The 57,671-nt window shown below is 53.2% G+C and carries 48 protein-coding genes and 1 riboswitch (1 of these 49 cut by a window edge); of the genes, 4 read left to right on the top strand and 44 right to left on the bottom strand.

The window, feature by feature from the left end; all coding sequences use genetic code 11:
• The 5 genes in view from BM322_RS04030 to xylB are tightly spaced (at most 30 nt apart) and all read right to left on the bottom strand, a layout consistent with a single transcriptional unit that may run on beyond the window.
• Nucleotides 1-342: the 5' portion of a DUF4867 family protein gene (locus BM322_RS04030; protein WP_075428624.1), read on the bottom strand. 288 nt of this gene lie to the left of the window's left edge; 342 of the gene's 630 nt are visible here — the first part of the coding sequence; it begins with the start codon at nt 340-342; its stop codon lies off the left edge, out of view.
• 30 nt (nt 343-372) lie between these two features.
• The gene (locus tag BM322_RS04035; protein ID WP_075428625.1) at nt 373-1,992 is read right to left on the bottom strand and encodes a glycoside hydrolase family 43 protein; all 1,620 of its coding nucleotides are present in this window, start codon (nt 1,990-1,992) and stop codon (nt 373-375) included.
• A 21-nt stretch (nt 1,993-2,013) separates the two neighbouring features.
• The gene (locus tag BM322_RS04040) at nt 2,014-3,429 is read right to left on the bottom strand and encodes an MFS transporter (RefSeq protein WP_075428626.1); all 1,416 of its coding nucleotides are present in this window, start codon (nt 3,427-3,429) and stop codon (nt 2,014-2,016) included.
• Nucleotides 3,430-3,455: 26 nt separating this feature from the next.
• Nucleotides 3,456-4,877 carry a sugar porter family MFS transporter gene (locus BM322_RS04045; protein WP_075428627.1) on the bottom strand — a complete coding sequence of 474 codons (1,422 nt, stop codon included), beginning with the start codon at nt 4,875-4,877 and terminating at the stop codon, nt 3,456-3,458.
• Between the two features lie 18 nt (nt 4,878-4,895).
• A complete protein-coding gene (gene xylB / locus BM322_RS04050; protein WP_075428628.1) occupies nt 4,896-6,419 on the bottom strand; it encodes a xylulokinase in 1,524 nt (507 codons plus the stop codon).
• 322 nt (nt 6,420-6,741) lie between these two features.
• On the opposite strand from xylB, the gene BM322_RS04055 reads away from it, so the two are divergent.
• The gene (locus BM322_RS04055) at nt 6,742-8,232 is read left to right on the top strand and encodes an L-fucose/L-arabinose isomerase family protein (RefSeq protein ID WP_075428629.1); all 1,491 of its coding nucleotides are present in this window, start codon (nt 6,742-6,744) and stop codon (nt 8,230-8,232) included.
• 281 nt (nt 8,233-8,513) lie between these two features.
• Here the strand turns inward: BM322_RS04055 and BM322_RS04060 are convergent, their stop codons facing one another.
• From BM322_RS04060 to BM322_RS04245, 38 genes are all read right to left on the bottom strand, one after another.
• Complete coding sequence (locus BM322_RS04060; protein WP_075428630.1) at nt 8,514-9,563, bottom strand: sulfate/molybdate ABC transporter ATP-binding protein; 1,050 nt, start codon at nt 9,561-9,563, stop codon at nt 8,514-8,516.
• Nucleotides 9,554-10,225, bottom strand: coding sequence for a molybdate ABC transporter permease subunit (gene modB / locus BM322_RS04065; protein WP_075428631.1), 672 nt, complete (start codon nt 10,223-10,225; stop codon nt 9,554-9,556). The genes BM322_RS04060 and modB overlap by 10 nt, the downstream gene beginning before the upstream one ends.
• Before the next feature lies 1 nt (nt 10,226).
• A complete protein-coding gene (gene modA, locus BM322_RS04070; protein ID WP_082334369.1) occupies nt 10,227-11,021 on the bottom strand; it encodes a molybdate ABC transporter substrate-binding protein in 795 nt (264 codons plus the stop codon).
• Nucleotides 11,017-11,146, bottom strand: a riboswitch (molybdenum cofactor riboswitch). (Overlaps the previous gene by 5 nt.)
• A gap of 87 nt (nt 11,147-11,233) precedes the next feature.
• Nucleotides 11,234-11,983, bottom strand: coding sequence for an RNA polymerase sporulation sigma factor SigH (gene sigH, locus BM322_RS04075; RefSeq protein WP_075428632.1), 750 nt, complete (start codon nt 11,981-11,983; stop codon nt 11,234-11,236).
• Between the two features lie 157 nt (nt 11,984-12,140).
• Nucleotides 12,141-12,677, bottom strand: coding sequence for an NYN domain-containing protein (locus BM322_RS04080; RefSeq protein ID WP_143102172.1), 537 nt, complete (start codon nt 12,675-12,677; stop codon nt 12,141-12,143).
• Nucleotides 12,674-13,555, bottom strand: a complete 882-nt coding sequence (gene rlmB, locus BM322_RS04085) for a 23S rRNA (guanosine(2251)-2'-O)-methyltransferase RlmB (protein ID WP_082334370.1) — start codon at nt 13,553-13,555, stop codon at nt 12,674-12,676. Before rlmB ends, BM322_RS04080 begins: the two co-directional genes overlap by 4 nt.
• A 2-nt stretch (nt 13,556-13,557) precedes the next feature.
• Nucleotides 13,558-14,250, bottom strand: coding sequence for an FAD-dependent thymidylate synthase (gene thyX / locus BM322_RS04090; RefSeq protein WP_075428634.1), 693 nt, complete (start codon nt 14,248-14,250; stop codon nt 13,558-13,560).
• A gap of 4 nt (nt 14,251-14,254) precedes the next feature.
• On the bottom strand, nt 14,255-14,743 hold the full coding sequence (locus BM322_RS04095) for a Mini-ribonuclease 3 (RefSeq protein ID WP_075428635.1): 489 nt from the start codon (nt 14,741-14,743) through the stop codon (nt 14,255-14,257).
• On the bottom strand, nt 14,740-16,170 hold the full coding sequence (cysS, locus tag BM322_RS04100; RefSeq protein WP_075428636.1) for a cysteine--tRNA ligase: 1,431 nt from the start codon (nt 16,168-16,170) through the stop codon (nt 14,740-14,742). The genes BM322_RS04095 and cysS overlap by 4 nt, the downstream gene beginning before the upstream one ends.
• Before the next feature lie 33 nt (nt 16,171-16,203).
• Nucleotides 16,204-16,680, bottom strand: a complete 477-nt coding sequence (gene ispF, locus BM322_RS04105) for a 2-C-methyl-D-erythritol 2,4-cyclodiphosphate synthase (RefSeq protein ID WP_075428637.1) — start codon at nt 16,678-16,680, stop codon at nt 16,204-16,206.
• A 24-nt stretch (nt 16,681-16,704) separates the two neighbouring features.
• On the bottom strand, nt 16,705-17,457 hold the full coding sequence (gene ispD / locus BM322_RS04110) for a 2-C-methyl-D-erythritol 4-phosphate cytidylyltransferase (RefSeq protein ID WP_075428638.1): 753 nt from the start codon (nt 17,455-17,457) through the stop codon (nt 16,705-16,707).
• Nucleotides 17,458-17,580: 123 nt separating this feature from the next.
• A complete protein-coding gene (locus BM322_RS04115) occupies nt 17,581-18,903 on the bottom strand; it encodes an NAD(P)H-dependent oxidoreductase (RefSeq protein ID WP_075428639.1) in 1,323 nt (440 codons plus the stop codon).
• 106 nt (nt 18,904-19,009) lie between these two features.
• The gene (locus BM322_RS04120; RefSeq protein WP_075428640.1) at nt 19,010-19,381 is read right to left on the bottom strand and encodes a PTS glucitol/sorbitol transporter subunit IIA; all 372 of its coding nucleotides are present in this window, start codon (nt 19,379-19,381) and stop codon (nt 19,010-19,012) included.
• 33 nt (nt 19,382-19,414) lie between these two features.
• Nucleotides 19,415-20,416: a PTS glucitol/sorbitol transporter subunit IIB gene (locus BM322_RS04125; protein WP_075428641.1), complete on the bottom strand. Its 1,002-nt coding sequence runs from the start codon at nt 20,414-20,416 to the stop codon at nt 19,415-19,417.
• Nucleotides 20,417-20,439: 23 nt separating this feature from the next.
• Nucleotides 20,440-20,946, bottom strand: coding sequence for a transcriptional regulator GutM (locus tag BM322_RS13775; protein WP_318254523.1), 507 nt, complete (start codon nt 20,944-20,946; stop codon nt 20,440-20,442).
• Nucleotides 20,947-21,181: 235 nt separating this feature from the next.
• Entirely contained in the window at nt 21,182-22,150 is a 969-nt protein-coding gene (locus BM322_RS04135; protein WP_075428701.1) for a sugar-binding transcriptional regulator, read from the bottom strand.
• 67 nt (nt 22,151-22,217) lie between these two features.
• Complete coding sequence (locus BM322_RS04140; protein ID WP_075428643.1) at nt 22,218-23,372, bottom strand: PIN/TRAM domain-containing protein; 1,155 nt, start codon at nt 23,370-23,372, stop codon at nt 22,218-22,220.
• A 200-nt stretch (nt 23,373-23,572) separates the two neighbouring features.
• On the bottom strand, nt 23,573-24,061 hold the full coding sequence (locus BM322_RS04145; protein ID WP_075428644.1) for a CarD family transcriptional regulator: 489 nt from the start codon (nt 24,059-24,061) through the stop codon (nt 23,573-23,575).
• A gap of 200 nt (nt 24,062-24,261) precedes the next feature.
• Nucleotides 24,262-25,227 (bottom strand): NAD(P)H-dependent glycerol-3-phosphate dehydrogenase, encoded by a 966-nt coding sequence (locus BM322_RS04150; protein ID WP_075428645.1) that lies wholly within the window; start codon nt 25,225-25,227, stop codon nt 24,262-24,264.
• Entirely contained in the window at nt 25,224-25,940 is a 717-nt protein-coding gene (locus tag BM322_RS04155) for a ThiF family adenylyltransferase (RefSeq protein ID WP_407047823.1), read from the bottom strand. Before BM322_RS04155 ends, BM322_RS04150 begins: the two co-directional genes overlap by 4 nt.
• A gap of 164 nt (nt 25,941-26,104) precedes the next feature.
• A complete protein-coding gene (gene ftsZ, locus BM322_RS04160; RefSeq protein ID WP_075428646.1) occupies nt 26,105-27,247 on the bottom strand; it encodes a cell division protein FtsZ in 1,143 nt (380 codons plus the stop codon).
• A 344-nt stretch (nt 27,248-27,591) separates the two neighbouring features.
• A complete protein-coding gene (locus tag BM322_RS04165) occupies nt 27,592-28,470 on the bottom strand; it encodes a DMT family transporter (protein ID WP_075428647.1) in 879 nt (292 codons plus the stop codon).
• Between the two features lie 142 nt (nt 28,471-28,612).
• Nucleotides 28,613-30,031, bottom strand: coding sequence for a GntP family permease (locus BM322_RS04170; protein ID WP_075428648.1), 1,419 nt, complete (start codon nt 30,029-30,031; stop codon nt 28,613-28,615).
• A 278-nt stretch (nt 30,032-30,309) separates the two neighbouring features.
• A complete protein-coding gene (locus tag BM322_RS04175) occupies nt 30,310-30,879 on the bottom strand; it encodes a flavodoxin family protein (RefSeq protein WP_075428649.1) in 570 nt (189 codons plus the stop codon).
• 178 nt (nt 30,880-31,057) lie between these two features.
• A complete protein-coding gene (locus BM322_RS04180; protein ID WP_177220814.1) occupies nt 31,058-32,041 on the bottom strand; it encodes an endo alpha-1,4 polygalactosaminidase in 984 nt (327 codons plus the stop codon).
• Between the two features lie 18 nt (nt 32,042-32,059).
• The gene (locus tag BM322_RS04185) at nt 32,060-34,315 is read right to left on the bottom strand and encodes a hypothetical protein (protein ID WP_075428650.1); all 2,256 of its coding nucleotides are present in this window, start codon (nt 34,313-34,315) and stop codon (nt 32,060-32,062) included.
• The gene (pelG, locus tag BM322_RS04190) at nt 34,312-35,793 is read right to left on the bottom strand and encodes an exopolysaccharide Pel transporter PelG (RefSeq protein ID WP_075428651.1); all 1,482 of its coding nucleotides are present in this window, start codon (nt 35,791-35,793) and stop codon (nt 34,312-34,314) included. Before pelG ends, BM322_RS04185 begins: the two co-directional genes overlap by 4 nt.
• Entirely contained in the window at nt 35,793-37,220 is a 1,428-nt protein-coding gene (pelF, locus tag BM322_RS04195) for a GT4 family glycosyltransferase PelF (RefSeq protein WP_075428652.1), read from the bottom strand. The genes pelG and pelF overlap by 1 nt, the downstream gene beginning before the upstream one ends.
• On the bottom strand, nt 37,220-39,043 hold the full coding sequence (locus tag BM322_RS04200) for a DUF2194 domain-containing protein (protein WP_075428653.1): 1,824 nt from the start codon (nt 39,041-39,043) through the stop codon (nt 37,220-37,222). Before BM322_RS04200 ends, pelF begins: the two co-directional genes overlap by 1 nt.
• On the bottom strand, nt 39,036-39,935 hold the full coding sequence (locus BM322_RS04205) for a hypothetical protein (protein WP_075428654.1): 900 nt from the start codon (nt 39,933-39,935) through the stop codon (nt 39,036-39,038). The genes BM322_RS04200 and BM322_RS04205 overlap by 8 nt, the downstream gene beginning before the upstream one ends.
• The gene (locus BM322_RS04210; RefSeq protein WP_177220815.1) at nt 39,932-42,001 is read right to left on the bottom strand and encodes an NAD-dependent epimerase/dehydratase family protein; all 2,070 of its coding nucleotides are present in this window, start codon (nt 41,999-42,001) and stop codon (nt 39,932-39,934) included. Before BM322_RS04210 ends, BM322_RS04205 begins: the two co-directional genes overlap by 4 nt.
• A gap of 62 nt (nt 42,002-42,063) precedes the next feature.
• Nucleotides 42,064-43,110: a DNA polymerase III subunit delta gene (gene holA, locus BM322_RS04215; RefSeq protein WP_075428656.1), complete on the bottom strand. Its 1,047-nt coding sequence runs from the start codon at nt 43,108-43,110 to the stop codon at nt 42,064-42,066.
• Between the two features lie 126 nt (nt 43,111-43,236).
• Nucleotides 43,237-44,586, bottom strand: coding sequence for an NADP-specific glutamate dehydrogenase (gdhA, locus tag BM322_RS04220; RefSeq protein ID WP_075428657.1), 1,350 nt, complete (start codon nt 44,584-44,586; stop codon nt 43,237-43,239).
• Between the two features lie 171 nt (nt 44,587-44,757).
• Nucleotides 44,758-47,352 (bottom strand): 3'-5' exonuclease, encoded by a 2,595-nt coding sequence (locus tag BM322_RS04225; protein ID WP_075428658.1) that lies wholly within the window; start codon nt 47,350-47,352, stop codon nt 44,758-44,760.
• 20 nt (nt 47,353-47,372) lie between these two features.
• Nucleotides 47,373-47,564: a hypothetical protein gene (locus BM322_RS04230; protein WP_075428659.1), complete on the bottom strand. Its 192-nt coding sequence runs from the start codon at nt 47,562-47,564 to the stop codon at nt 47,373-47,375.
• 54 nt (nt 47,565-47,618) lie between these two features.
• On the bottom strand, nt 47,619-50,018 hold the full coding sequence (locus BM322_RS04235) for a DNA internalization-related competence protein ComEC/Rec2 (protein WP_075428660.1): 2,400 nt from the start codon (nt 50,016-50,018) through the stop codon (nt 47,619-47,621).
• A gap of 37 nt (nt 50,019-50,055) precedes the next feature.
• Nucleotides 50,056-50,628: a helix-hairpin-helix domain-containing protein gene (locus BM322_RS04240; protein WP_075428661.1), complete on the bottom strand. Its 573-nt coding sequence runs from the start codon at nt 50,626-50,628 to the stop codon at nt 50,056-50,058.
• A 130-nt stretch (nt 50,629-50,758) separates the two neighbouring features.
• Nucleotides 50,759-51,112, bottom strand: a complete 354-nt coding sequence (locus BM322_RS04245; RefSeq protein ID WP_075428662.1) for a hypothetical protein — start codon at nt 51,110-51,112, stop codon at nt 50,759-50,761.
• Nucleotides 51,113-51,326: 214 nt separating this feature from the next.
• On the opposite strand from BM322_RS04245, the gene BM322_RS04250 reads away from it, so the two are divergent.
• A complete protein-coding gene (locus BM322_RS04250) occupies nt 51,327-53,435 on the top strand; it encodes a Crp/Fnr family transcriptional regulator (protein WP_075428663.1) in 2,109 nt (702 codons plus the stop codon).
• Nucleotides 53,436-53,512: 77 nt separating this feature from the next.
• On the opposite strand, the gene serA is transcribed toward BM322_RS04250, so the two are convergent.
• Nucleotides 53,513-55,096, bottom strand: a complete 1,584-nt coding sequence (gene serA, locus BM322_RS04255) for a phosphoglycerate dehydrogenase (RefSeq protein WP_075428664.1) — start codon at nt 55,094-55,096, stop codon at nt 53,513-53,515.
• Nucleotides 55,097-55,607: 511 nt separating this feature from the next.
• On the opposite strand from serA, the gene serC reads away from it, so the two are divergent.
• Both serC and BM322_RS04265 read left to right on the top strand, forming a co-directional pair.
• On the top strand, nt 55,608-56,699 hold the full coding sequence (serC, locus tag BM322_RS04260; protein WP_075428665.1) for a 3-phosphoserine/phosphohydroxythreonine transaminase: 1,092 nt from the start codon (nt 55,608-55,610) through the stop codon (nt 56,697-56,699).
• A gap of 125 nt (nt 56,700-56,824) precedes the next feature.
• Nucleotides 56,825-57,568: a DeoR/GlpR family DNA-binding transcription regulator gene (locus BM322_RS04265; protein WP_082334371.1), complete on the top strand. Its 744-nt coding sequence runs from the start codon at nt 56,825-56,827 to the stop codon at nt 57,566-57,568.
• Nucleotides 57,569-57,671 lie beyond the last annotated feature (103 nt).

Genomic DNA, 57,671 nt, shown 5'->3' on the forward strand with positions numbered 1-57,671 from the left:
GGTATTCGTCTCATAGTCGATATCCTGCTGGCGGCCCAGAATCAGATAAAGGTCCGTCGCCGCAATATCGATTTCCGAGGAACGATGATACTCCACAGCATTGAGCTTTTCATTCCAGCCGCTGCAATGGCCGAACTCGATAGCCTGCTCGCCATAGGTCTTATCCTTGAGTTCCTGGTAGAGTGGCAGGTCTTCAAACTCCTGAACCGACGGCTCGTAGACCACCTCGCCCTTCTTCACGGCTGGACGGGCTTTGATAGTCTCCACAAAGCCAGCCACATCCAGCGGCAGCACACGGCCATAGGGACGGAATCCTTTTTCTTTGACACTGCTGATTTTCATTTTCTGCACCTCGCGATTCTATTTATCCAATCATTCTTCTGATTCTTTGTAGCTGAAATAATCAAAGTCAGCGGGCAGCGCAGTTCCCGTGATGTCGATGCAGTTCATGCCGACAAACGCCCCGGTGAAAAAGCCACCACCCCGCACATAGTCATCGGACAACTTCCAGCTGGCCAGCGTGACCGGCAGGAACGTGAACGATGCGCCATCAAAGGAATACCCATAGCGGTAGCTCCGGCCACGGACCTCCACTTTGAAGTGGACCGCCTTCACATCCTCCGGCACGGGGATTTCCTGCCCGGCCAACGGCATCGAGAAGCTGCCATTATCGGCAATGACCAGATCGATACAGCGTCCCTTGCTCTCATTCCAGGTCACGTGGAAGCTGGACCAGTTCTCCGTATTGTAATAGCAGGTCATTCCCGCCATCTGCTGGAACGAAACCGGCTGGAATTCCACGCTGGTCTGGGCATCAAACTGGAACGACTGCCAGCGGCGTGCCACATGGGCCTGGGTGAATTTCGACTGCAGGGATTCACGGCCATAGAGCCGCAGGAATCCCGGGCGGGCAGTAAGGCTTCCCAGCGTTTCCGTAAAGGGTATCCGCAGGGTCTGGAAATTGATGTTCAAGGTATCCGCATCGAAATCATCCACCTCGTCATAGGTAGCGTCCCATTCCTGCGCCGGAAGCTCCGGTGCAGGTACCTCCAGGCTGCCCTGGCGGCCGCCAACTACGACAGGCCAGCCATCGCGCCATTCGATTTTTTCGATGGCGGTTTCACGGCCCAGCGGGCAGTAGGCGTGCTGCTCGCGCTCGCGGCTGGGAAAACCGTCGGGGGCCGGCAGCGGACGCCCCGTCAGATGCGCCAGGTACCACTCCCCCGCCTGCGTCTGCACCAGCGAGGCATGACCGCATTTCTGCAGCGGATTATGGATATCCGCCCAAGCGGACAGCATGGGGTAATCGGGCTGGATCTCGTAGGGACCATGGATGCTCTTGCTCCGCGCGATGGTCTCCGAATGCTGATACGTCGTGCCGCCCTCAGCTGTCATCAGATAATACATATCATTGATGTGGTAAAGGTGCGGGCCTTCGGTGTAGGCGATATCCGTACCCTTGTAGATGATTTCCGGCTGGCCGATGAGCTTTTCTTCTGCCACCGAATATTCCTGCAGGGCAATGCCATAGAAATTGTGATGGTAAACCCGCTGGTCCCAATACATATTGACCAGATATTTGCGGCCGCTGGGATCATGGAACAGCGAGGCATCAAATCCTGCCCCATTCAAAAGGATTGGCTTTGACCACGGCCCTTTGATATCTTCGGCCGTCGTAAGATAGTTATGGCAGTCCTTCCACATGCCATCCACCACCTTGACATCCGTGTAGATCAGCCAGAACTTGCCGTCAGCGTAGCTGAGATCCGGCGCCCAGATCCCGCCCGAATCCGGATTGCCCTTCATGTCGAGCATTTCCGTGGTGTCAAGGGGATGAGCGATGAGATGCCAATGCACCAGATCCTTGGAATGATGGATCTGCACACCGGGAAACCATTCAAAGGTGGACGTGGCAATGTAATAATCCTCCCCGGCCCGCACGATGCTCGGATCCGGATTGAAACCTTTCAAGATTGGATTCTGTATCTTCATAGTGAATGCTCCTTTTATCCCTTACATAGTCCCTGCTGCCGGCGTACCTTCATGCTCATGCTCCTGTTCCTGCTGATGACGGCTCTCAAGCTCCGTCACGATTTCGTGATAGCGTTCATCATCGAGGCCATAGAAGCAGATGTCCACGAAGGCCACTGCCAAGAACAGCAGCGGGATCAAGGTCGTCGTCAGCAAGATGCCCTGCAGGGCCTCCGGCGTCTGCACCTGATTGGCCACATAGCCAAACCGCGCCAGCATGAAGCCCGGAACGATGCCGCCCAAGGCCAGGCCGAACTTGAAGAAGAAGCCGATGATCGCATAGATCATGCCGCTCAGCCGCTTGCCCGTCTTGTACTCGCCATACTCGATGGTCTCCGGGATCAAAGCCCACATGAAACCGCCAGCGACGATTATGCCGCAGGAGCCGATGAAGCGCGCGATGAGTACCAGTGTGATGTTGTCAGCCGGTACCAGATAGGTGACGATGCAGCCCACCATGCCGAGCACCAGGGAGATGCGCAGCAGGTTGATCTTGCCGACCAGCTTGTTGAACGTCGGCACCAGCGGCAGCAGGAAGAAGGCCGGCAAGGTACCGATAAGGCCATACCACTGGATGAGATCCGGACGGTTGCAGTTATAGGTGATGAAATACGTGCCAATGGAATTCATGACCGCCATCATGCCGAAGAGGATGATGAAGAACAGGCTCAGGACAACCAGCGGACGATTGACCTTGAACTGCTTGAACACATCGACAAAGCGCAGCTTCTCATCATTGGACGGGTCGATCTTGATGCGCTCCTTCGTCTGGGAGAAGCAGTAGAGCAGCAGCAAGGCACCGATGACGCTATAAAGGCCCATGGTCACCTGCCAGCCGAAGCGGGACTCCTCACCCGTATAGCTGCCAGAAATCATCGTGACCAGTACGGGGATGCCGAAGGAAACGATGAGACCACCCAGATTCGCACAGAGCATGCGGATTGAAGTCATGCTGACGACTTCCTTGTTGTCGCGGGTCATCGCAGCCGTAAGGGCACCATACGGGATGTTGATGGTCGTATAGACCAGAGACAGGCCGATGTAGGTCGCATAGGCATAGATGATGCTCGCGCCCTGGGTGAGCTCCGGCGTGCTGAAGCAAAGGATGCCCAGCACTGCAAAGGGGAACGCACCGTAGAGCAGATAGGGCCGGAACTTGCCATAGCGGAAGGTGTGCTTATCCACGAAGGTTCCGACAATCGGATCCACAATGGCATCCATCACCCGCACGATGAGGAACATCGTCGCGACGATTTCCGCCGGCAGGCCATAAACATTGGTATAGAAAAACAAGAGATAGGTGCAAACCGTGGTATAGATGAGATTGCAGGCCAGGTCACCCATGGCGTAGCCTGTCTTTTCCCGCATGCTCAGCTTGTAATTCTTCAAAGCTTCCATATTATACTCCTTCTCCTACCAGCTGTTCAGCAGCCGATATGACGCAGTTTCTTGCCATCCATCAGGTTTTTCTCGATATTCTCGAGCGTTACATTCTTCGTCTCCGGCACATAAGCCAGCGTCAAGACGATGAACAGGCCATTGAGCAGCGCATAGAGCCAGAAGGTATGCGCCGACCCTAAGGTATCGACCAGCGTCAGGAATGTCGCACCGACAATCGCGCAGGTGATCCAGTTCGTCATCGTCGAGCAGGCCACACCGAATTCGCGGGACTTGAGCGGCTGGATCTCCGAGCAGAGAACCCAGACAATCGGACCAGCACTCATGCCAAAGCCAGCAATGCTTACCATCGTCATGATGGCAGCCAGATAGGAAACCGACACATCCGCCGTGCCAGCTTCAAGCATCGACATGCAGACACCTACCACTGCCATGGACAGTGCCATGACGCCAAAACCGATCTTGAGGGTCGGCTTGCGGCCATTCTTATCCACCATGAAAATGGCGATGAACGTGGACAAGACAAAGACGATACCATTGATGACCGTGCCGATCATCTGATCCTCGGTGGTCGAGAACCCAGCCAGGCTCAGGATCTTCGGCGAATAATACATGATGACATTGAATCCCGTAAACTGCTGCATAGCCTGCAGCAGCACGCCGAGGAACACCGCCCGGCGGACATTCTTGTTCGCCTTGAACAGCCCCCAGCCGTCCTGCTTGATCTTGAGCGTCTCCTTGATATCCTTGAGCTCTTCCATGGCTGCCTGCGCACTGCCGTGCAGGGATTCAAGGACATGCGATGCGTCCTCCATGCGGCCGACCGCTGCGAGCCAGCGCGGGCTGTCCGGCAGGCGGATGACTGTCAGCAGCAGCAGCACAGCCGGCAGGGCGATGACCATCAGCATCATGCGCCAGTTGCCAGTATAGCTGAAAGCCGTATCCGACAGGAATGCGGCAAGTATTCCTACCGTGACCATCAGCTGATAGCCGGATATCACCCGTCCACGAGCATTCTTATCCGACATCTCAGCCAAATACAGCGGCGCCGTATAGGATGCTATGCCAACTGACAACCCAAGAACCAGCCGGAAGCCTATGAGCATATCGGCACTCACGGCAAAGCCAGACCCCAACGAACCGACGATGAAGAGTGTCGCACCGATCATCAGGCTTTTCTTGCGGCCGATTTTCTTGGCCATGACCGAGGCAATGATGGCACCAGTAGCGGCACCGACCATCATCGAGCTGACTACCCATTCCTGCGCCGCACTTGTGAGATTCCATTCCTGCGTGATGAACGGCAGCGCTCCGGAAATAACACCCTGATCGAGGCCGAAGAGCAGACCTGCCATGCCGGCAGCAAAGTAGATGAACATCCGGACATGTGCCACCGCATGCCTTGTCTCCTGTTCCTCAGCCACATCTCTTGCGATTGAAGCCTCCATGGATAAAACCTCCCCCTTTTATAACACAGCCAGATCGCTATAGCATTCCTTGAGCTGGACGTATAGTTTCTGATAGAGCCTATGCCCCTTCTCATAATACGCATGTGCCGCAGGCTCCGGCTGGCACCAGGTATCCTGCTCGATAAACTGGCGGCAGGCCGATGGCACATCACGGAAGATACCTGCTCCAACACCAGCCAGGATAGCCACGCCCAGGGCTGGCCCCTCCTGTGCCTTGATGGTCTTGACCTCGCAGTTGTACATATCGGCCAGCATCTGCCGCCAGATGCGGCTCTTGCCACCGCCGCCGCAAGCCATCATCTCGTTGACATCAACTTTCATCTCTTTAAGGATGCCGAAACAATCCGCCAAAGAGTAGCTGACCCCCTCCATGACGGCGCGCAGCATATCCGCCTTCGTATGGATAGCCGACAGGCCGAAGAACACACCCCGGCAATCAGGATTCAGATGCGGTGTGCGCTCGCCCATCAGATAAGGCAGATACAGCAGCCGGTGGCTGCCAATCGGCACCTTGGCCACATCCTCATTGATGAGGTCATAGGCATCAACCTTTTTGAGTACCGCTTCATCTTTATACTTTTCGGCCAGATTGTCGCGGAACCATTTGAGCGACAAGCCCGCTGCCTGCGTGACCCCCATGACATGCCAGCAGCCCGGCACCGCACAACAGAACGTATGGACACGTCCCTGCGGATCAATGCGCGGCGCGCTTGTATGGGCAAAGACAACGCCACTCGTACCGATGGTCGTGAACGCACGGCCGTCTTCGACAATGCCTGTCCCCACAGCAGCCGCTGCATTGTCCCCAGCGCCACCGACCACCACCGTATCGACGGTAAGGCCTGTGCGCTCCGCGAACTCAGCCGTGATATGACCGGTCACCTCTGGCGATTCGTAGACCTTCGGCAGCAAGGCTTCATCAATCTCCAATTTCTCCAGGATCTCCTTGGACCAGCAGCGGTTCGGCACGTCCAGGAGCTGCATGCCGCTCGCATCGGAGACCTCCGTCGCATAGTCACCAGTCATGCGGAAACGCACATAATCCTTCGGCAGCAAGATATGACGGCAAGCCCGGTAATTTTCGGCCTCATGATTGCGGACCCAGAGGATCTTCGATGCCGTGAAGCCCGTAAGTGCCGGATTTGCCGTGATCTCGATCAGGCGCTCTTTGCCGACCCGCCGGGTGATTTCCTCACACTCCTTGCCAGTGCGCTGATCACACCAGATGATTGCCGGACGGATGACCTCATTCTTTTCATTGAGCATGACCAGCCCATGCATCTGCCCCGAAAGACCAATCCCCTTGATGTCCGCAGCCGGTACCCCTGACTCGCGGACCACCTCCTTCACCGTCTTCAGGACCGCGCCATACCAATCCAGCGGCTCCTGCTCCGCCCAGCCATTCTGTGGCTGATAGAGCGGATATTCCTGCGAAGATGACCGCACAACCCGACAGTTCTCATCGAAAAGCACTGTCTTGGTGGCTGAGGTACCGATGTCGATACCGATAAGATATTTCATAAATCCTGCCCCCCTGTTTATCCAGCTTCCGTATTGCGTGCTTATGCACGCTCAAGCTCGACATCAATATATCACAGGATAAAACAAGAGTCAATACGAATTTTTATTTTTCTAAAAATTTGTTATAGCGCCCAAATAATAATAAATTTGCGCATTATATAGTAATTCATCCCCAAAATGCCCCAATAATAAGCCGAATAAAAATAAAACAATTGACAATGCATTTTCACAGTGCTATGCTAGTAACCGAATCAGGCGTGCACATGAACGCACGCAGTCAACATCTAGCTGTGATTATATTTTCAAAAAGGAGCGTTTTATCATGACCATGAGCAACATCCCAACTGTCAAATGCGGTATCCTGTCTGTGAGCCGCGACTGTTTCATCATTTCCCTGTCGGAGAACCGCCGCCATGCCATCGCGGAAAGCTATAAAAAAAAGTACGGCCCTCTCTACGAAGTAAAGAAGACTGTTGAAAATGAAACGGATATGTTGGCTGCTGTCAAAGAAGCCAAAGAGGCCGGCTGTAATGCTTTGGTTGTATTCCTTGGCAACTTCGGCCCGGAAACGCCGGAAACGCTGATTGCCAAAGAATTTGATGGCCCAGTCATGTATGTCTCCGCTGCTGAAGAGACGGGCAAGGATCTCATCAATGGCCGTGGCGATGCTTACTGTGGCATGCTCAATTGCTCGTATAATCTCGGCATGCGTCATCTCAAGGCCTTCATCCCCGAGTATCCTGTCGGCACGGCTGATGATATCGCCACGATGATTGCCGAGTTCCAGCCGATTGCCCGTACGCTTATCGGGCTCTCCCACCTCAAGATCATCACGTTCGGGCCTCGCCCTCAGGATTTCTTTGCCTGCAATGCGCCAATCCAGCCCCTCTACGACCTCGGTGTGGAAATCGAAGAAAATTCCGAGCTAGACCTGCTGGTCGCTTACCGCGCCCACAAGGATGATCCGCGCATCACAGCCATCGTCGAAGATATGGCCAAAGAGCTCGGCCAAGAGGGCAACCCATATCCGGAAATGCTGCCGCGCATGGCTCAGTTCGAGCTCACGCTCAAGGATTGGATGGCTGAACACAAGGGCTCGCGTGACTATGTCGCCTTTGCCGATAAATGCTGGCCAGCCTTCCCGAAGGAGTTCGGCTTCGAGCCCTGCTATGTCAACAGCCGCATGGTCTCCCAGGGCATCCCGGTCTCCTGCGAGGTCGATATCTACGGCGCACTCAGCGAATACATCGGCCTCTGCGTCAGCGGCGATGCAGTGACGCTGCTCGACATCAACAACAGCGTCCCGAAAGATCTCTACGAAGCCGATATCAAACCTTCGACCAGCTACAAACTCGAAGATACCTTCATGGGTTTCCACTGTGGCAATACGCCGCTCTGCAAACTCCGCAAAGGTGGCGTGAAATACCAGCTGATCCAGAACCGCCTGCTTGAAAATGGCGGCAAGCCAGACTTCACGCGCGGTACTCTCGAGGGCGACATCGCAGCAGGCGACATCACCTTCTTCCGCCTGCAAAGCACCTCCGATGGCCAGCTGCGCGCCTATGTTGCCGAAGGTGAAGTCCTGCCGGCATCGACGCATTCTTTCGGTGGCATCGGCATCTTCGCCATCCCGGAGATGGGCCGCTTCTACCGCCATGTGCTGATCCAGAAACGCTACCCGCATCACGGCGCCGTAGCCTTCGGTCACTTCGGCAAGACACTCTGGTCTGTTTTCCAGTATCTGGGCATTGCCGATGTCGCTTTCAATCAGCCCAAAGGCATGCTTTACCCAACGGAAAATCCTTTCGCCTAAATATTCCCCCTTCCTATAAATTCCCATAGAAAAAAGGCAGCTGTCGTCACAGCTGCCTTTTTTCAGGGAATTTGTCGTTTTACTTTTGGGGAAAAACGGAAAAACGGAATATGCAAAGGGGAGTGGCATATTTCCATTATGTTATAGCTGTAGAAAAACTACATGAACTATGTATTTATAGTAATACCTCTAACATGTTCATACAATATGTTCTCCCATTTTTTGAAGCAGTGTTACGTAAAAACGTAAAAATTTTGGTTCGTTGTTACAAATTTTATGTTTTATTGCTGCATCAGGATGATCTTTTCCGGAGGGATATAGACATAGAGCTCCGTTTTCCTAGAGCTGTATTCCTCCCACACTGCTTTGGGCAATTCCCACCGAATCGGTTTAGCCGAAGTTCCCTGCCTACGGATCATCACCAGATAAGAGAACACATCTTCGATGATCTGGACAATTTCCATCGGATAAGTATTTTCTCCCGCCTGGCTCCGCAACTCCAGAAAATGAGCCCGTATCCCTGCATAGCGGATATTTTCCGGCACCCCAGCTGCGACAGCCAGTTCCAGTGCCCAATCCTCAGCCCATATCCGCTGCTTGGCCACTTGTTTAGCCTGGGAAATATTCTTACACCCCGTCAAGAGCGTCGCCGCCAATGTTTCAGGATTCTTGAACAGATCTTTTGTGGTATGGACTTGTTCCAGCCTGCCTTGTTTTATGACAGCAGCTTTGCCGGCCAGCCGATAGACTTCGCCGCGGTCATGGGACACCAGCAGCGCTGTCCCATGATATGATTTCAGTACATCGCCGAGCTCAAGCTCCAGCTGCCATTTCAAGTAGCCATCGAGGGCCGAAAAAGGTTCATCAAGCAAGAGAAGTTCTGAATCAGCCGCCAGGATGCGGGCAAAGGCCGCCCGCTGTTGCTGCCCGCCAGAAAGCTCATGCGGATAGGCATCAGCCAGTTCCTTCAGGCCAAAACGTTCAAGATTTTCCTGAACCTTTGCCGATCGCTCCGATGCTGGGCCGCTAGCTACAAAACCAATATTTTCCTTGATGGTCATGTTCGGAAACAGGGCGTAATTCTGGAACAGATAGCCGATATGACGCTGCTGCGGGGACAGATCGATCCCTAGCTCACTATCATAGAGCACGCGTCCATTGAGCACGATGCGACCGCTGTCAGGCGTCTCAATACCGGCAATGCACTTAAGTGTCATGCTCTTGCCACAGCCCGAAGCCCCCAGCAAAGCAAAGACCTCATCCTGCACAGCAAAGTCTGCCACCAACTCGAAACTTCGCAGCTGCTTGCGGATACTTACGGTCAGTTCCATAGTGCCGCCCCCTTATCTGTGTGGGCAATCCACCAGTTCATAAGCATGACAAATACCAACGAGAAGACAACGATCACCATAGCCCAATCAAAGGCCAGCTCGTAATCATTTGCCTGCACGGCCGCATAGATGGCTGTACTCATCGTCTGGGTCTTGCCAGGGATATTGCCAGCAAACATGATCGTTGCACCGAATTCCCCCAAAGCCCGCGTGAACGAGAGCACCACCCCCGCCAGGATACCAGCACGCGCATTGGGCACAAGGATGTGCCAGAAGATGCGCCATTCCGATACCCCCAGCGTCCGCGCCGCATGAATGATATTGGGATCCAACTGCTCGAAAGCGCCCCGTGCCGTCCGATACATCAGCGGCAGCGACACCACCACAGCAGCGATAACTGCAGCTTTCCAGGTGAACACCAGCGAGATATCCCATTGGAGCAGGAATCTGCCCAGGCTGCTGCGCTTGCCCAGCAGCAGCAACAGGAAAAAGCCGACAACTGTCGGCGGCAGCACCATCGGCAACGTAATAATGGCATCAGCCAGGCCTTTGAACCGGTTCATGCGCACCACCATCAAAGCCAGGCCAATGCCAGCAAAGAACGTCACCACCGTTGCTGCACCGGCTGTTTCCAGCGTGATGATCAGCGGTGATATTTCCATATCATTTTACCTCAAACCCATATCTTTCAAAGAGCCTCTTATTCGCATCACTGGCCACAAAGGCAAGGAAATCCTTGGCAGCAGTAAGCTGCTTGGAGTCCTTGAGCGCCGCAGCCGGATAGACGATTGGCTTATGCGTATCTGCCGGCGCCTTGGCCACGACTTTTACCTTGTCCGACACAGCCGCATCCGTCGCATAGACAACACCGCACTCAGTCTCGCCGGATTCTACCCACGAAAGCACCTGGCGGACATCGGAGCCATAGACCGCTTTTGCTTTTACCGCATCAAGGATCCCCAGTTTCGTGAACACTTCCTCGGAATACTGGCCAACGGGCACCCCTTTCGGCTCACCCAGAGCAATATGCTTGATGCTACTGTCCGTCACCTGCCTGAAATCAGCCAGATCTTTGCCGCCATCTTTCGGCACGATCAGCACGACCTCATTCTGCAATAGATCACAGCGCGTCCCCTCAGCCAATAAGCCATCATTTTCCAACGCATTCATCTGTTTCTGCGCCGCTGAGAAGAACAGATCCGTCTCGCCGCCATTCTGGATAGCCTGCTGCAGAGCACCAGAGCTGCCGAAGTTGAAGACAACCTTGACATTGGGATGCTCCTTCTCATAGCTTGCTGCCAGCTCTTTCATGACATCGGTAAGGCTGGCCGCCGCCGCAACATGCAGCTCAACCGTCTCTTTTTCCGCAGAGGACGAAGTGCTCGCCACCTGCTGACTGCCACAGCCCATCATGACTGCCGTCATCATCGCCATGACCATGACCAAAATCTTTTTCATCCGTTATTTTCCTCCTTTTCAAAACGGAAGGGAGCGCGGTTTCCTGTGCTCCCCTGTGGGTATTACCCAGGCGCAGCATCATAGCGCATGACCTTAGATGCTTTTGCTCGGAGTTACTCCATAATTATACGCCAAAACACGCAGAAAGACTATAAAAAATATCACAACACAAAAAGCCCTGCCCGCAGGCAGGACTTCCTTATGCTTTGATATCAATGAATCAGTCCGTCATCGTCAGCGACACCACGCAAACGGCGATTGATGGAACTAAGGCCGCGATACACTGTACTGATATCCAGCTCATCACCGCGATTTTCCATATACTTCTCGAGTTTGCGCTTTACACGCTGCAATGCATTATCAATCGATTTGACATGGCGGTCAAGATCTTCTGCAATCTCTTGATAGGACTTGCCATCAAGATAACTCATGAGCACTTTCCATTCAAGATCTGACAGGATCTCTTCCATCTTCTTCTCAATATCAACGAACTCTTCCCGGCTGATGACGAGATCTTCTGGATCGGCAGCTTTTGCACCAGACAGCACATCCAACAAGGTACGATCTGAGTCCTCGTCATAGATCGGCTTATTCAGCGAAATATACGAGTTCAGTGGAATATGCTTCTGACGAGTAGCTGTCTTGATAGCCGTAATGATCTGACGCGTCACACAAAGTTCCGCAAATGCACGGAAGGAAGACAGCTTATCATTGCGGAAGTCACGGATGGCCTTGTAAAAGCCAATCATGCCCTCCTGGATGATATCCTCGCGATCTGCTCCAATAAGGAAATACGATCGTGCCTTCGCCCGTACAAAATTCCGGTACTTGTTGATAAGATAATCGAGTGCGACCTTGTCATTCCTATCTCTTATGGCTAATAATATCTCTTCGTCCGTAAGATTAGCGAATTCCCCATATAATTCTTCGCTAAAAAGTTCTGTAGTCGATTCTGCTTCCATCGCACTTTTCCCCTTTGCTGAAAACCCCCGTTTTCATTTTCTTACTTCCCTTGATAAGAAAATTATACCCCCTCTTTGTTGGTAGCGTCAAGGATTCCTCTAGGACTTTTCTCCCCTATCGGATTATTTTTCAGTTCGAAATACAAAATTTAATCAATTATTGATGGGATTTGCGCATTTCATCCAGTTTCTTGACTGTTTCGTGGTCCAGCCTATCCTCAACCTCCAAGCGAGTGACAGGCAAGGTCACATGCCCCAGATACTCTTTCTGCAATGTTTTCTTAGTTCGTCGTACAAACTTCCGAAATTCCGACGAAGGAATACGGAATGCACCAGCACCAAGAATCACACTCTGCTCAGCACTATCAGAAGTCACGACATGAACTTCCCGGCCGCAGCGAACCATGTCATAAGCCAATCGCTCAATGCAACTGTCAGCGGTCTCCCCCTCGCCGGTATAGATCAGCTCCATATGGTCGTTGACTTTTTCCCGATGTTCCTCATCATCCGTGAACATCGCATCAAACACGATCGTGATATCAATCTTTTCATATGCTCCATATTCGGCCAGCTGGTGAACCAGCTGGTCCCTGGCCTCGGATAGATCGGCACGCAGGCGGATAAGTTCAGGCCAGGAATTGATGACATTATAGCCATCAATAATATAGTACTCTCTCTTCCTGCTCATAGTCAGCCTTTCTTCAGCAAACGCTGCCGCATGGACTCATACATGAGAATAGAGCCCGCTACAGAGGCGTTGAGTGAATTGATTTTCCCGACCATCGGCATCTGTACGATGAAATCGCACTGTTCCTTGGTCAGACGGCTCATGCCACGACCTTCACTACCAACTACCAGAACCAGCGGTCCCGTCAGATCGGCCTCATAATAATTCTGGCTGCCATCCATATCAGCTCCGGCTACCCAGAATCCCTGCTCCTTGAGTTTCTTGAGTGTCTGGGCAATATTGCCGATGCGCGCCACCGGAACATACTCGATAGCGCCAGCCGATGTCTTGGCTACAGTAGCTGTCAGAGGTACGCTGCGGCGTTTCGGTATCAGCACACCGTGGACGCCAGTCGCATCGGCGGTGCGCAATAGTGCCCCCAGGTTATGGGGATCCTCCAGCTCATCGAGCAGCAGCAGGAACGGCGCTTCGCCCTTCTCCGCTGCCGCTTTCAAGATATCCTCCAGCTCAGCATAGGCGACGGGGGCCACATAAGCCAGTACACCCTGATGGCGCAGACCGCCTGCCACAGCCTCGATCTTGCTGCGCTCGACGAACTGGGTGACAATGCCACGCTCTTTGGCCAGCGCAACGATTTCGCTGACGGACCCTTCCTTATCGCCCTCGGCCAGCAAGAGCTTATTGATGCCACGACCGGCACGCAGCGCCTCGGTTACTGCATTGCGGCCAATCAGTACATCCTCAGGCAATTCCCGCTCTACAGCCGGATTATCCCGGCGTTCACGCGGCTCGCGGCGTTTGCCGCCCTCGCGTTTTTCCGCATGTTCCTGACGATTCTTGCCGTTGCGGAACGGCTTTTTCTTTTTATCGCTAAATTCTCTCATGCTCAATCATTCTCCCGAAGTTTCAGCATCTCCTGGAACTTGCCGCAGGTCATAGCCCCTTCCGGGCAGCGACCCGTATTGACGCAGCTGGCACCAGCATTGTGGAAGAGCGTCGGTGCCACCTTCTTGACCTCAGCCAGCATCTTATAGGCCATTTCACGGATTTCCCACTGGGCACGGTTGCAGCAGCGCAGATTGAAGAAATGCAGCAGCGAACGCGCATTCATCGTCACGAGAATCTTCGTCTCCGTGGCATTGGCCAGCACATACCGTGCATCCTCTTTGGGCACGCCCATTTCCGTAAGCTCGTCATACGTCTCGCGGATTTTCGCCAGCAGCGCCTCATATTTGGCCTTGGCCTCTGGTCTTTCTGCAATCGTCGGCGGCGTGATGTACTCAAATCCATGCGCGGCAACATAGCGCTGCGACTGCTGATCGTAGGACGCGATGCGATGGCGGACGAGCTGATGCGTGAGTACACGGCTGACCCCCTCAATGCCGAACGTGAAGGTGACATGCTCAATCGTCGAGCCATGGCCCAGCGTCACCATCTTACGCACCATTTCCTTCGCCTTGTCATCGCTGATCTTTTCAGCCAGTTCCTCCGCACCGGCTGACGAATAGCAGAGACGGGCAGCCATAGCCACCACGTGCTCCGGATTCGGCGTATATTCCAACAACTTGACCTTTATCATAAACTTATTTCTTGCTCCTTATTTCCTTCATCATGGCTTTCGAGATAATCTGGAACGAGGCCTCAGCTAACTCATAGAGCCGCTCATTCTGCTCCGACAGATAGAGACTGCCCAGCAGTGCCTCAAAACCTGTACTCGCATGGTACTCAGCTACGCTGGCACTGCGCGGCGCATGGCTCTTGGCATTGCGGCCGCGGCGATAGATTGCCTTTTCCTCCTCTGTCAGCATGGTTTCGATTCCCTGATAGGCCTTGGCCTGCCAGACAGCTGAAACGATCTGCGCACTGAATGAATGCAGAGCCTGCACCTTGCACTGCTCATAGGAGAGCAGGCGCGTGCGCACATACAGATGGAAATAGGCATCGCCGACATAGGCCAGCACCAATGGATTGAGCTGCCTGACATCAATGTCCTTGTAACGCTGGAGTACCCCATCCTGCCCGTCTGGCTCAAACATCATATCGACGAGTTTCTGAAAATGTTCAAACTTCATGCTTTCTTCCACCGTGCGCCATTTGGCGTATCCTCGATAACGATGCCCGCCTCTTTGAGTTCATCACGGATCTTATCCGCCAAAGCCCAATTCTTCTCTTTACGGGCATCCTGGCGGATACTGATGATCAGCTCCATGAGCTTATCCGTAAGGCCATCGTCTGCAACCGCTTCTTCCTGCTCAAAGATGCCGATGATGGCAGCCATTTCCTTGTAGATCTCGCTGACACGGCCAAAGCCTGCGGCGTCGTATTCTATCCCCTTATTCATGACATCCTGATAATAGATGTTGATATCCTTCGACAGGCCAAACAGCTGGCTGATAGCCAGTGCCGTATTGAAATCATCATCCATGGCTTCATAGAAGTTCTGGCGGTATTCCTCTGCCTTGGCAGTCAAATCCTTAGCCGTATCCGCGCTGCCTTCCTTCTTGAGCAGCTCGTCCATGAAGGACTTGGACTGCTGCAGACGAGAAAGGCTCGTCTGGGCCTCCTTGAGGCGCTCGTCGCTGAAGTCAAGGGGGCTGCGGTAATGGGTCTGCAGGATGAAGAAACGCACGACCTCACCGGGATACTCCTGCAGGATATCCTTGACCGTGAAGAAGTTGTTCTTTGACTTGGACATCTTCTCATTGTGGATCGTGATGAACCCATTGTGGAGCCAGTACTGGGCAAAGCTGTGGTCATCGCCGATGCAGGCCTGGGACTGGGCAATCTCGTTTTCATGATGCGGGAAAATCAGATCGCTGCCGCCACCATGGAAATCAAACTTCTTGCCAAGATATTTAAGCGACATCGTCGAGCACTCGATATGCCAGCCTGGGCGCCCCTTGCCCCAAGGGCTGTCCCAGCTCGGCTCACCCGGCTTGGCCGATTTCCAGAGCGCAAAATCCATCGGATGCTGCTTGCGCGTATCCACCTCGATGCGAGCTCCAGCCTGCATGTCCTCTAGCTTGCGGCCGCTGAGCTTGCCATAACCTGCGAACTTCTCCACACTGTAGAATACATCGCCATTCTCCACGGCATAGGCATAGCCCTTGTCAATCAACGTCTGCACCATATCTATGATATCGGGAATCGTCTCGCTGACGCGCGGATAGACATCAGCGCGCTTGACGTTGAGCGCATCCATAGCCTCAAAATACGCCTTGATATAGCGGCCCGAAATATCGTTCCACTGCAGGCCCTCTTTATTAGCCGTATTGATGATCTTATCGTCAACATCCGTGAAGTTCTGGATGTAATGTACCTTATAGCCCTTCTTCGCAAAATAGCGGCGGATAACATCCCAGGTCACGAACGGACGGGCATTGCCGATGTGCGGATGATTATAGGGGGTAACACCGCAGCAGTAGATGCTTACCTCACCGTCCTTCAACGGCTTGAATTCTTCCTTGCTGCGTGACATGGTATTATAGACTTTCAGCATTCGTTTTTTCCTCCAATGTATCTCTGAGCAGATTCAGCCTTTTTCGATGCCTGCGACGGCATAAGCCGAAATGCCCTGTTCCGTACCGGTAAAACCTAATTTCTCCTCAGTCGTTGCCTTGACATTGACCTGATCGGGCTCCACGCCGAGAACGCGGGCAATATTCTCATTCATCTGCGGGATGAAATCCTTCATCTTCGGTTTTTGCGCCACGATGGTCGCATCGACATTGCCGACCTTGTACCCTTTCTCGCGCAGCAGCTCCATGACATGTCCCAGGAGCTTGAGGCTGTCCGCCCCTTTAAAGCGCGGGTCGGTATCGGGGAAATGGCGGCCGATATCTCCCAGTGCCGCTGCGCCCAGCAAAGCATCCGAAATCGCGTGCAGCAGGACATCCGCATCCGAATGGCCCAACAGCCCAAGCGTATGCGGGATCTCGACTCCGCCGATGATCAATTTGCGGCCCTCAACCAGGCGATGCACATCGTAACCCATTCCAAATCTAGTCATGATAACGCCTTCTTTCCTAATTAATTATTGCAAATGTTTCTTCATTCTGTCCTTCGTCTTCTTGAGCGTGCTCTTCACCATATTGCGCAGCCCGTCAGCCTCATCCTTCAGGAACATCTCAGCGATCAAGAGGTCTTCCGGGGTCGTGACTTTGATATTCTTATAGTCACTGGCCACTACCTTGACTGGCACCTCTAGGCGCTCGACCAGACTCGAATCATCCGTTCCGAGGAAACCATCTTCCTTCGCCTTCCGATAGGCCTCAAGCAGCAGATCCTTGCGGAATCCCTGCGGCGTCTGCACCTCCCAAACCTTGTCGCGCGGCGGTGTCTTGACCACTACGCCATTGTCATCCACCAGCTTGATGGTGCTCTTAGCCGGTACTGCCGCTACCGCTCCACCGATTTCCCGTGCAGCCTTGACCACGCCATCAATCGTCGCTACGCTCGTAAGCGGCCGTGCTGCATCATGTACCAGCACGATATCAGATTCTTCCGGAACCACAGCCAGACCGTTGGCAATCGAATACTGACGCTCGGTGCTGCCAGCTACCACCTGGAACGGCTTCAATCCCGGGACATGGCTCAGCAGCTTGCGGATAAACGAGACTTCTTCCTCCGCCACCACAACCACCAGATTGTCAATCTCTGCCGATGATGAAAAACGCAGCAGCGTATGCACCAGGATTGGCTTGCCGGCCAGTTCCAAAAAGACCTTATTCATGCCGACATTCATGCGCCGCCCCTGTCCGGCAGCAGGAAAAACTGCTGTTACCATAATCACATAATCCTCCCAGTTTATTTATCTTTTATATCATACTACAAAAGCGAAAAAAAAGAAAACCCAGCCCAAGACAGCGACTGGATTTTCCCAGGGGATTATGAGATTGGCCCTACAAGCTCATTTGAGCGCATAACCATTGTTATACATCTGATCCTGCAGCTTGCGCGTCTGATAAAGCTGCGTCGACGTGTCAAGCTCGACCATATCCAGCGTCAGCAGCTGGCCTTTCTTGGCATCTTTGAGCATGCGCGTCTTCTTGTTGATAAGGCCATAGACGACATAGCCCTTCGCATAGGTCTCTTCCGCCGTAGCAATCGAGCCATAGGTCGTATAGCCGCCGATGCCATCGATATACTCACCGGCTTTGAGGTCACGTTTGGCCACGGTGATGCACTCACTGACCGACCCTGCCAGCGGGATGATCGTCGGCTCATGATCGATGATAGCCTTTGCCACGGTAAGCGGCGTCTCGAGGTTGCAGAGATGATACGGACGATAGAGGGTCCAAAGCGGGCCTGGCCCCATCGAATGATACTGCATCTGATAAGCGATTTCCTCATTCTCCGTAGCAACAGTCACAAACACGCCCGGCGCAATGCCATTGACATACTCCACGACACCATGCTTGTTGAGGATACCGCCGTCTTTCTTTAGCTTGAAGATCTCGTTGAGTTCCTTGCACCGGTCAGCCGGCGATGCTGCCGGTCCATGACCGCCAATCACATCGGGAATCAGCCCCGTCGCATTCGACATGGCCGTCATCTCCACCATCGTCTTCGTGCCATCCTTGAAGGAACACAACATGCGCGGGCTCATCTTGCGGCGGGTAGCCTCCTCAAGCACCGTATCGGGATTGCAGTCATAGTCCAGCTTGTTGTTCTTGCCCTTGCCCATGACCTTGACCTGCATGCCCATAGCCTTAGCAAACGAGTAGAGCTCCATGACAGCCCCCGGCTCATCACCGGCCGAGCCCGTATAGATGACACCATTCTCATCGCCTAATTTCTTGAGATAGGAGCCAATGACGACATCCGTCTCCACATCCATCATGACGACATGTTTATGATTCTTCATGGCATCCGTGGCAATCTTGACACCGACTTCTGGCACACCTGTCACATCGATGGCACATTCCACCAGATTGGCCTGAGCAATGATATCGGAATTATCCGTGGCAACATATTTGCCCATCTCCATGTACTTGTTGGCATCTTCGAGCGTCTTGGCAACCGCGATATCCTCATCCTTGATGCCTGCATAATGGAACGCATTGATCACGTTTTCCATCTTGATATCCGAAACGATTGCCGGCATGATGCCTTTCATCAAGACCATCTGCGTGACCATGCCGCGTCCCATCTGACCAGCACCGACGATGCCAGTGCGAATGATCTTGCCTTCTTCATCACGTTTTGCCAGTTTCATATCCATGTTCAGCATGAGGAATACTCCTTCCCTGCCTGCTTCCAGGCAATAAACAATTTATTATATACTTTGATATTCAGCTATTCATGTGTGAGAATCCATTATGCTTATCGCAGCCATCTCAATGAATTTCGATGGTCGTTCCCACTTTTATATCGGATTCCAACAATGGCTGATCTCCCTGCACCATGATGCAGCCAGGACGATCCGGCTCAGCTTCCCCCTTGAAACACAAGGTGCAATGTCCCAGCTCGGCCAAGGTATGGATTGCTTCCTCGCCTACAGCCGTGATGGTAAATGCCTTCTCACCGATTATCAGCACATCGTCAACCTTCGGAGGCAGAAAAAGTTTCGACTGGGTATGCAGCACCGATATCTCTGCCAATTCCGGCGGAGCAGTATCATTAAAGATAATGATGAAATTCGCCTCGCTATCCTCCAAGAAGAACAGGGCATCCTTTCCCCAACCGGTTATTTCACTGTAATACTTCATCACATTCCCCACCTCCAGCTGCAGCCCTCTCCATCAATACAAGCCAATGCTGGCAGCATACGCGATCAGGACAGCTGCAGGGCCGGTAATGACGCGGGAATACAGGACTGCCGGAACACCGAGCTCAATCGTCTCCGGATCTGCCTCACCAAGGCTCAGGCCAACCGGTACAAAGTCGGCACCGACCTGCGCATTGATGGCAAACAGGGCCGGCAATGCATACTGTGGCGGGATATTGCCCATACCGATCTGAGCGCCCAGAAGGGTACCTACAACCTGCGCAATGACCGCGCCTGGTCCGAGCACTGGCGAAATGAACGGAATCGCGCAGACCAGCGATATGACCAGCATGCCTGGCAGCGTACTGGCAATCGGCGAAATCGTATTGGCGATGACGTTACCGATTCCCGATGCGCTGATGATACCAAGGATCATGCTGACAAAAGCCATGAACGGAATGATGCTCTTTATCGTGATATCGACCGTCTCGCGGCCAGCGGCATAGAATTTATTGACCACACCGCCGATGGCAATACCCAGGCGCGTGACAAAATTCTTTTCCTTGCCTTGATTCATTTCGGCAATCTCACGCTTAGCCTGCTCTTTTGTCTTCGGCGCTCCCACGGCTGCCGTTTCTGCTGCCGCAGCAGCCTGGCTTACAGCCGCTTCGTCGGCAAAGCTCAGGCAGGATTCATCTACTGCCGATACATACAGGTCCTCCGTGATGAACTGGGCCAGCGGGCCCGTCTTGCCAACTGGAAGGACATTTGCCGTGAATACTTTCTTTTTCGGGTATACGCCACAGCGGGCCGTACCGCCGCAATCCACTACGGCAATCAGGATTTCCTCATCCGGCACGCCCGTCGTGAAACCATCCACAGCTTCGCCGCCGGTCATCTCAGCAATCTTCTGTGCCACAGGATGGATGCCACCACCAGTCACACTGACCACTTTATGTTTCTGCTCCGTCGGCACCAGTGTAAGCGGGCCTCCCCAGCCTCCGGAACCTGCTTTTATCGTAATCGAAGTATACATGTCTTTCCCCTCCCGTCAGTCAATCAGTCCAGTTTCTTGCCATCTTTGGCGCACATGTAGAAATAGATCTTCTCCGTGACAATGCCACGCAGCAGGATGACTACAAGGCCCACCAGGAAGTAACGGACCGCCAGATCGCCTAACGGCAGGCCCAAAGTCGTGATTCCTGCCGCAATGCCCATGTAGACAAACAACTCGCCGCCATTGGCATGGGGGAAAAGCCCCGTTACCGGATGCAGGAAGCTTACATTCGCATTTCCGGCCACATCCTTCAAGGCATGGAAATGGGCAAAGATTGTCATGCCCTGCATCATCTCGCCCCCTGTGATACGTCCTTCGTTGTCACAGGCTATGATTACCACATTTCCGGGGCCCAGCCGTCGCCGCCGTGAACCGATGCCCAGATTGCCAAGCTTATGCAGACGCCGCACGGCCCGACGGTATTCCCGGACCTGCCAGTGTGTGCCGATCACCTGCATGACCATCAAGGCAAACAAGATCATCATCAGTTGTCCAAAACTAAAATCCATCGTTGCCTCCTTTTTCATTCATAATCGTTTAAGTTTTGTTATGTTTATTATTATCTTTTGACAATTCAAATTATAGCATCAAACAAATACTTTTACAACGGTATGTATACTGAACATTTGTAAAAGTGATGATTATTCTGGGAATTTCACTTTTACATTTATTCTCATAATGAACAAATGCCATCAATGAACATAATATCCATTGATGGCATCATAAATTTTTCGATATGCTCTTTTAATGGCTCGCCAGAAGCCCCGCCGCACATTCCGCATCAGTGATCAATATATTGATATACTGGCCACGGATTGCACCAAGGACAGGCGCAATCTTGTGCCTGCCACAAGCCACGCCGATGCGCCGCGGTACCTGTGCCAGCCGCCGCAACGAGATTCCCGCCACGCGCTCGTTGAAATCACTGAATTTTTCAGCTCCGCCATCGGCATCGAAATAGCGCAAGGCGATATCCCCCACAGCTCCCTTGCCGAGGAATTCCTGCATCAAGGACTGGTCAATATAGCCTTCCTGCAGCAACGTAGAGTGCGCAGGATCCAGCACACCTATGCCCATGAGGACCACATCCAGTGACGTGTACATATTCGTTACCTTCCGGTTTGAGCGCTCCTCCATGAACCCTTCAAGAACGTCCTTGCGCGAGAACAATGCCGGCGCAAAGAACTGGACGCTCTTGCCGCCGAAACGCTCAGCGAATTCCCTGGCCAGGTAATTGGAATGGATATCCATGCGGCTGTCGCTGACGCCGCCTATCAGCGGCACGAACGTGCAGTTGCAGGATTTCTCCAGCCGGTATTCTGACCGGACAATATTCTGGATCGTAAGTCCCATGCTCACCCCGACAAAGTAATCATCCTTCAGGATGCGCGACAAGTATTCGAGGGTGGCGCTGCCGATTTCCGAGTTGATATTCCGCGTCCCCTGTTCCAATGGCATGGAGTCGACGATGATGACCTCCTGCAGCGAAAACTTCTTTTCCAGTTCACGCTCCATCTGTCCATAGTTCGTGTTGTCCGGATTCAGGACTTCGATCTTCACGATGCCTGTATCCTTGCCCAGCTGCAGCAGGCGGGACACTGTCGGCCGGGATATTCCCAGTGAATCGGCCACCTCTTTCTGCCCCATGCCATCAAGATAATACAGGCTGCAGCACTTGAAAATCAACCGCTTATCATCCACCAATTTCTTCATTCGCTTGTCCAGCCTCTCCATAAACAAAGAGAGGAACCCCCGGTTCCTCCCTCTCAACATCTGCCTGTCAATTCTTCGGTTTAGCAAAAATCATGCGGCCAGCAGCAGTCTGCAAGGCCGATGTGACTTCCACGGCAATCGTCTCATTCATGAACCGTTGACCACCCTCGACAACAATCATCGTTCCATCATCGAGATAAGCAACTCCCTGGCCCTGTTCCTTGCCCGATTTGACCAGAGTTACCTCCATGGTCTCACCTGGGATGACGACCGGTTTCACGGCGTTGGCCAACTCGTTGATATTGAGCACTTCAACACCACGCAGCTGAGCTACTTTATTGAGGTTGAAGTCATTGGTTATGATCTTGCCACTGACCTGTTGGCCGAGCCGTACCAGCTTGGAATCGACTTCAGTGATATCATCGAAATCAACATTCGTGACCTCTACTTTGCAGCGTGTCCCCTGACGGATGCGCTGCAGGATATCCAGTCCCCGGCGACCACGGGTGCGTTTGAGTGCATCAGACGAATCGGCAATATGCTGCAATTCCTCCAGAACGAATACCGGAATCAGCAGGGTTCCCTCAATGAAACCCGTATCACAGATATCCGCAATTCGGCCATCGATGATGACACTGGTATCCAGCAGTTTATAGTTGGCCTGCTGCCCACCCTCAGGCGCCACAGGCTGCTTGCCTTTGGCTGCAGCTGAGGTTTCAGGATTCCTGGCCACTGCCTTCATGAACTTCTGGATGAAGTCAAACAGCCCCGCAAGATCCTTGCGCTTGCGGATTGTCAGCGTGATACCCAGATAACCAAAGACAATACTGAAAATCACCGGGATGTACTCACCGACCACGGGAATTTTGGAAAAGGCATAGCCCAATAGATTAGCAATTATGAGTCCGAGAAAGAGTCCCACTACGCCGGCAATGACATCATGAATCGGCATCTTGTTCAGCTGTACCTCCACCCAGGCCGCAAACCGCTTGAGCTGACGGATGAAATATGCCGACAGGATAAAGCCTACGATGCCGCCAATCACAGCACCGAGAAGGATGCATACGAGACCGGCAAAGGTCAACTTGAAGAGTCCCATGTCCGCCTTGAGGATTTCCGTGCTGATAAAGCTTGTCAGCAGTGGCGTGGCCAGATTCAGCAGTGCTGCGCCGGCAATTGCCATGAACAACGTGATAAAAAAGCGCAATACACGATCCAGCATCTTGTCCACCTCCCTTCATGATATAGTGTTTTTTATAGTTTGTCACAAAGTCAGTATAGACAATTTTGTCTCGCACTGTCAACTGACTCGAGGAATTCTCAAAAAATTTTAATTTCTCTTCTTATGACAAAAAGAGGAATTGTACATAAGCAACAACCTCCGCTCATGTGCAATTCCTCTGCTAGACGGTGACCATCCTGTCAGTGCAGGTTATGTGACAGGATCTCTTCCATCCAGCCTTCCACTTCTGCCGGTGTTTTGTCACAGGCATAGACGAGTTCGCTGACTAGGATTTGTTTCGCCAGATCCAGCAACCGCCTTTCTCCCGAAGAAATCTTCCTTTGCCGATCCCGCAGGATCAAATCGCGGGCTACTGCGGCCACATCGCAGATATCCCCGCTCTTCATCCGGTCAAGATTGGCATGAAAGCGCTTGTTCCAGCTCCCCAGTTCCCGTTCAGGCTTATCTTCCAGTACATCACGTACCTCATCCACCTTCGCTACGGAGATGACATCCCTAAGACCGATATTATCCACATTATCGGTAGGAATCATCACCTTCATATTGCCCAGTGGCATCTGGAGAACATAATAGGATTTCCCTTCACCGAGAACTTCACAGTTCTCAATTCCAGCAATCACACCGGCTCCATGCATCGGATAGACTACCTTATCTCCTATTTGCAGCAAACACACACCCCCTCAAAACACACAAGTTCAAGTTGGAATTTTTCGTTACCTGCCTTTCCATTATAACATGATTGTCGCATTATTTCAAAAGTTAAAATTTTAAATTTTAACACATATCTATGATATCGTCAAGAGATTTTCGTCATAAAATAAAGACCACCGGGGGCTCTCTGCCACCAGTGGCCTTGTTCATTCCTGATTTATGCTTGTTCCGATTTGGTGCTGCGCATAAACAGCTGCGTCAATTGTTCTTTCGGATCTTTATGGTTATGGACAATCTCATATACGGTCTCGCAAATCGGCAGCTCTGCATGGTATTCACCTGCCAGGGCCATCAAGGCCTCTACCGTATAGACTCCTTCAGCCAGCTTGCTGAACGGCTTGCCCGTAATCAGATCCTCGCCAAACCGGCGGTTATTGCTATGGGGGGAAAACAAGGTCGCCTCATAGTCGCCAAGATGTGACAGGCCATACACTGTCATCTTGTCGCCGCCCATCTTCTCGATAAGCCGCGAAAGCTCACGGGTACCTCGCGCCATCAGCGCCCCCTTGAGGCTGCCATAGCCAAAGCCATCGAGCATGCCCGCCGCCAGGCCGATGACATTCTTCGCCGCCGCACCGATCTCAGTTCCCAGCAGATCCTCCCCGTAATAGAACCGAATCAGCGGACTCGAAAAGGCATCGACAAGTTCTTTCGTCAATTGCATGTCCGCCGCTGCAATGACCATGCAGTTCGGAATGCCGCGGGTGAAGTCCTGCACATGGCCAGGACCGACCCATACAGCCACAGGAACTTCCGACCCCACAGCCTCGCGGAACACCGTTGTCAAACGCTTGCCCGTGCCGATTTCCAACCCCTTCATGCAAAGCACGAAACGCTTGCCCGTCAGGACACCGAGCTCCGCCAGCTGGCCGGCAAAGCCGCGTAACTGCTGGCTGCTGATCGAAATCACGATCGTATCAGCAAAGTCCAGTGCCTCGCGGATATCTTCCGTCAAGGCCACTGACTCCGGCAGCTCCAGATATTCATTCTTGCGCGTTTCCCGCAGCTCCTGCAGGTGTTTGGAGCCTTTGCGGCCCCAAAGCAGTACATCATGACCGATATGATTGGCATACCAGGCATGGAAAGTTCCCCAACGGCCACAGCCAAGAACCGTTACCTTCATGCTGACACCTCCACCTTCGCGCCGGTGATGTCACGGACGACCTCACCAGCAATGATAAGACCTACTACCGACGGGACGAATGAGATACTTCCCGGTACAGCCCTTTTGGCCGCGCAGTTATTAGCACTGCCCGGCGGGCAGACACAGTTTTTCCCGCAGCCGCCAGGACTTACAGTCAGCGGCTTTTCCTTCGAGTAGACCACCTTGAGTTTTTTCACATGATGCTCCTTCATCTTCTTGCGCATCACACGGGCCAGCGGATCGACGCTCGTCTTATAGATATCCGCTACCTCAAACTTCGTCGGGTCAAGCTTGTTGCCAGCCCCCATGCTGCAGATAATGGGAATATTCCGTTCACGGCACTGCAGGACCAGATTGATCTTGCCTGTAACCGTATCGATGGCATCCACCACATAATCATAGTGCTGCTGGAAAAACTTATCGGCATTTTCCGGCAGGTAAAAATCTTCGATCGTATCCACCACAGCCTGCGGATTGATGTCAAGGATGCGTTCCTTCATGACCTGTGTCTTCGGCTGGCCTACCGTTTTCGAGGTAGCATGGATCTGACGGTTGATATTCGTCAGGCAGACCAAATCATTGTCCACCAGCACCAGATGTCCGACACCGGCGCGTGCCAGTCCCTCGGCCACAAACGAGCCAACGCCGCCGACGCCAAACACCGCTACAGTTGCCTCGGCCAGTTTCTTCATTCCCGCTTCTCCCAGCAAGAGCTCCGTACGAGAGAATCTGCCTAATTTCCCCAATGTATCTGTTCCTTTCTGTTTCGTCACTGAAAATCCTGTATCCATTATACCTGCTCGCGACGGAAAAAGGAACTGCAGACATGCCTGCAGTTCCTTTTGAACCATCACAGTTATTTCTTCTCCTGGGAATCATCCGTCAACTTGAAGGCCGGAATGGCAAATGCTCCTGACTGCTTGAACGCCGGTTTTTCCTGCGGCTTGTTCATGAAGGACGGCGTATCAAGGGAAAAGGCCTCTTTCTGTACCTTGCTTTCAGGTACCTTGACCGTCGGCGACTTCATAACCACACTGTCGGCAAAATCCGTGGCGATGATTGTCGCCTGGACATTGCCATTCATCGAATCATCCACCACTGTTCCGAGGATGATGTTGACCTCAGGATCTGCATGTTCGACGATATAGCGCGTCGCCTCGTCCACATCGTAAAGGCTAAGCGTATGATCACCAGTCAGATTCAAGATGACACCGCGTGCCCCCTTGAGCCCCTTGTCGATGAGCGGGCTCTCAGCAGCCGCCTTGACGGCATCCACAGCGCTGCGCTTGCTGCTGCCGATGCCCAGCAGCGCATCACTGCTGTCACTCTGACGGAAAATCGTCGTAACATCGGCAAAGTCTACATTGATGACACCTGTCGTGAGGATCAGCTCGGCTACACAGTTGATGGCCTGCTTGAGGACCTCATCGGCGCACTCAAAGGCCGTAACCAGCGTCATGCGGCGGTTTTCCGGCAGCTTCATCAGATTGTCATTCTCTACGGCAATCAGAGCATCCATCTGTGACTGCATCTTGACGATACCTTCCATGGCAGTGTGTTTCTTGCGGCTGCCCTCAAAAGAGAACGGCACCGTCACAACGCCGACAGACAGGATGCCCATCTCTTTGGCCAGACGCGCCACCACCGGCGCAGCACCAGTACCGGTGCCGCCACCCATACCAGCCGTTATGAAGACAAGATCAGCGCCATTGAGCGCGTCCTTGATCTTGTTTTCCTCGGCCTTGGCCGCTTGCTCAGCCACTGTGATATTGCCGCCAGTACCACGGCCGCGCGTCAGTGACTCTCCAATCTGGATGCAGCGAACACCTGACTGTTCCACCAGCTGCAGCTGTTTGGCATCCGTATTGATGGCGATAAGCTCTATCTCTAATTCATTATGCTGTCCCATGCGCATAAGTACGCTGTTGCCGCCGCCACCGACGCCGAATACCTTGATCTTGACTTTCGGTTTTATGATTGATGTTTCATCTGCTGTCATGGAACATTCCCCTCTCAATTCAACATATCTTTATATGTATTCGCCATATACCCTGTCCATTCCTGCCTGATTTGCAAGAAATATCCGCGACAACACCATATACATGATATACGAAAAAGGCAGGACTGCCTCAAAAAGCAGCCCTGCCTCCCCTCTCCGCCAGCCTATCCACGGACTCAGCTGAAGAGGAATACCGCTAAACAAGCCAGAACGATCTTCAAGCTGTCAAGCTTCACGCCAAACACTTCCTTACTCCGCATCCAGCAATAATATTCGCATCTAGCAATGAAAGTTAACCGTTTAAACTGATTATACACTTGTCGGCAGAAAATAGCAATCCCTATTCAGCGGCGCCTGAGTATCAGCCGCGACTGCGTGACAAGGACGCCAGCCAGCATGAGACCACAACCGGCAATCTGCACAGTGCTCATGAACTCCCCCAGGAGCAGCCAGCTCGCTACCACGCCAAAGACTGCCTCAAAACTCATGATAATGGCTGCCGGCCCCGGCTCGGCATACTTCTGCCCATAGATCTGCAGAGTAAAGGCCACGCCCCCGGACATCACGCCACCATAGAAGATAGCAAACCAGGCTGCCACCAGTGGGCTCCAGCTGATATTCTCAAAGCACAGCGCCGCCACCGTACTGCCGAGCCAGCACACGGAAATCTGGGCCACCGACAGCTCGATGGCATCCACACGCTCCGCATAGCGGTCGATGAACAGGATCTGGGCCGCCCAGAAAAACGCGCTGAGGAAAACCAGACCATCGCCATAGTTCAGCGTCACCGCTCCATGAATGGACAGCAGATAAAGGCCTGCCAGGGCCGCCACGGCCCCCGCCCAGTTCTCACCGTAGATCTTCTTGCCGAGGACCGCTGCCCCCAGCGGAACCAGGATGATGTATAACGCCGTGATGAAAGCTGTCTTGCCAGCCGTCGTATAGAGCATCGCCACCTGCTGCAACGAGGTAGCCACAAACATGATGGCACCAGCGCCAAAGCCAGCCCGCCAACCCGGATGATACGTGCCGCGCTGTTTCTCCTGTTCCCGCCGCCCACGCAGCACAAACCAAAGTGCCAACAGGAATACGAAGCCCAGGAAATAACGCGCCATCGCATAGGTAAACGGCCCCAGTCCATCCATGCCCACCATCTGGGCCACAAATGTCGTACCCCAAATAAACGCCGCACCTAAGAGCAATAACGAACCTTTCAACCGCATGCTACCTCTCCTTTCGTGATGGTTTCCATTATACGGATTCCCTCAGGCATTTTCAATATCTGTTTCCATTTTCCGCCAGCAAAAAAGGCCGGGAACCGAAACAAACTCTGTCTCAGTTCTCAGCCTTTTGTCCAGCCTTCCGTCAACAGATCCCCGTCAGCATATAGAAGAGGATGCAAAGGAAGGGCACGAAGAATTTCAAGCCCATAACCACAGCAATATCATAGTACGAGTCATTATGCGTAAGTCCGCAGATGGCCAGCAGCGTAACCAGGGCACCGCAATGTGGAACCGGATCGATGCCGACCGAGGCAATTGCCACGATGCGGTGCAGGACCTCCAGCGGAATCCCAGCTGCCGTGGCCATGGCAGCCCACTGATCGCCGAGAGCCGACAGGGCAATCGTCAAGCCGCCCGATGCCGATCCCGTGATGCCGCACATGATGTTCGTCGTGATGACTGCCGACAGCAGCGGGCCAAAGGAATCGGCGATTCCTACGAGCCAATCGATGACCGGCAGGAACCCTGGCATTGCCGTAAGGACGCAGCCGAACGCATAGCCCGAGGCAACGTTGAGCACTGCCGTGCCCGAGGAAAGCGCTGCATAATTGATAGGCGGCAGGAAACCGTCAAGTACCATGAACCGCTTGCGGCCAATATAGGCAGCCACGACACTGCTGATGATCAAAGCCACGCTGATGGACCAGATGGCCGATACCTTGCCAACCTGCGTAGCCAGCAGCGACAAGTGCAGTTCTTTCAGAGTCTCCAGACTGTCAGCATTCCAATGGAATCCCCACGCCCAGCCGAATGGATTCGACAGGATGACATTGATGACGATGACCAATACCAGCGGCAACAAAGCCCAATACCAGGGAATATGGATTTTCGGATTGCGTTTGCGGCGCCCATCGACCACATGATTGCCATAGCCCTCACCAGCAGCCTTGAGCACCTTGGCCCGATGACCAACCCAGCCCCAGCCAATCAGCAGGAACAACAAGGAGGCAAAGACGCCGATTCCCGGTGCCGCCCATGTGCTCGTCTGGAAATACGACGAAGGAATGATGTTCTGGATCTGCGGCGTACCTGGCAGCGATACCATCGCAAAAGAGAAGATACCTACCCAGAGAGCCGCCGGCAGCAGCCGTTTCGGGATATCGGCTTTCTTGAAGACAACTGCACCGAACGGATACATGACGAAGGCGACGACGAAGACGCTGAGACCACCGTAGGTCAAAGCACCGCAGCCCAGCAATACCGCCAGGATTGCCCGCTTTTCCCCAAGCACGTCGACAATCTTGCCGGCCACCGCCGAAGCCAGACCACCCTTTTCCATGAGCCGCGCGAACACCGCGCCAAACAAGAACACCGGATAATACGTCTTGACGTATTCTGCCAACCGCGTCATGTAAAGCTCGCTATAAACCGGCAGGATGTCGAACACGCTGGCCAAGGCTGCCAATCCCGCAAAGAACGGTGCGATCAAGATGATTGACCAACCCCGATACGCAAAATACATCAACCCCAGCAATGCCAATGCTATACAAAGTGCCTCCATGTCGTCCAAAGACTCCCCTCTGTAAATAGGATTTAATAATAAAAAACTATATAAACCACTAAACGATAACAATTAGGAATGATAGATTTTTTTTCCATAGGAAAAGCAGCCGACATCTGCCGACTGCTTGCTAAGATTCCCTGTTTCGTTTGCAAATATTATATTACCATTAATATTTTTTATTGTCAATAAAAATTTATATTTGTCCTTTTATTCAGAAAATTTATCAAGAAAAAATACAGCCAGGCAATCCTGCCCAGCTGTACCTGTTTGAACACTTATTCCTTTTTCTGCAGAGCCGCCAGCTTTGCAGCCTTCTTCGCCAGGAATCTTTCGCGCAAGATCAGCTTATGCTCCATGCGTTCAACGAAATCCTGCGCATCGGCGATGTCCTGCGCATCAGGATGGGATGCTGCCAGTTTCCAACGCTCAGCACTCTTGGGCCCACCATGCGGATCATCGGGACCGGCATGCTTGCGCTTTTCCAGCATCGCCGGATTGATCTTGCCCTGGCAGCCAAACGTGCCGAGTATCTCACACCCCTCGCCAAGATGATAGCCGGCACGGGCAAACGAGGTAATCGCATGCTCACTGGTCGGCGACGTGCCATGTGTCTGGAAAAATACCACCTTCGCCCCTCTGACACCGGCCAAATACTTGAGTGTCAACGGATCTGGCTGGCCAAGCCGCAACCAGTAGCCAATGGCCACCACATCATAAACCGCCAGATCCTGCGGCGCATCCTGTACGCGGAAGATATCGGCATCGCCGGCCTTTTCTGCAATCGCCTCTGCTATCTGCCGCGTATTCCCCGTCACGGACGAATATATCACAGCCCATTTCGTCATGTTGCATCCCCCTGTCTCATCTGGATACAGTCATTGTAACATAAACGCTCTGACACAGCCGTAAGTTTTGTTACAGCCAAGGACTTCTGTGCCTTTTGGGACGGTAATGCCCCTTTCTACCAGTCTGGCCCTTTTCCTGCTAAAAAAAGCTGTCAGCACAGCTTTTGTGCTGACAGCATCAACGCCTATCACGAAAGTACTGATATACATCGATAACATCGAGGAACGCTCCATCGAAACCAGCCTGCATGATGGTATCCAGATATGCAGACGGACTGCCATAGAGGATGGCCTGCCACTCCGGCCGCCAGTATTTGACACGATGGCTGCCCCAGTCTTCGTTCTCCTCAGCCATCCAGTCCGGACGCTTTGCCTGCCATTCCGGCCGCCAATACGCGCGATACGTCTCGGCCTCGCCAACGCTCATATAAGCATAGACAAGCCGGCGTCCGCCCTGCGGCTTATGCTGGAGCCGCTGCACCTCTGCCGCCGTCAAGGGACGGTCCTCGCAGTACAAGTCGAGGATCAACAGATCATACGGTGACTGCTCAAGCTTGGCAAAATACGTTTCGCGCGCATATTGGCCAGGATTCAGCAGCACCAGGAAATTGCGGACATCACGAAGTGCCCGGACGTCGCGGTCATTGACTCCTGCTGGCGGTTCCTGCGGGATATAGTCAAGCTTGCGATGCGTTGACGCCCAGCTGATATAGCCACACTGGCTGTTTTTTTGCTGTGCTGCGGCCTGCTGCTCCGCATCCAATACATAATCGATGTTGAAAACCGGCAATCCTGCCTGCAGCGGAACCTGCAAGGCCAGTTTATAGTAATCGCTGGTTTCCTTTTTTGTCGCTTCGCCATCCTTCAGGTCACTGCCATAGAACACCGACTCCACGAGCTGCCCATCAAGAATCTGCAGCATCTTGCTGGCATTCTGGGGCGTATTGCCATCATGGGGCAAATACAGCGCCGCACCGCCATTAGCCAGCAGGCCAAAGCCAGGACGCCTTGCCTGCACATAGTCATGCAGGCTTCCCAGCAAGTCAACCATCGCAGTATCATAGGCCACAGGTTCAGCCGCCACCCCCAGGGCCGGAAATGACGTAAGCAGACCGACGCCTATGGCCAGTCTGCGCAATAACAAGCCTATCTTTCCATCCATCATTGTTTTCTCCTGTCATCAGAATGTGTGATTATACATCAAGCTCATCTTCCAACCATGATAGGAATCTGTATCACTGCCATTTATCGTGTAGTTTTCCACCTTGGCTGACAGCGCATCCCTGGCCCCGCAGCGGTAATCATACCCTAGCATCACCGACTTTATCCGGCGGCCGTTTTCGCTCTTCCCCGTCAGCCAGTTATAGCTATCGCCATTCGTCTCGCCATAGCCGAGCAGGATATAGGCAGCCTGATTCTTGTCAAAACGATAGCGCCAGCCCAGGCCGCCGTAATAGCGGCGCACGCTGCTGGCCGTAGTTCCCTCCTGATAATTGCTGATCAGGTAATATTGCCACGAATTCCTCGCATCAAGCTCCTGGTTGCCATAGATGCGCAAGATCCAGTCATCACCATCATCATTGCGGCCAGATAATGCGACATTTGAATCATCAAGGACATGTTCTACTCCACCTTCCCAATACGAATACAGATGATTGCGATAATAGGAATGGCTGGCATTGATATGCGTGAACTGGACCGAGAGCTGCTCCTTTTCGCCAATATGGCGATACTCCAAATCCTGCCGGAATTGATTGCTCGGGTCGATGCTATCCTTCAGTTCAACATCCTGCACCTTTTCCAATCTGATATCTTTTGCCTTTGCATAAGCAGTAACGGCCGCCCAGCCGCCCAAGGACTCAATATCTGCTGCCGTCACAGTGTCAGACGCACTGCTATGATATGTATAGTCCCCTCGGATGATATAGCTCAGCCGCCCGGTCAGGCTGTCACGCTCGGTGATATGCTGAGTCACCTCTATGCCTGGCGTCACCTGCCAGCCTTCGCTGAAGGAATTGAACCGCGCGAGCCCCTCAGCCGTCATCGCATGCTGATGGGCATCCTCGATGCCTGTCGGCACATTGATATTGAGCAGATAATGCACATCATACTGCTTATGGTTGTTCTTCCAGGCAATGCCCAGCGTGGTATCGGTCCAGCCTCTGACATGACCTCGCCATAGTCCCGTATCCGAATCGATCCAGCCCGTGGACAATGAATAATCCCACTGCTTTTCTGCCGTATAGAACTCAAGCGGCTGATAGAGCTGATAGCCACGCTGCCTGGCCCCGCGCCACGTATAGTATTCAAAGCCAAGGCTTGCGCCCATCCCTTCGCCGAAATGCTCCAATGCATAGTCAGCCTGCTGTTTCCATACCTGCGTTGCCTGCAGACTCTTATCCGCTTCCAACACATAGGCAGCCGCCTCTTGATTCCACTTGACGCTATCCGCCAGATCCTGCTGCCGCTCCTGGATATCGGTCTGTGCCTCGCCCTGCTGCTCGGTAAGATCTACCACCAGCTGGCGTGCATCGCGCTCAGCATCTTCTGCGGCCTCGCGCGCAGCCACCAGCGCATCGAGCTGGTCATTCAGCGCATCCAGCGCGGCTTCGCTTTCATCAATAGCCGTATCGAGTTCCTGCAGCCGTGCCGCAAGTGGCCCGATTTCCCCACTGCGGTCAGATGCCATCCCCTGCGACTGCCGTGCCGCATTGACCATCGCCATGACATCATAGAGACGGTTCTGTTCATAATTGACGCTTTGCCAGGCCTGTTCAATGATGGTTTCAAGACTTTCCTGCTGGCGCGCATACTCCTCCATCTGCGCCACAGCGGCGTCGTAATTTCCCTGGACCGTATTCCTATCCGCTGCCAGTTCGTTCACGATTTCCTGCTGGGCCGATATGTTGGGCAGGAAATCTGCTACAGCCTGCTGGGCGGCAATCGCCGCTTGCGTGCGCGCCGCACTTTCTGTACGGGCCTTGGCCAGTTCCTCGGTTACACGCTGCAAGCGCCTTTTGGCCTCCTCCAGATTCTGCTGGGCGGAGCTCAGCGCCTGTGCGGCATCACGCTGAGACTGGCGGGCCTGCTGCAGATTGGCCTCAGCCTGCACCAAAGCGTCAGCGGCCTCGCGGACATTGCGCTTAGCTGCAGCAAGATCACGGATGCGGTCCCGGGAATCACGCAGCGACTGCATGGCTGCTGGAACTTCCAGGAAGGTTTGGATCGATGCTGCCTCCGTCGCTGCTGCCGGCATCATGCCCAGCGTCCCTAAGGCGCCTGCCGCAGCCCGCTGACGCCAAAGCTCCTGCTGCTGCCTGTGACGTCGCCGGCTGCGCGTCATGCGCATCGCCATACTTTCCCGCTGGCGACTTGCCGCCAACAGTGCATCTTTATAGGGCTGCAAGCGCCGACGCCCCTTGCGGCTAAGTCTCATTCCTTTTCCCTCCTTGCCATTTCTAGATCGACATAACGGTCACCATAAAGATACAGCGTAAGCCGGGTAAGCAATCCCCGCGGTGGATGATAAAAGACCGGCTGTGAACAGAACACCAAATAATTGATTCGGTTCGCAAAATGATTGAGCCGCCAGGCACCGACCACAAAACTCAGCGCCGCAGCGAGGAAAAACGTAAAGCCGTAGCTCTGCTCGCCCCACCAATAAAGGCCACCTAATCCCAGCAGGAAATTGCTGGCCAGGAAAAACAGCGACACCATCAATACATCTTTCTGATAGTCAAAGTAAATCAGCAAGATGTAGATGAGCTGCAGCAGCCCCGTAAAGAAGGCCGCAAACAGCAGGATATTGAACATATGGATCTGGCTATGGGTAATGCCTGCATGGGCGAGGATATAGCCCCCCAACGCTAGGAATATCATCGAAAAAACCAGCTGCAGTTCAATCACATGGCGAAGTTCAAACCAGAGCACATGCAGCAAATCCTTGCGGGCGTCCTCAATCTGCCGGAAATTCCCCTTGCGCGTGATATACGAAAAATAGACAGCATACCGCTTGTAGAAATTCGTCTCCACCGATACGACAAATACCATCATGAGCGGCAGGATTGACAGCAGCGCATAAAAGGTAACGACATCGTAAACCGGCGAATAGAGGAACGTGCCTGCCGCCTCTACGCCCCAAGGGCCGAACCAGATGATGATATTGGGCAGGAACAAGCCCAACACGTAACTGATGGAAATCAAGAACAGCCGCCAATGACGCTCAAAATAAGGCAGGAAGGCAAAGTTCATGCCATTTTCCGGCACACCAAAGCAGGCGGCAATATTCACTAAGAACAACAGTACAATGATGCCCATGCCAATATCTGCGGCCAGCAAAGCCGCCTGCTCAGCTGGCAGGACATCCGTCCCCAGCAGCAGTGCCGCCAGTCCGATGCTCACCAATACACCGCAGAAATAACTTCCCAGCAGTCGCTTGTACTTCTTGATTGCCGACAGATAGACGCTCTCCACCCAGACCAGCAGCAATTGCGCAAAGAACAGATAGGCCAGCCATTTGGTCAGCAGATCCAGCGGCTTGTGCCAAAAGAAAGCTGCCGCCGCCAGCGCTCCCAGCGCAGATACTATTGCTCCCATCCCCAAGAGCGATGCCGTGATATCCTGATAACGTGCCGACGAAAGGGAATCTGCCAGATAACGCGTCAGCACCATGGTAAAGCCACTGGAAAGGATCTGGGAAAAGACAAAGGCATAGACCACCGCCGCTACAAAGATCTGGGAAGCTCCTTCTGGCACAGCAAACAGATGGAACAACAGCTGTATGGCCAGGACCATGCTGGTCAGCAAAGCAAACGGGCCAGCCGTGATAATGGCAGAATAGGAATACGCCCGGATATGCCCGGCGGCTGTACGCGCCGAAAACAGTTTCTTCAGTTCAAAACCAACGCCTGCCATCAGCGCTTGACCTCCTTCTCCTGTGCATAGATCCTGCGATACGCAGCAATGAAATGTTCATAGGTATACCCGCGTTTTACGCGCTCGTAGCCAATATTGCCCATACGGCGGCGCAGTTCAAAATCCCTGCCGAGCCGGACAATCTCCTTGGCCATAGCCTCAAAATCCATCGGCGCGACAATGGAACCCGCCGCACCCAAATCGTCGTTGCTGTCGCCATAGATGAGCTCGCGGCAGCAGCCCACATCCGTCGTCACAAATGGCCGATGCGCCGACTGCCCCTCCAGGACAGCCAGTGGCTGCCCTTCGCTGATGCTTGACAGCACCATGAGATCCATCTGGGGCAGATATTCGACGATATTGACCGAACCTGTAAACGTCACATCTTCGATGCGCAGCATCTCCACGGTCTGCCGGCATAACGCATAATATTCGGGGTCCTCCTCATAGCCGCCCATAATGACGAGTTTAGCCGCCGGGATATCCTGCTTGACGAGGAAAAACGCGCGCAACAGCGTGACGATATCCTTGATTGGAACCACGCGGACAACGGCCCCAATCGTCAACGGGCCATCATGGGGCTGCAGCGCAGGAATGGCCGCAAAGCGCTCCATATGCACACCATTTGGCACGATGCCAATCTTATCGGGGTCACAGCCAAGATCCCGCTCAATCTCGGCGTTGTGCTCAAACAAGGTATAGACATGGTCAGCCACACGGTAAGATAGCTTGGCCAGATTATAGAAATACTGAATCCATACGGATTTGAAGTCGCCCTTGGCCCAGTCGCTCTTGATGATCTCGACCTCGCGTTCACGCGAATAGATGCCATGCTCGGTGATAAGGAACGGCTTATGATAGACATCAGCCGCCAGCGCCCCGATGACGCCGCAATAGCCGGTGGCCACGCTATGATAGACATCAGCCGCAGGCAGCTCCTGCTGCAGCAGGAAAAACAACGGCAGCAGCATCGAGCGCAACGTCCAAAAGAAATCCGTAAAGGGCAGATAGGGATACTTTTCCTCATATACCCGCTGGATCACATCAAAGAAATCACTGCTCATGAATATATCGAGCGGACTTTGGAAACGGCCGCGGTCACGGAAAATAACGGCCAGTTCCTTGACATCAATCGCCTTCGTTCCCGTCACCAAGTCATAGAGCGTCTTGCGTTCCGCAGCCGTCAAGATATTTTCCCGCATGCCTTTGGACTTGAGGCTCAGGATATCATCGAGGAATTCTTCCTGGACACCAACCACATTATCTGGCAGTTTATACTTGAAGTTCCCACGCTCCTTGGCCTCTGCCCCAATGGAATAGATGAAGAATTCATGCTCCGGCAGCCCTTGGATAAGCATCTGGCACCAGGAAGAGACTCCCCCCACCACATAGGGATAGGAGCCTTCTGTCAGCAGACAGATACGCATCACTTCTCCTCCTTCCAAAATAACGCAGCCTCAGCCGCCTGGGTCTCAATCATATAACAATCCGCACCAATGCGCTCAAACCTTGCGCCATCGGCATGGTCGATTTCCCTTTGGGTATGCAGAATGAACCGCAGCGGATAACGGAAGTTCCAGCAGTACAGTCTAAGCCTGTCTGCCTCACGCTGCACGCGGTAATCCATATCAAGATAATCCGCAAAGTAATCCGCACATTCTGAATCCGTTACCGGCCGCAGCCAGCCATAGCGCGTCTGGAACTCGGTCAGGAATGCCCGCAAGCTTTCTTCCATCGTCGCCCAGCTTATATCCTTGCTTTCCTCGTAAAACATCTCATCGGGATGAACGAAATGCGAAAAACAGCCAATATAATTCAGCACACTGACCTGTTCATAAATATTTTGAGCACTAGGCGCATAGCCAGCAGAAACGCGTGGTATCTCAAAAGTATCATCGTCATCATGACGTTCAAAATCCGTGATATATGCCTTGTCAGCAGCCACGCCATCAAACAGCGACGAAAAGATGCGCACCTCAGGAAATACCTCCCGTATCGCGGCCCGGCCCTCAGGGCTCAGGATATCGGATGGCGGCACATACGCCTTGAATTCATAATCAGGATAGGCATCCTTTACATAGCGGCGCAATTCCTTCATCGAATCAACCATTGCCTGCTGATTGGGCCAGGGCTTATAATCAAGATTTCCCTGATTGTAGCCTTCTGGTGCCAGCGATTGATGATTGTATCCATGGAGCCCCAGCTCGCCGCCCATACCCAATAGTTCGCGGCCATAGATGATGAAATCATTGCGGATACGGCTGCCTGCAGGTGGGGCAAAATCCCCCTCGACCTGATCGCCATAGGACTCGATGATCAGTCCCGTATACTTGAGGTCGAAGTCCTTAGCCACCTGCCGCATATAGGGCCACCAGCGGTTGCGATAAAAATCAGCCGTTGTCATCTGCAGCTCATCATAGATTTTCGGATCCTTCCCCTCCGGCACTGGCGAGGGGAAATCGTCAATGAAGAACAGTTTCGTGCCCAGGACAGGATAAACATCCTCTTCCCCGCAATGGGCAATCATAGCTGTAAGCAGTCCCGCATTGGTCTTGTCATCGCGGACACTGCCGTTATAAACCAGATACTTTCCCTTGCCAGCCTCATGCTCCCACAATAACGGCTGCCCATTTTCGGCGCTGATATGCAGTGTCGCATCAGGCTGCAGGCTGACCTCCGTACAAACCGTATCATAGACGGTGCCCTCGCCAAAGGAAACGCCCTTGCCACCAAACAGGAAATCTGTCCAGATATGGATACCGCGCACCTGTGCCTCCTTACCGACCTGTGCAACGCCAAGATCACTAAGCAGGTCTTGCGGCAGACTGCCACCTGCCTCCAGGTGCATCAATACAGCCACAGTACCGCCTGCCCTGGCATACTCGCGAACCGCTGGCAAACAAGCCACCCGCTCAAGACAGCCCGTTGCCAGCAGCACACCACGGTAATCGCTGGCCACCGCTGTATCAGCATCATAGATAGAGGCCGTTTCGCAGTCTTTCTTCTGCTGTGCCAATATCTTTGCCAGCCGGTGACGCGCAAAGACGCTGCCGACATCGCGCGGATCATAAAGCAGCAGATACTTGTCACGCGCCAGCTCCACATCCTCCCCCTGCAGTGCCGCCGCTGGCAGCTGTGTCAGGTTTCGCAGTGGCAATAGATGCAAGAAAGCATCCATTCGGCTGAGCTGAAAGAATATTCCCAGTGCCATGACCAATATGAAAATCAGCGCAATTCCCCGCTTATCCATTGCCCTGTATCTCCTTATCCCAAAAACGAATCACCTGCAAAGCCTTGGGAGACAGCTCAAGCGGCGATGCCTTCAGCGCCGCAATCGCCTGCTGCATCTTCTCCCGCTCATGCTCCGCCTGGTATAGCTCGATATACATGAGGAACGATTCCTCCCTGGCCGGGAAATGCAGCATCATCTGTTCACAAATATGTTCTGCCGTCCGGAAATTGCGGATATCTAAGAGCTGGCGGATCTCTTCAATATAATAATCAATCCGTTCGGGCAAAAGTGACACCAGATGGTCAAGCAAACCAATATAGTCTCCCTGTTTCTTGCGCCAGGTCACATGATCGATAAACTCCTTCTGCGCCAGATATTCCCGCAAGAGCTCCACGTACTCCACCAAGACAGCCGTATCCTCATTCTTCTCCCCTGAAAGCACCGCGCTTTCCTGTTCAAAGAGTCTTGTCTCCAAGTTCTCCATGCGCGTCGTCAGCATTGACACCGCATAATAAGCGATTTCACGATCCCGGTCATGCATAGCCATCTGCAGGATATTTTGATTATCCACCACCGACTGCTTGATAGCCTCGGTGAAGAAATGACGTTTCTGCTGCACATCAGCCACCAAAAAGGCATCATTGAGTGGAATGATATCCCGGTCAAATTCCGTACCGCGAAAAAAAGCCTCACCGGTATCATCAGCCTCAGGAGTGCGTTCCCGATAGAGACGCCCGACATGGCAGCAGAGCTTGAACAAGAGCAGAATCAAGAGCCCGAAGAAGGGCACGCATAGCACCACTGCTGTTTCCGCCAGCGCCCAGAGTAAGGGATTGCCCTTCCAGTCCAGCAGGAAAAACATGGATGTCAGCAGCAAATGACAGCCTACAGCCAACATAAACATACTCATACGATACCCTCATCGGCCCAGGTAGCAAGACCGCGTTTCTGCAGGCGCCGCTGGACCATCGCCGTTACCTCTTCATCCGCATCCGGCAGCAGGACATAGATATTCCCCGCCAGCAAACCGACAAAATCCTCATTGCGGATTACGCCTGTCAAGCGTTCATCCAGCCCGCGATAATCCATGCCTGTCATATCCACGCGCAGCATGGCAATTGGCAAATCCCCCTGCAGTTTGCGGCGGGCCCTGAGTTCTTCTATGATCTTGCGGAACTCATCTTCCTGCATGATACGCGTATCCGCCATATAACGGCGCTGCTGTATCTCGCTTTCATACTGATAGGCCCGTCCCATCGACGACGCAATCAAGCGGACCGTGATTGACAAGAGATTCTGCTGATAAAGGCTCCACTGCTCAAATTTCATGCCAAATATCTCGATCACCGCAATGACCTGTCCCTGATGGACAATGGGAGCTGCCATATCCGGCGTATCCTTCACGAGCTCCCGGTTGATATAGATAGCCTTTTCCCGCAGCACAGTCTGCAGATATGGGCTGTCCGCCACGCACAGGGAACGCGGCTGCTGATTGGCTAGTCTTCCCATGCGGACTTTCTGACGCAGATAACGCTGGTCAGCTCCGACGACATAGATGGCAATATCCTGAACATCGAGCACCTGGGCAGTGACGGCCGCCGCCTGAGTAAATATGTTTTCCAGCTCGACGCTATCAAGATTGCGGATAATCCGGTATAGACGGCCAATACTATCATCAGAATTCACAATCTGATGATAGAGATGATCTTTGACCTCAAGATTCTCTTCGTACAGTTTCTTGAAGAACTCCACCCGCTCTTTATACTGCGCCACCTGCCAGTCGGCAGCCTCCCGTTCGTGTTTGCGGCTGTCGGCCACATACCCCGTGAGCACCGCCACAAACAGATACATGCTGACATGGATCAGTACAGCCGGTACATATAACAATCCTACCCAGGTGTTGCCCTGCCAGACCAGACCGACAAACAACAATACCGTCGACAAAACCATCGCCAGCAAGGCCTGGTGCTTGCCATAAAGCCAGCCCATGGCACCGATATACACATAGTTGATATCAAAATTGATGACGGGATTAACTGGTGTTCCCTGCTGAAACGCCATGACTGCCGCCATAAGGCAGCATCCCGCTGCATTCTCGATATACGGTACAGCCTTCTGCCACCTGAGCTGCCGCTTTGCCTGTTGGCGTGCCGCTGCCGATGCTTCCTTCTCCTTGACCAGTGACGCCTGCACATATTCCCAGGTAAGCCGCAAGCCTTCCGGTAAGGTGTATTTTTCCCGCCAGCCCAGCTCCTGCTCTGCCACGTTTTCCCCAGAAGTATTCATCGCATAACTATCCGCAGCCTCTGCCATGATATCCATAGGGCACGTCCGACCTGTAACCTGCTGCAAAAGACGGGGCAGCTCCTCCCAGCCGAGTCCATTTCCTGCTGTCAGGCTAAGCGGCGCACCTGAATACTGACGCGAAACAGCCCGGTAGATGCCATATACCGCATCATCCCGATAGATAAAGCTGCGCCGGCCAGCAGTCCGGCTCGCTACCATACCGCCCTGCAGCAAAGCGTACAACGACCGTCCCATAAAACCATCCTGCGCCTGACAGCCTGGGCCATAGACCTCTGGCAGCCGCAAGATCATAAACCGGCAACCTGAGACCTCTGCCCAGCTGCTGCCGATGCGTTCGGCCAAAGCTGCTGCCAGACTTGCGGGCTCCCTTTGCCCTGCCAACGGCTGGCTAAGCAACGAGGATAGCAGATATACCTGCCGGACACCATTTTCCCGGCAAGCCTGCAGTACTGTCAGAAGCTCCTGACAATCACAGCCAGTTTTGCTGTCAGCACTTTCGGCACCGATTGCATAAAGCAGCACCGGGATGTTATGGATCCTTACGATTTCTGCTGCTCCCGCCTGCCCCTTTTCCCACTCAAATACCTGCCAGCCTTCTTTTATAAAGATATGCTGCAGTTCCTGCTGCCAAAAGGGCTTATCTCCCGCCAAAATGATTCTTTTCGCCAAATCTACCTTTGTTCCTGTCGCCATGCAACCTCACCAGCTTTCTATCTTTTAGACTGGACAGCCTATGCCTTCGCACATAACCGGATTACTGTGTGTTCCAGGATTTCCTCGCCAGCCTGGCCAGTTTTCAGCCAGTAATCCGCATCGATGAGCTCAAGCATTGCTGCCTTCAGCACGGCCTCAGGGAACTGCATTGCTGCCCGACCAATCTTCTCAGCAATGAACGGGTTGAGCTCCATAGGCTTAGCCAATGCCTTGCCACGTATGCCCTTGCCCTGCAGGACCTTGGCCTGCCAAAGCTGGCGCACATGACGCGTCAACAGCGACAGGATGACCGTGAAATACGTGCCATCTGCCAGCTGCCGCCGCAAAAGCATCAAGGCCTTGCGGCTGTTGCGCTCACTTATCGCATCCATCAACGCAAAGATTGAGACTTCAGGCAGTCCTGCAAACACCTTGACAAGATCCGACTTGGTAATACGGCGTTCCTTGGAAAACAGCGCCAGCTTATCAAACTCACGGTCAAGGAACTCCAGCGATATCTGCTGCATCATGCTGACTGCACCCTGGAAATACGCATAGGCATCACGGTCCATATCGCGGTTCATCGCTTGCAGTTTCCCCTGCAGCCAGTCATTGATATTCCAAGCCCTTATTGCCTCAGCCTCCAAGACCAGGCCGTATTTTTCGATGGTCTTATAGAGCTTGCGCCGCTTGTCGGCCTTATCGCCAGTCACGAAGATGATATAACTGAAATCTGGCATGTCCGCCAGGGCCGCCAGCAGCCGCTCCATTTTCTTGTCCTTGGACGCCGCTTTCTTTTCGCCCTCAGCCTTGGCCTTATCCTTGAACAGCGTCGTATTGTGGATCAGCAGCACATTTTTATCTACAAAAAAAGGAGCCGTCTCAATCATGCCGATAAGGTCATCCGTATCGATATCCGCATTGATTTTCTGAACCGACTCCATTACATCCTGTTGGTCTGGAAAAAGCCCCGCCAGGATCTTTGCCAGTGCTTTATCGATATAATAATGCTCTTCTCCAGCCAGCAGGAACAAATGACAATCCTGCTTTTGCCGGAGTTTCACCATAAACTCGCCAAAATTCACGTTTTATCCGCAGCTTCCTTTAACTAATATCTAAGAAAATTATTTGTTTTCTCTAATAATTATAGTAAAAGGACATCGCCAATACAAGCGATGCCCCATTATAATTCAATTAGAGGATTAACTATCTCAGACAAGGCCATGGGCCAGCATGATATCAGCGACCTTGACAAAGGCGGTGATATTCGCACCAGCCACGAGATCATCCGGATCAGCATATTTTTCGGCATTGGCTTTAGCCGAGCGATAGATATTCGTCATGATATCCTTGAGCTTGTTGTCGACTTCCTCGAAGGTCCACTGCAGACGCTCGGAGTTCTGCGACATCTCGAGAGCCGATACGGCAACACCGCCAGCATTGGCTGCCTTAGCCGGTGCAAAGAGCACCTTGTTCTGCTGGAAGTACTCGATGGCCTCCAGCGACGACGGCATATTGGCGCCTTCGCCGACTGCGATGACACCATTAGCTACCAGCGTCTTAGCGCTTTCGATATCAATCTCCCCCTGGGTTGCACACGGCAGTGCCACATCGCACTTGACTGTCCATACCCCCTTGCAGCCCTCATGATATTCAGCCTGCGGATGCGTAGCGACGTATTCCTTGATGCGGCCACGGCGAACCTGCTTGATTTCCTTGACAGCATCGAGGTCGATACCATTCGGATCGTAGATATAGCCATTCGAATCCGAGCAGGTCACGACTTTAGCTCCGTACTCCTGCGCTTTCTCAATCGCATAGGTTGCCACGTTGCCGGCACCCGAAACCACCAATGTCTTGTCCTTGAGGCTGATGTTCTTGTCGTCGAGCATGTTCTTGACGAAATACATCAGACCATAGCCCGTAGCCTCCGGACGTGCCAGGCTGCCCCAGTAGTCCACGCGCTTGCCCGTGAGCACTGCCGCATCGTAGGCATTGCAGATGCGCTTGTACTGGCCAAACAGATAGCCGATCTCGCGGCCGCCCACGCCGATATCACCAGCCGGCACATCGACATGCGGGCCGATATGACGATAGAGCTCCGTCATGAAACTCTGGCAGAAATGCATGACTTCGTTGTCCGACTTGCCATGCGGGTCAAAATCCGAGCCACCCTTCGCTCCACCGATAGGAAGGCCCGTAAGTGCATTCTTATAGACCTGCTCAAAGGCCAGGAATTTCAGGATGTCGAGATTGACACTCGGATGAAAACGCAGGCCGCCTTTATAGGGGCCGACAGCGCTGTTCATCTGCACGCGGAAACCGCGGTTGATATGAGTCTCGCCCTTGTCATCCTGCCAAGGAACACGGAAGGAGACGACGCGCTCTGGCTCGACCATGCGCTCGAGAATCTTCTGTTCCTTGTATTCCGGATGTTTCTCCAGAACCGGTACGACAGTCTCCAAGACTTTTGAAACCGTGGTTTTGAACTGCTGTTGTTCGGGGTCACGTTTTGCAATGAGGTCCAGCGTATCCTGGACATACTGTTTCATGTCTGCCAAAGTAATCGCTCCTTTTTCTATGTAGTTATCCATGTTACAAGAGGTGCTTATTGCAGCCTCCCTAACGCCTTTTAGTATACTATATATTATCTAAAATGTACATAGGTTTGCAAATCAACCACTTTTCAGATAATTTATGAAGGCCACTGGCAATAAACCTGCCAGTACCTTTTACATATTCTGCACATATTGCCGCGGAACGGTTGCCAGGAAACGGCTTTGCTGGCAATAATGCCCATACCGCTGCTGACACCAAGAGATGAACAGCTGCTGGCGGGCACGGGTTATCGCCACATAGAAAAGCCGGGCCTCTTCCGCAAATTTTCCCGTTTTTTCCGCCTGAAAGCCCGGAAATGTCCCCTCCTGCATCCCGGCCAGGAATACATAGTCAAACTCCGAGCCCTTGGCCTGATGGACCGTGATGATCGGGATCTGCGGTTTCTTGGTCAACGCATCAAGCTCCGTATTCGAAAGCGTCGTAAACCGCAGGAAACGCTCCACGGCATCAAGGGGCCGCAAAGATTCATCGTCAGTTTCCCGGGCCTGCCGGAAGAGCTCCCGCAGGTTTTCCACGCGCTGATATTCCTTATGCTGGTTATAGTAGTCACTGATGCCCGCCTCGACCACGATCTGCCCCAGCAGCTGCCAGGGACGCAGCTGCTCAGCCCGCTCCCGGAAACCAGCCAGCAAGTCAGCCAGCTGTCCAAACTTTTCCTGCCATGCGGCAAGATATTCACGGCGCTTTTCCTGCTGTGGACGGATATCATTCTGGATTGCAAACAACAGGATCTCCGCTGTCGCCTTGATGTCATCGAGAGCATCATGGGAAGACTTATGGCTTACCTTGCAGTATTCGCCAAGATACTCGAGCTTATGATTCGGCAGATTCGGGTAAAACCGGCGGAATATATCGAGCGTATCGTAATAAGTGATATAGGACAACTGCGGCAGCCCCAGACGGTCCAAGTGACTGCCGAGAATGCGCAGATCGTACGTCACATTATGGCCCACAATGACCGCCCCCTGGGCGAACGCACAGAATTCCTGCAGCACCTTGGCAGGATCCTCGCCATGCTGCTGCAGCCATTCATCGCTCATCTTGTGCACGCGGACTGAATCACCCACGCGCAGCGTGGGCCGCAGGATACGCTGGAACTCTTCCTTGATGCTGCCATCCTTGCCAAGCCGGATGCCGGCGATCTGGATGATCTCATCCCGTGTCGTATCGACGCCTGTTGACTCGACATCAAAAACGACAACGTTTTCCCCGGCCAGCGAATCAAGCAGGAGCTGAAACGGATCACCATCCCGGCGGGCAAACGGGTCAAGATAATCCGTCAGCCGGATTCCCGCCCGCCGGTATTGCTCCGATGACAACTGACGGATAGTGGCAGGGCCAATGCCCCGGCCAAAGCGATTCAGGATACGCACGAGACTCGATACATCGTGCTTGTTGACAATAAGGCGCAAGAAAGCCAAAACATCCTTGACCTCCTGCCGCCGGAAAAACTTCACTTCATCAATCAGCATAAAAGGCAGCCGCTGCTCTTCTGGCTGCATCCTGCCCAAGGAACGGAAATATCCCGACAAATCCCGATTATAGCGGTTATTGCGAGTCAAGATGCAGACTCGCGCATAATCGGCTACCGGCAGCTGCTGGATCATATAATAGATCCACTGCGCCTCTTCGGCCATATCCAATGCGCCTTTGAAGATGATCTTCTCGCCATAGTCATGGCTCACTGCCTGCAAGCCGTCAGGATAGAGTGCCGATACCCGCTCGGGAAACAGCGCCTGCAGACTGGCAAACGAGGCATTCAAGATCACCTGGGTCGACCGGTAATTCTCATGCAGCACAATACGGCGTGGCTGATAATCCTGCTGATACTTCCGCAGTACCCGCTCCGGATGTGAGCCACGCCATTCATAGATTGTCTGGAAATAATCCCCGCACAGCAATAAATGGCTGCTGCCAAAGATACGGGCGATAATCTCGTATTCAAGCTCGCTGGTATCCTGCACCTCATCGATATTGATGTAGACAAACCGCCGCGCCCATTTGACCGCTACGGCCTTCTGCGCCAGCAGCTGCCCTGCGTTGACAATGAGATCTGTAAAGTCAAGGCCGTGCAGCTCATGCAAGCGCTGGTCATACTCAGCTGTAAGCGCCGGCCCCCAATCCTGCCAGCCTTCAAACAAGCGCGCATAATAGCGATAGGTATCATCCACGGCCAATGCCTTTACTGCAGATCCTGATTCCGCCAATAGCTCGGTAAGTGTCATTTTATAATCTGCTGCGTCATCGCCTGAGTAATGATGATAGGCCGCCCGCTTTTCCTTGAGCTGGGCCACAAGGTTCTGCACTGCTGCCAGCGGCCACTCAGCCTCCAAGATGTCTTTGAGCAACCCACGGCAGTCCGTCTCATCAAAGATCGTAAAATCCGAAAACAGATCCGAATGACGTTTGGCCTCTGTCTTGATGACATCGTAGCAAAAACCATGAAACGTGCGCACTACCACCTGACTGCCATCCTCGCCAGCCCGGCTTTCCACACGCTCCCGCATCTCCCGACAAGCCTTGTTCGTAAACGTCAGACACAGGATCTCTTCAGGCAACGCCTTTTTCTGTGCCAATATATTGGCAATACGGCAGGCCAAGGTATTCGTCTTCCCGGTGCCAGCCGGAGCCAGCAACAGGATGTTTGCCGACAGCTCCTCCACCGCCTGCCGTTGCTGCTCATTCAGGTCCGCAAAATCTTCCTCCATTGTGCTGCCTCCCCAGCAACTCACGAATTCAGTGATGCCTCAAAGACATCTACGCAGGACTTCTTGCGTATGGCCACCAGCATTTCCTCATACGATGCCGGCTGCATCCCCATACGGATAAATTTATCGTGCATCTCGATCTCAAGGTTTACGGCTGCCTCAGACACACCTGCTGCCATTGCCTGGGTCTTGAATTCTTCTGCTTGCATCATATCATCTTCCTCCTGCTAAACATTACTATACGGTAATATATTCGCGCCAATCCGCTATTTTCCTTCCCGATAGCTAGTGACATGCATCTGCTGCCCATCCGTATGGAACACCACCGCACCATCTTCATCAGTCCGCAAAGTCGTCACACCTGCAGCAGCAAACCGCTCAAGCACCTCCGCTTTCGGATGGCCAAACGAATTATCAGCGCCTACACAGCAGACGGCCCAGCGCGGGTGGACGGCCTGCAGGAACGGCTCTGAGTTTGAGGTATTGCTGCCATGATGCGCCGCTTTCAGTACCGTGCTGGCAGGACTTATGCCGCTTGCAAGCATATCGGCCTCTTTTTCCTTAGTAAGATCGCCAGTGATCAGGAAACTTCCCCGGCCATATGTTATGCGATAGACATTCGACGCCTCATTGCCAGCCGTCTGGCCTTTCGCCACCGGTGGTGCATAGAGAACCTCTATCGTCATGCCATCCACGCTGAGGCTCTGCCCCTGCTTGGCACTTAGGAATTTGTGCAGCAGGGGATCGTTATCCCCGAGCCGCATGGAGCGCGCATAGGCATATACACCTTCGTCAGCCGTATAGACCATGCCAACAGGCATCTTCTGCAGGACACTACCGCAACCGCCGGCATGGTCTTCATGTGCATGAGTCAAAAAAACTGCATCGAGCCTGCGCACGCCATAATGATGCAGATACGGCACTACCACGCGCGCCCCTACATCAAACGCACCATCGCGCGTGCCACCTGTATCGAACAAGAAAGCATGACCTGCCGGTGTGACCACCAGACATGCGTCCCCCTGCCCCACATCGATGAAATGCACGGCTAGTTCTGCCCGCTGGGACAATCGCCAGCCGCCCAGCAGACAGGCGATGACCAAGCCGCTAACGACCAGCAGCCTTTTCTGCCCCAGCAGCCACTCCCTAAGTCCGCCACGCTGCTTTTCTGGCAGCAACAATACGCCCAGCCCGCTATAGTAACACAGGCACCACATACTATTGAAGGAAGGAATCCATATCTGGCTGGCCGGGAGCCTGGCAATGACGCGGGTCAGCTCCGTCACGAGTCCCAGCAGCAGACTGTCTCCCGCAAATACGATTTTCCCCAAAAGCGGCAAACATAATGCCAGCAAACCTGCCGCCAAGGCAGCCACTATCATCCATTCGATGATGGGCACCACGAAAAGATTTGCCAGTAATGAGGAAAGAGACAACTGATTGAAATACCACGCGAGGATTGGCAATGTTGCCGCCTGCGCCGCCACCGTGATGGCCAGACTCCCGGCCAGGAAATCCGGCAGGCCTTTTCCCCTTAGCCATTGACGGATTCCCGGTGCCAAGAACAGCAGGCCTGCCGTCGCCAAGAACGAAAGCTCAAAGCTGATATGAAACAGCAGCAGCGGCGAAATGATCAGCATCATCAGGCCAGTAACCAGCAGGATATGCCCCGCTGTCTTCTCGCGCTCCATAGCCAGAGCCATAAAGGTAAGCCCGCCCATGATAGCCGATCGTATCACTGGCGGTACACAGCCTGACAAGATGCTATACACGGCAATCACACCAATGACCAGCAACGCCGTCACACGTCCCGGCAAGCGCAGCAGTGTCCCGAGCCAGGCCATCACCGCTGCCAGCAGGCTGATATGCGAGCCAGACACTGACAAGATATGGACAATGCCTGTCGTCGTAAAGTCCAGGAGCAGCTCTGGCCGTATCCCCTCATAGCCGCCAAACAGCATCGCAAATATGGCTGCAGCATCTTCGCGGGGCATGACGGCAGCCATGCGGTCATGATAATGCGCACGTACGGCAGCCACCCAACGGGCAAAAGCATAACCATCCTGCGCCTCTATCTGCACGCCCTGTTTGCCTGTTGCCAGCGTTGCCGTAATGCCCTGAGCCTTTAAAAGTCCCGCTGTATCAAGCTGCCCCGGATTCTGATAGCCATGTGGCAGCCGCACCCTGCCTGCCGCCGTAATCCTGTCGCCCACACGCACCGGCGGTATCTCGCCACTGGGCCGGCTATAGATGTAGAGGCCCCCCGCTCCCGGCTGCTCTTTGCCAGCGGCTTTGACTTTTGACACGTCAACAACGTATCTGACTTTTTTCTGACCGGTCAAATCCTCTGTAACCCGCGGCTCCTCCCGGAGCGTCCCTGTGACCTTGACCTCCTGCCGGACAAAATGCGAAATATCATTTACTGGCAGTTCATTTGCCGCAATAAACCGTACCATCCCCAGCTCGGCAAATACCAGCAAAAAAACTAGCCAAGACCAACGGCTGCCACGCAAGGCCAATATACCGCCAAAGGCCGCAGTCAGCAACATGATTGCCATAAGCCAGCCCAGGGAAGACCAGCCACAAGATTTGCCCAGGAGTATGCCTATACACAACATGCCCAGGCAGCCAGCTAAAAACGACTGCGGATGCTGTCCCCTCTCCATACTGCCACACCTTCTTTGCTCGGCTGCTATCCCTGTATCAGATGCAGATCTTATCCTTCATCTTATTGAACTTTGCTTCACCAATCCCCTTAATCTTCTTGATATCCTCGATGTGCTGGAAACCGCCCTGGCTTTCACGGTACTCAATGATGCGCTTCGCCATGGCCGGACCAATGCCTGGCAGCGAATCCAGCTCCTTTTCATCGGCAGTATTGATGTTGACACAGCCATTACTGCCTTGCGTCGTACCAGCCTTGCCCACAGTATCCTTGGCAACGGCAGCCTGCTTTTCGGGCACGCGCAGCTGCTGGCCATCCTGCAAGACCTGCGCCATATTGATATGCTCCTGGTCGGCCGTCGGCAAAAGGCCGCCACAGGCATTGACCGCATCGAGTGCCCGGGCCCCCTCAGCTACTGTCACGACACCGGGCTTATTGACGGCTCCGGTCACATATACCGTAAGCATGCCTTGCAGTTCCGTTTTTGCCTGTGACTCAGCTGCATCCAATATCACTACTTGCTCCTGGCTATAAGAGCCGTACAGCGTACCGCCAGCCGCCGCAAGTATCAGTATAAACAAGATGAGCATTGACTTTTTGTACATTGGCAACGCACCCTACCCCCTTTTTGTCCACAATCAGAATCACCTTCTATTTCGTTGCCAATGAAAAAACTCCTGCCATTTGGCAGGAGTTTCCTCGCAATATATTATGATAAGTTGTTGGCAAGTTTTTCCAGGATCATGCGATAGCCGTGCGGAAGAAATCCTCCACGAGGCGATCCCAGCCCATATCGTAGACATTGCGCTCACCGAGCTCATTCTGATACTGGGCCAAAGCGATAGTCATCAGCGAATCAGCCACAAAACCGTCATTGTCCATGCCAGCCTCTACGTAGCTGTCATGAACCGTATTGACGATTTCATCGAGCCGCTGCCGTGTCATGGTGTCAATGATGTAGTACATGGCCTCAAGATACTCAGTTGTATCCTTACGATAGCTCGCCGGAGACTCCTTGACCGCATCCATGATCTGACGCAGCTGGCTCAACGCTATGAACTTTATTCTCGTAACGTACATGTCTTGAGTAAACATACATCATTCCCCCTTGTGCGGATATATCATACCATACATTTACACTGAATGCAATTTGTATGCATGTATACTTAAATGATGTTAACTGAATAATATGACTTTTCTTATAACCAATAAACAATAATCTTGCCAGCACCCGAATGAATGCAGTAAAATAGGAAAGAAAGAGATGTTCGTAATCATAACGAATCAGAGGTTTAGGGAGGACTACTTGATGGAAAAGATCAAGCTAAGCAAAGGACAGATATTGCATAAACAAGGGGATTCAATCAACACCATAGAGATCTTGCTGGCCGGTGCACTGACTGTATCGGATGGGGATGACGTGGAAATCAATCTGGGCAGCGGCTCCATAATCGGTACCTCCTGCCTGCCAGGTGAGGCCTATTGTTTCGACTATACCGCCCACAATGATTCTACCCTGCTGGTGTTTGACTATACCAGTGAAGACGATATTGTCGAGGCTGTGACCACTACGCCAGCGATTGCTCCAGTCATCGCTGCCGCCAGCATGGAATCAGCCAGCAAGCTGCTCGATGCCTTTGCTGCCGCTGCTGATGCAGCCGCCAAGCTCTGCCAGGATTTAAAGTATAATTACAACGAATACCGTTTCATGTGCGTCGATCTCCAGCAAGAACCACAGAATTTCGATTTCATTACCACACTGGCAGCACCAGAGCCAGCCACCATGACTTCTGGCTGGGAGGCCGATCTCTGCCGGGCGTTCTGCGACCAGAAAACGCTGCTCGAAAGGGATTTCTATCCCCTCGACACGAGTTTCTGTGTTGCCACAGTCATGCGCGCCGCGGCAATCGAGCGCAAGATATGCCAGGAAATCAAAGCTATGACTGATTTCATCAGCATCACCAAGACAGCCACCAAGCCATTCGTCGAGACCTTCTATGCCGTAAAATCAAGAGTTGATACCAATAACCGCAACGGTTCAGAAGATGCACCGTTAATCCAAAACGCACTCGAGATGATCCTGGCCTTCTCCGGCGTCGATAGCGATGTAGCGGATACCTTCCGCAAAGATATCCAGACCTTCACGGCCATGGAAGATCGTTGGGCAAAATCCGACGAGATGCGCCGCCTGCGCATGAGTATCGCCGACGGATTCTATAAGATTTATGAGGCCGCATTCTTCAAGAGCATGGAAACACCCCATATCCCTGCCGAGGTCCGCATGTTCTTCCTCTTCGGCTTTGTCGATGAAACACTGGCTGGCAAAGCAAATACGGAATTCCTCTACCGTACGGCAGTCGGCTGGGAAGACGATCCTGAGGGACAGATTCTCTCCCTTTACGGCTGGCTCGAAAAGATCTACCACGGTCAGGCCGTCCCGTCCAAGAACGAATTTGACAATGACTGGACCGAATCACTCCGTGAAGAGGTGCGCACGGGCGCCCTTTCCCAGCAGGATGCCGATGAGCTCCAGAATGATACCCGCGCCATGGTAAGCTTTGAGATCCACAACATGGTCACCTCTGCTAACAAGGCAACCTATGGCCGTCTGGCCTCCTTCGTACCAGTGTTCAACGCCCAGGATGTCGTGCGCCCGCTCGAAAAGAGCCTGTCCTCGCCAGCCGTCGTCCGCGAGTCCTTCAACAAGGTCATCGACATCGATTTCGGCTGTTTCTACCGGCCCACGCTGGCCTCTTTCCCCGACTTCAAGATTCCGCATTTCGTCTACAATGTCGAAGTCAAGCCCTATGTGATCCTGATGCCGAATTTCGGCAGCCGCGCACTGATGTGGCAGGAAATCGAAGGCATGCGCCGCGTAACTCCAGCCCATATGATGCTGTCGATCTTCCACTCCGAGGAGCTTGACGAGGCTATCGTACACCTTTGCGCGCTGTTCCGCTGGGAAATGTGCCGCCGCATCCAAGGCGTACGCTATGCCGATGTCTCCGAGCCATCACTGACCTCGGAATATACGAATTATCTCCAGTTCTATCGCAAGAACGGCTATCTCTCCAGCGACATCAAGGACCGTATCAAGCTTTCCCTGCAGAAAGCCCGCAACGACTACAAGACCGTCTTTGTCGCCGATTACGAGAAATACATCCAGAGCGAGGCCTATGGCATGCCCAAGCTCAACAAGATTGCCCGGGAAATCCTGTTCAAATACTGCACCTTCTCCCAGAAATTCCGTGCGGATCGCGGTACCAGTCCCCAGTATCAGCCGCTCATGGGCCGCTGGACTGTCGCTCATAACGCCCGCACCCATAACCTCGATCTTACCCTGCGCAAGGTACAGCGCATGAATCCCGACGCCGTCCCCGCCGAGCTCCTGAGCGAAATCAAATTCACCAATCTTTGATGCCAATAATAACAGCAGCCCGAGAAATCAATTCCCGGGCTGCTGCTTTTTATTTCCTATATTATATTGGAGACTTTTTAGATAGCATAGAAATTGACGAGTCTTGCATCGGAAATGCCATCCATGCCTTTGATGACTTCCATGACGGCTGCCGGAATATCATTATCGACAGTCAGCACCATGAGGCTCGTACCTTCGATTTCAGTCTTGCCGACCTGCATGGCCGAGATGTTGATGCCGTTATTGCCGAGCAGGGAGCCAATCGTACCAATGACGCCTGGACGGTTGATATGCGGGCAGACGAGGATGCGGGCATGGGGATCGACATCGACGCGGAACTTGTTGATGCGGACGATGCGGCCTTCGCTACCAAACAGCGTGCCCTGTACCGAAAGTTCCTTGCCAGCGACCTGAGCCTTGACCGTGATGAGGTTCGTGAAATCCTCGACTTCCTTCTCCTTGACCTCTGTGACCTTGATGCCGCGCTCTTTGGCCATGCCCGGTGCATTGACGTAGTTGACCTCATTTTCCATGATGGGATTCAGCATACCCTTGACTACAGCCGTCGTCAAAAGCCCCGTATTGACCTCGGTGATCTCGCCATTGTAGATGACCTCAACCTTCTCCACCGGTCCGTCAGCCAGTGACACAACCGTACCACCGAGGCGCTCAGCCAGGGTCAGATACGGCGAGATGACCTTCATGACCTGCGGCGATACCGGCGCCATGTTGACGGCCGTCGCTACCGGCTCGCCCTTGAGAGCTGCCAGGATACCTTCGGAGACATCGAGCGATACGCCAATCTGCGCCTCCACCGTCGATGCACCAAGATGCGGCGTCAACACGATGCCCGGTACGCCGACCAGCGGGTGGTCAGCACCGACCGGCTCACTGGTGTAGACGTCGATGGCCGCACCGGCCACGATGCCCTGCTTGACCGCCTCGGCGAGGTCCTCCTCGACGATGATGCCGCCACGAGCGCAGTTCACAAGGCGCACGCCCTGTTTCATCTTCTTCATCTGCTCCATGCCGATCATGCCCTTGGTGTCCGGCGTCAGCGGCATATGTACCGTGATGAAGTCCGACTGGGTGATGACATCGTCGAAAGTGCCGATGGTCACACCAAGGGACTTTGCACGCTCTTCATTGATATAAGGATCATAAGCGATGACCTTCATATCAAAGGCCATGGCGCGCTTTGCTACACCGGCACCGATGCGTCCCATGCCGATGACGCCGAGCGTCTTGCCCCTCAGCTCAACGCCGACATACTTCTTGCGATTCCACTCGCCTTTCTGCATCGTCTCGTTGGCAATCGGGATATTGCGCGACATGGCCAGCATCATGGCCATCGTGTGTTCCGTCGCCGCAATCGTGTTGCCGCCTGGGGAATTGATGACGATGATGCCCTTGGCCGTAGCAGCCGGGATGTCGATGTTATCGACGCCGACACCGGCACGGCCGATGATCTTGAGGTTCTTGGCCCGCTCGATGACTTCAGCCGTCACCTTGGATGCCGAGCGTACCATCAATGCATCATACTCCGGAATGATCTCGAGCAGTTCTTCTGCCGAAATCTTATCCTTGACATCGACTTCGAATTCTTTCTTTAAAAGCTCAATACCTTTTGGGGAAATACCATCTGCAGCCAAAACCTTCATGTTCATCGCTCCTCCAATATCTTTCTGGAAAACACTTTCCTCTTAGAATTCTACACAGACAGAACAAAAACCTCTAAATATAGAAAAAGCTTCGTCCCGAATTGGGACGAAGCTAAAAGTTCCGTGGTGCCACCCAAGTGATATACGCATATATCTCTCATTGCCGCTGTATCGGGCGTCCCGTCTGACTCATCGCCAGCCGCTCCAAGGTGGAACAACAGATTCTCCCTCTGACTCGCACCAGCCGTCAGCTCTCTTGGCGGTTAGTCCCTGTTGCGTCCTCTTCCTCGCGTTATCGTGTGCCTATTCTTCTGTGCATAATCGTATTATATCCCCTCCATCTCTCACCGTCAAGTGTGTTTTTCAGAAAAACAATATTTATTTTCAGGCTTGCTTTTCATAAATTTACGCGTTAAAATATAACAAAACGCTATATGTCCACAATGCATGGACGCCAAGTTTTTGTAAAAATGTCAAGATCAGCATGATGATGTGTTTAGGAGGTTATCCCATGGAAGCAGACCGCGTTTATAACTTTAACCCGGGTCCGGCAACCCTGCCCCTCGAAGTGCTCAAGGAAGCTCAAGCCGAATTCCTGAATTTCAACCATAGTGGCATGTCCATCCTCGAGATCAGCCACCGTGCCAAACAGTATGCCGAAGTCCACCAGCAGGCAAAAGCCGACATCAAGGAACTCATGGGCCTTGGCGATGATTATGAAGTCCTGTTCTGCCAGGGCGGCGCCAGCCAGCAGTTCGCGATGATCCCGCTGAACTTCGCAACCAAGGAGCACCCGGGCAGCTATGTGCTCTCCGGCAGCTTTGCGACCAAAGCCTATAAAGAGGCGGAGCTCTTAGGGGTTGGCGAGGTTGCTGCCTCTTCCAAAGATGTTGACTTCCGCCATATCCCGACCCAAGATGAACTCAAGATCAATCCAGAGGCTGCTTACGTCCACCTCTGCTATAACAACACGATCTACGGTACCGAGTATCACTACGTTCCTGATACGCATGGCGTGCCGCTCTTTGCCGACATGTCCTCTGACATGCTCTCGCGCCCGGTGGACTTCCAGAAGTTCGACTTCATCTATGCCGGCGTACAGAAGAATCTCGGCCCCGCTGGTGTCGTGCTCGTCGTCGCCAAGAAGGACCTCTTATCCCAGAGCCCGAAGGCCCTGCCGACGATGCTGCGCTACAGCACCTTCCTTGAGAAGGACTCGCTCTACAACACGCCACCGGCATTCTGCATCTACATGGTCGGCAAGGTGGCTGCCTGGATCAAAGCCAATGGCGGTCTTGCTGAGATGGAAAAACGCAACCAGAAGAAGGCCAAGGTCGTCTATGATGCCATCGACAATTCCAATGGTTTCTATCGCGGCCATGCCGACAAGGACAGCCGTTCCTTCATGAACGTCACCTTCCGCCTGCCCAGCGAGGAGCTCGAGAAGAAATTCGTTGCCGAGGCCCTCGAGCATCAGCTCAGCGGTGTCAAAGGCCATCGCAGTGTTGGCGGCATGCGCGCCTCCATCTACAATGCCATGCCATACGAAGGCGCTGCCCGTTTGGCTGAATTCATGGAGAAATTCCGCAAGGCCAACGCCTGACAACATAATTAAATTTTACGGAAAAGACGTCACCAATAACCGTGACGTCTTTTCCCATGTCTATCCCTGTGATATAATTGACATGGACAACGAGAATTAGAATGTCACAGATAGGAATTGATAACATGCACATGCGACACACACAACTACTCAATCTTGTAAACCAGAAAAAACGCGTTGCTGTCACAGAATTGGCCCAGGCACTAGATGTCTCCGAAGTGACCATCCGCAAGGACCTCAATCTCCTGGAGCGCAAAGGCCTGTTGCGCCGTGAACACGGCTATGCTGCCATGACAGCCAGCGATGACATTGCCAATCATCTCTCGTTCAACTATGAGCGCAAACGCCAGATTGCCCAGCGTGCGGCTGAAACCGTTCACAATGGCGAGACCGTCATGATCGAATCCGGCGGCTGCTGTGCGTTGCTCGCTGAGGAACTGGCCACCAACCGCCGTGACGTCACCATCATTACCAATTCAGCTTTCATTGCTGACTACGTCCGCAAACAGCCCAATGCACATATCATCCTGCTCGGCGGCGAATATCAGAACGAATCCCAGGTCATGATTGGTCCGATGATCCAGACCTGCGTCAGGGACTTTTCCGTCAACAAATTCTTTGTCGGCACCGACGGTCTCAATGAACACGGCTTCATGTCCAACGACATCATGCGTGCCGAGGCAGCCCGCACGATGGCAGGCAGTGCCAGCCAGGTCATCATCCTGACCGAATCCAGCAAATTCCAGACCACAGGTGTCGTATCGCTGCTGCCCCTTGACCGCATCAGCGCCGTTTACACCGATAGCGATGCAGACAGCCAGTCACTTACCCTGCTCAACAACAGTGGCATCCATGTCTATCCCGTCTGACAATAGGCTATAATATATAAAAAAGATTTATACTTTTTGTTAGTAAAAATTGCTTGCAAAAATACCTAAAGGTGTTATAATATCTTCTTGTGAGTTGGTACTA

The sequence above is a fragment of the Selenomonas sp. GACV-9 genome, assembly GCA_900116485.1.
GTDB lineage: Bacteria > Bacillota > Negativicutes > Selenomonadales > Selenomonadaceae > Selenomonas_A > Selenomonas_A ruminantium_G.

Excerpts from the sequence above, each read along its gene's own strand:
- BM322_RS04035 (WP_075428625.1), bottom strand. The coding sequence starts at position 1,992 with ATGAAGATACAGAATCCAATCTTGAAAGGTTTCAATCCGGATCCGAGC.
- BM322_RS04040 (WP_075428626.1), bottom strand. The coding sequence starts at position 3,429 with ATGGAAGCTTTGAAGAATTACAAGCTGAGCATGCGGGAAAAGACAGGC.
- BM322_RS04045 (WP_075428627.1), bottom strand. The coding sequence starts at position 4,877 with ATGGAGGCTTCAATCGCAAGAGATGTGGCTGAGGAACAGGAGACAAGG.
- xylB (WP_075428628.1), bottom strand. The coding sequence starts at position 6,419 with ATGAAATATCTTATCGGTATCGACATCGGTACCTCAGCCACCAAGACA.
- BM322_RS04055 (WP_075428629.1), top strand. The coding sequence starts at position 6,742 with ATGACCATGAGCAACATCCCAACTGTCAAATGCGGTATCCTGTCTGTG.
- BM322_RS04060 (WP_075428630.1), bottom strand. The coding sequence starts at position 9,563 with ATGGAACTGACCGTAAGTATCCGCAAGCAGCTGCGAAGTTTCGAGTTG.
- modB (WP_075428631.1), bottom strand. The coding sequence starts at position 10,225 with ATGGAAATATCACCGCTGATCATCACGCTGGAAACAGCCGGTGCAGCA.
- modA (WP_082334369.1), bottom strand. The coding sequence starts at position 11,021 with ATGAAAAAGATTTTGGTCATGGTCATGGCGATGATGACGGCAGTCATG.
- sigH (WP_075428632.1), bottom strand. The coding sequence starts at position 11,983 with ATGGAAGCAGAATCGACTACAGAACTTTTTAGCGAAGAATTATATGGG.
- rlmB (WP_082334370.1), bottom strand. The coding sequence starts at position 13,555 with ATGAGAGAATTTAGCGATAAAAAGAAAAAGCCGTTCCGCAACGGCAAG.
- thyX (WP_075428634.1), bottom strand. The coding sequence starts at position 14,250 with ATGATAAAGGTCAAGTTGTTGGAATATACGCCGAATCCGGAGCACGTG.
- BM322_RS04095 (WP_075428635.1), bottom strand. The coding sequence starts at position 14,743 with ATGAAGTTTGAACATTTTCAGAAACTCGTCGATATGATGTTTGAGCCA.
- cysS (WP_075428636.1), bottom strand. The coding sequence starts at position 16,170 with ATGCTGAAAGTCTATAATACCATGTCACGCAGCAAGGAAGAATTCAAG.
- ispF (WP_075428637.1), bottom strand. The coding sequence starts at position 16,680 with ATGACTAGATTTGGAATGGGTTACGATGTGCATCGCCTGGTTGAGGGC.
- ispD (WP_075428638.1), bottom strand. The coding sequence starts at position 17,457 with ATGGTAACAGCAGTTTTTCCTGCTGCCGGACAGGGGCGGCGCATGAAT.
- BM322_RS04115 (WP_075428639.1), bottom strand. The coding sequence starts at position 18,903 with ATGCTGAACATGGATATGAAACTGGCAAAACGTGATGAAGAAGGCAAG.
- BM322_RS04120 (WP_075428640.1), bottom strand. The coding sequence starts at position 19,381 with ATGAAGTATTACAGTGAAATAACCGGTTGGGGAAAGGATGCCCTGTTC.
- BM322_RS04125 (WP_075428641.1), bottom strand. The coding sequence starts at position 20,416 with ATGTATACTTCGATTACGATAAAAGCAGGTTCCGGAGGCTGGGGAGGC.
- BM322_RS13775 (WP_318254523.1), bottom strand. The coding sequence starts at position 20,946 with ATGGATTTTAGTTTTGGACAACTGATGATGATCTTGTTTGCCTTGATG.
- BM322_RS04135 (WP_075428701.1), bottom strand. The coding sequence starts at position 22,150 with ATGAAGAAATTGGTGGATGATAAGCGGTTGATTTTCAAGTGCTGCAGC.
- BM322_RS04140 (WP_075428643.1), bottom strand. The coding sequence starts at position 23,372 with ATGCTGGATCGTGTATTGCGCTTTTTTATCACGTTGTTCATGGCAATT.
- BM322_RS04150 (WP_075428645.1), bottom strand. The coding sequence starts at position 25,227 with ATGAAGGTAACGGTTCTTGGCTGTGGCCGTTGGGGAACTTTCCATGCC.
- BM322_RS04155 (WP_407047823.1), bottom strand. The coding sequence starts at position 25,940 with ATGAAGAAACTGGCCGAGGCAACTGTAGCGGTGTTTGGCGTCGGCGGC.
- ftsZ (WP_075428646.1), bottom strand. The coding sequence starts at position 27,247 with ATGACAGCAGATGAAACATCAATCATAAAACCGAAAGTCAAGATCAAG.
- BM322_RS04165 (WP_075428647.1), bottom strand. The coding sequence starts at position 28,470 with ATGCGGTTGAAAGGTTCGTTATTGCTCTTAGGTGCGGCGTTTATTTGG.
- BM322_RS04170 (WP_075428648.1), bottom strand. The coding sequence starts at position 30,031 with ATGGAGGCACTTTGTATAGCATTGGCATTGCTGGGGTTGATGTATTTT.
- BM322_RS04175 (WP_075428649.1), bottom strand. The coding sequence starts at position 30,879 with ATGACGAAATGGGCTGTGATATATTCGTCCGTGACGGGGAATACGCGG.
- BM322_RS04180 (WP_177220814.1), bottom strand. The coding sequence starts at position 32,041 with ATGGATGGAAAGATAGGCTTGTTATTGCGCAGACTGGCCATAGGCGTC.
- BM322_RS04185 (WP_075428650.1), bottom strand. The coding sequence starts at position 34,315 with ATGAGACTTAGCCGCAAGGGGCGTCGGCGCTTGCAGCCCTATAAAGAT.
- pelG (WP_075428651.1), bottom strand. The coding sequence starts at position 35,793 with ATGGCAGGCGTTGGTTTTGAACTGAAGAAACTGTTTTCGGCGCGTACA.
- pelF (WP_075428652.1), bottom strand. The coding sequence starts at position 37,220 with ATGCGTATCTGTCTGCTGACAGAAGGCTCCTATCCCTATGTGGTGGGG.
- BM322_RS04200 (WP_075428653.1), bottom strand. The coding sequence starts at position 39,043 with ATGGATAAGCGGGGAATTGCGCTGATTTTCATATTGGTCATGGCACTG.
- BM322_RS04205 (WP_075428654.1), bottom strand. The coding sequence starts at position 39,935 with ATGAGTATGTTTATGTTGGCTGTAGGCTGTCATTTGCTGCTGACATCC.
- BM322_RS04225 (WP_075428658.1), bottom strand. The coding sequence starts at position 47,352 with ATGGAGGAAGATTTTGCGGACCTGAATGAGCAGCAACGGCAGGCGGTG.
- BM322_RS04230 (WP_075428659.1), bottom strand. The coding sequence starts at position 47,564 with ATGATGCAAGCAGAAGAATTCAAGACCCAGGCAATGGCAGCAGGTGTG.
- BM322_RS04235 (WP_075428660.1), bottom strand. The coding sequence starts at position 50,018 with ATGGAGAGGGGACAGCATCCGCAGTCGTTTTTAGCTGGCTGCCTGGGC.
- BM322_RS04245 (WP_075428662.1), bottom strand. The coding sequence starts at position 51,112 with ATGTTTACTCAAGACATGTACGTTACGAGAATAAAGTTCATAGCGTTG.
- BM322_RS04250 (WP_075428663.1), top strand. The coding sequence starts at position 51,327 with ATGGAAAAGATCAAGCTAAGCAAAGGACAGATATTGCATAAACAAGGG.
- serA (WP_075428664.1), bottom strand. The coding sequence starts at position 55,096 with ATGAAGGTTTTGGCTGCAGATGGTATTTCCCCAAAAGGTATTGAGCTT.
- serC (WP_075428665.1), top strand. The coding sequence starts at position 55,608 with ATGGAAGCAGACCGCGTTTATAACTTTAACCCGGGTCCGGCAACCCTG.
- BM322_RS04265 (WP_082334371.1), top strand. The coding sequence starts at position 56,825 with ATGCACATGCGACACACACAACTACTCAATCTTGTAAACCAGAAAAAA.